General features: G+C 74.3%; 49 protein-coding genes and 1 riboswitch (2 of these 50 running past the window's edge). Of the genes, 18 read left to right on the forward strand and 31 right to left on the reverse strand.

Annotated elements, in window-relative coordinates; all coding sequences use genetic code 11:
• The 6 genes from ACSMX9_RS02435 to ACSMX9_RS02460 all read right to left on the reverse strand — a co-directional run.
• Window positions 1-507 carry the 5' portion of an NUDIX domain-containing protein gene (locus ACSMX9_RS02435; protein WP_445399592.1) on the reverse strand. Its footprint begins 27 nt before the window's first position, so 507 of the gene's 534 nt are visible here — the first part of the coding sequence; it begins with the start codon at window positions 505-507; its stop codon lies beyond the left edge, outside the window.
• A 241-nt stretch (window positions 508-748) separates the two neighbouring features.
• Complete coding sequence (locus tag ACSMX9_RS02440) at window positions 749-1,354, reverse strand: GTP-binding protein (RefSeq protein ID WP_445399594.1); 606 nt, start codon at window positions 1,352-1,354, stop codon at window positions 749-751.
• A complete protein-coding gene (locus ACSMX9_RS02445) occupies window positions 1,335-5,024 on the reverse strand; it encodes a hydantoinase B/oxoprolinase family protein (protein ID WP_445399596.1) in 3,690 nt (1,229 codons plus the stop codon). The genes ACSMX9_RS02440 and ACSMX9_RS02445 overlap by 20 nt, the downstream gene beginning before the upstream one ends.
• A gap of 24 nt (window positions 5,025-5,048) precedes the next feature.
• The gene (locus ACSMX9_RS02450; protein ID WP_351248177.1) at window positions 5,049-5,444 is read right to left on the reverse strand and encodes a DUF742 domain-containing protein; all 396 of its coding nucleotides are present in this window, start codon (window positions 5,442-5,444) and stop codon (window positions 5,049-5,051) included.
• Window positions 5,445-5,453: 9 nt separating this feature from the next.
• Window positions 5,454-5,891, reverse strand: coding sequence for a roadblock/LC7 domain-containing protein (locus ACSMX9_RS02455; protein WP_351248179.1), 438 nt, complete (start codon window positions 5,889-5,891; stop codon window positions 5,454-5,456).
• Window positions 5,888-8,644, reverse strand: coding sequence for a sensor histidine kinase (locus ACSMX9_RS02460; protein WP_445399598.1), 2,757 nt, complete (start codon window positions 8,642-8,644; stop codon window positions 5,888-5,890). The genes ACSMX9_RS02455 and ACSMX9_RS02460 overlap by 4 nt, the downstream gene beginning before the upstream one ends.
• A gap of 481 nt (window positions 8,645-9,125) precedes the next feature.
• Here ACSMX9_RS02460 and ACSMX9_RS02465 point away from each other — a divergent pair, with 481 nt between their 5' ends.
• Window positions 9,126-9,701: a hypothetical protein gene (locus ACSMX9_RS02465; RefSeq protein WP_445399600.1), complete on the forward strand. Its 576-nt coding sequence runs from the start codon at window positions 9,126-9,128 to the stop codon at window positions 9,699-9,701.
• A 58-nt stretch (window positions 9,702-9,759) separates the two neighbouring features.
• Here ACSMX9_RS02465 and ACSMX9_RS02470 read toward each other — a convergent pair whose 3' ends face one another.
• The 3 genes from ACSMX9_RS02470 to ACSMX9_RS02480 form a co-directional block, all read right to left on the reverse strand.
• Entirely contained in the window at window positions 9,760-14,424 is a 4,665-nt protein-coding gene (locus tag ACSMX9_RS02470) for a hypothetical protein (protein ID WP_445399602.1), read from the reverse strand.
• Between the two features lie 82 nt (window positions 14,425-14,506).
• Window positions 14,507-15,400 carry a hypothetical protein gene (locus ACSMX9_RS02475; RefSeq protein ID WP_445399604.1) on the reverse strand — a complete coding sequence of 298 codons (894 nt, stop codon included), beginning with the start codon at window positions 15,398-15,400 and terminating at the stop codon, window positions 14,507-14,509.
• A 73-nt stretch (window positions 15,401-15,473) separates the two neighbouring features.
• Window positions 15,474-17,006 (reverse strand): hypothetical protein, encoded by a 1,533-nt coding sequence (locus ACSMX9_RS02480; protein WP_445399606.1) that lies wholly within the window; start codon window positions 17,004-17,006, stop codon window positions 15,474-15,476.
• Window positions 17,007-17,223: 217 nt separating this feature from the next.
• Between ACSMX9_RS02480 and ACSMX9_RS02485 the strand changes: the two genes are divergently transcribed.
• The 3 genes from ACSMX9_RS02485 to ACSMX9_RS02495 are packed head-to-tail and all read left to right on the forward strand — an operon-like array spanning window position 17,224 to window position 19,506.
• Window positions 17,224-18,000 carry a LamB/YcsF family protein gene (locus ACSMX9_RS02485; RefSeq protein ID WP_445402868.1) on the forward strand — a complete coding sequence of 259 codons (777 nt, stop codon included), beginning with the start codon at window positions 17,224-17,226 and terminating at the stop codon, window positions 17,998-18,000.
• Entirely contained in the window at window positions 17,997-18,623 is a 627-nt protein-coding gene (pxpB, locus tag ACSMX9_RS02490; protein WP_445399608.1) for a 5-oxoprolinase subunit PxpB, read from the forward strand. Before ACSMX9_RS02485 ends, pxpB begins: the two co-directional genes overlap by 4 nt.
• Window positions 18,616-19,506 carry a biotin-dependent carboxyltransferase family protein gene (locus tag ACSMX9_RS02495; protein WP_445399610.1) on the forward strand — a complete coding sequence of 297 codons (891 nt, stop codon included), beginning with the start codon at window positions 18,616-18,618 and terminating at the stop codon, window positions 19,504-19,506. Before pxpB ends, ACSMX9_RS02495 begins: the two co-directional genes overlap by 8 nt.
• 57 nt (window positions 19,507-19,563) lie before the next feature.
• On the opposite strand, the gene ACSMX9_RS02500 is transcribed toward ACSMX9_RS02495, so the two are convergent.
• Together ACSMX9_RS02500 and ACSMX9_RS02505 are read right to left on the reverse strand one after the other, a co-directional pair.
• On the reverse strand, window positions 19,564-20,982 hold the full coding sequence (locus tag ACSMX9_RS02500; protein WP_445399612.1) for a HEAT repeat domain-containing protein: 1,419 nt from the start codon (window positions 20,980-20,982) through the stop codon (window positions 19,564-19,566).
• A 280-nt stretch (window positions 20,983-21,262) separates the two neighbouring features.
• Window positions 21,263-21,673 carry an ankyrin repeat domain-containing protein gene (locus ACSMX9_RS02505; RefSeq protein WP_366117743.1) on the reverse strand — a complete coding sequence of 137 codons (411 nt, stop codon included), beginning with the start codon at window positions 21,671-21,673 and terminating at the stop codon, window positions 21,263-21,265.
• Between the two features lie 302 nt (window positions 21,674-21,975).
• Here ACSMX9_RS02505 and ACSMX9_RS02510 point away from each other — a divergent pair, with 302 nt between their 5' ends.
• Together ACSMX9_RS02510 and ACSMX9_RS02515 are read left to right on the forward strand one after the other, a co-directional pair.
• Window positions 21,976-22,170: a hypothetical protein gene (locus ACSMX9_RS02510; protein ID WP_351248210.1), complete on the forward strand. Its 195-nt coding sequence runs from the start codon at window positions 21,976-21,978 to the stop codon at window positions 22,168-22,170.
• Window positions 22,171-22,214: 44 nt separating this feature from the next.
• Window positions 22,215-23,846, forward strand: coding sequence for a hypothetical protein (locus tag ACSMX9_RS02515; protein ID WP_445399614.1), 1,632 nt, complete (start codon window positions 22,215-22,217; stop codon window positions 23,844-23,846).
• An 8-nt stretch (window positions 23,847-23,854) separates the two neighbouring features.
• Here ACSMX9_RS02515 and ACSMX9_RS02520 read toward each other — a convergent pair whose 3' ends face one another.
• A complete protein-coding gene (locus ACSMX9_RS02520) occupies window positions 23,855-25,360 on the reverse strand; it encodes an SCO1417 family MocR-like transcription factor (RefSeq protein ID WP_445399616.1) in 1,506 nt (501 codons plus the stop codon).
• 79 nt (window positions 25,361-25,439) lie between these two features.
• On the opposite strand from ACSMX9_RS02520, the gene yczE reads away from it, so the two are divergent.
• The 4 genes from yczE (at window position 25,440) to ACSMX9_RS02540 (ending at window position 28,967) form a co-directional block, all read left to right on the forward strand.
• On the forward strand, window positions 25,440-26,153 hold the full coding sequence (gene yczE, locus ACSMX9_RS02525; RefSeq protein ID WP_445399618.1) for a membrane protein YczE: 714 nt from the start codon (window positions 25,440-25,442) through the stop codon (window positions 26,151-26,153).
• Window positions 26,150-26,917 (forward strand): glycerophosphodiester phosphodiesterase, encoded by a 768-nt coding sequence (locus tag ACSMX9_RS02530; RefSeq protein ID WP_445399620.1) that lies wholly within the window; start codon window positions 26,150-26,152, stop codon window positions 26,915-26,917. The genes yczE and ACSMX9_RS02530 overlap by 4 nt, the downstream gene beginning before the upstream one ends.
• A 56-nt stretch (window positions 26,918-26,973) precedes the next feature.
• Complete coding sequence (locus ACSMX9_RS02535; RefSeq protein ID WP_445399622.1) at window positions 26,974-28,326, forward strand: MFS transporter; 1,353 nt, start codon at window positions 26,974-26,976, stop codon at window positions 28,324-28,326.
• A 266-nt stretch (window positions 28,327-28,592) separates the two neighbouring features.
• Complete coding sequence (locus tag ACSMX9_RS02540; RefSeq protein ID WP_099500427.1) at window positions 28,593-28,967, forward strand: RNA polymerase-binding protein RbpA; 375 nt, start codon at window positions 28,593-28,595, stop codon at window positions 28,965-28,967.
• 138 nt (window positions 28,968-29,105) lie between these two features.
• On the opposite strand, the gene fxsA is transcribed toward ACSMX9_RS02540, so the two are convergent.
• From fxsA to ACSMX9_RS02560, 4 genes are all read right to left on the reverse strand, one after another.
• Window positions 29,106-29,687, reverse strand: coding sequence for an FxsA family membrane protein (gene fxsA / locus ACSMX9_RS02545; RefSeq protein WP_445399624.1), 582 nt, complete (start codon window positions 29,685-29,687; stop codon window positions 29,106-29,108).
• Window positions 29,688-29,781: 94 nt separating this feature from the next.
• Window positions 29,782-30,642, reverse strand: coding sequence for a polyprenol monophosphomannose synthase (locus ACSMX9_RS02550; RefSeq protein WP_351240650.1), 861 nt, complete (start codon window positions 30,640-30,642; stop codon window positions 29,782-29,784).
• A gap of 547 nt (window positions 30,643-31,189) precedes the next feature.
• Window positions 31,190-32,842 (reverse strand): amidohydrolase, encoded by a 1,653-nt coding sequence (locus ACSMX9_RS02555; protein WP_445399626.1) that lies wholly within the window; start codon window positions 32,840-32,842, stop codon window positions 31,190-31,192.
• A gap of 78 nt (window positions 32,843-32,920) precedes the next feature.
• Complete coding sequence (locus ACSMX9_RS02560; RefSeq protein ID WP_351240646.1) at window positions 32,921-33,361, reverse strand: Lrp/AsnC family transcriptional regulator; 441 nt, start codon at window positions 33,359-33,361, stop codon at window positions 32,921-32,923.
• A 264-nt stretch (window positions 33,362-33,625) separates the two neighbouring features.
• Here ACSMX9_RS02560 and ACSMX9_RS02565 point away from each other — a divergent pair, with 264 nt between their 5' ends.
• Entirely contained in the window at window positions 33,626-34,060 is a 435-nt protein-coding gene (locus ACSMX9_RS02565) for a hypothetical protein (protein WP_445399628.1), read from the forward strand.
• A 502-nt stretch (window positions 34,061-34,562) separates the two neighbouring features.
• Here the strand turns inward: ACSMX9_RS02565 and ACSMX9_RS02570 are convergent.
• A complete protein-coding gene (locus ACSMX9_RS02570; RefSeq protein WP_445399630.1) occupies window positions 34,563-35,741 on the reverse strand; it encodes an acyl-CoA dehydrogenase family protein in 1,179 nt (392 codons plus the stop codon).
• Window positions 35,742-36,157: 416 nt separating this feature from the next.
• Here ACSMX9_RS02570 and ACSMX9_RS02575 point away from each other — a divergent pair, with 416 nt between their 5' ends.
• On the forward strand, window positions 36,158-37,399 hold the full coding sequence (locus ACSMX9_RS02575) for a glycoside hydrolase family 18 protein (protein WP_445399632.1): 1,242 nt from the start codon (window positions 36,158-36,160) through the stop codon (window positions 37,397-37,399).
• 149 nt (window positions 37,400-37,548) lie between these two features.
• Here ACSMX9_RS02575 and ACSMX9_RS02580 read toward each other — a convergent pair whose 3' ends face one another.
• Window positions 37,549-38,217 (reverse strand): TetR/AcrR family transcriptional regulator, encoded by a 669-nt coding sequence (locus tag ACSMX9_RS02580; protein ID WP_445399634.1) that lies wholly within the window; start codon window positions 38,215-38,217, stop codon window positions 37,549-37,551.
• 146 nt (window positions 38,218-38,363) lie between these two features.
• Entirely contained in the window at window positions 38,364-38,507 is a 144-nt protein-coding gene (locus ACSMX9_RS02585; protein ID WP_366114865.1) for an SCO1431 family membrane protein, read from the reverse strand.
• Between the two features lie 296 nt (window positions 38,508-38,803).
• On the opposite strand from ACSMX9_RS02585, the gene ACSMX9_RS02590 reads away from it, so the two are divergent.
• The 3 genes from ACSMX9_RS02590 to ACSMX9_RS02600 all read left to right on the forward strand — a co-directional run bounded on the left by ACSMX9_RS02590 (window position 38,804) and on the right by ACSMX9_RS02600 (window position 43,334).
• Window positions 38,804-40,318: a M1 family metallopeptidase gene (locus tag ACSMX9_RS02590; protein WP_445399636.1), complete on the forward strand. Its 1,515-nt coding sequence runs from the start codon at window positions 38,804-38,806 to the stop codon at window positions 40,316-40,318.
• Window positions 40,319-40,343: 25 nt separating this feature from the next.
• Window positions 40,344-40,940 (forward strand): uridine kinase family protein, encoded by a 597-nt coding sequence (locus ACSMX9_RS02595; protein ID WP_445399638.1) that lies wholly within the window; start codon window positions 40,344-40,346, stop codon window positions 40,938-40,940.
• Between the two features lie 534 nt (window positions 40,941-41,474).
• On the forward strand, window positions 41,475-43,334 hold the full coding sequence (locus ACSMX9_RS02600; protein ID WP_445399640.1) for an AAA family ATPase: 1,860 nt from the start codon (window positions 41,475-41,477) through the stop codon (window positions 43,332-43,334).
• 6 nt (window positions 43,335-43,340) lie between these two features.
• On the opposite strand, the gene ACSMX9_RS02605 is transcribed toward ACSMX9_RS02600, so the two are convergent.
• The 8 genes from ACSMX9_RS02605 to ribD all read right to left on the reverse strand — a co-directional run bounded on the left by ACSMX9_RS02605 (window position 43,341) and on the right by ribD (window position 49,488).
• On the reverse strand, window positions 43,341-43,856 hold the full coding sequence (locus ACSMX9_RS02605; protein ID WP_445399642.1) for a PH domain-containing protein: 516 nt from the start codon (window positions 43,854-43,856) through the stop codon (window positions 43,341-43,343).
• Between the two features lie 29 nt (window positions 43,857-43,885).
• Window positions 43,886-44,734, reverse strand: coding sequence for an ATP phosphoribosyltransferase (hisG, locus tag ACSMX9_RS02610; protein WP_445399644.1), 849 nt, complete (start codon window positions 44,732-44,734; stop codon window positions 43,886-43,888).
• 152 nt (window positions 44,735-44,886) lie between these two features.
• The gene (locus tag ACSMX9_RS02615) at window positions 44,887-45,159 is read right to left on the reverse strand and encodes a phosphoribosyl-ATP diphosphatase (protein ID WP_029383007.1); all 273 of its coding nucleotides are present in this window, start codon (window positions 45,157-45,159) and stop codon (window positions 44,887-44,889) included.
• 61 nt (window positions 45,160-45,220) lie between these two features.
• Window positions 45,221-45,706 carry a 6,7-dimethyl-8-ribityllumazine synthase gene (gene ribH, locus ACSMX9_RS02620; protein ID WP_445399646.1) on the reverse strand — a complete coding sequence of 162 codons (486 nt, stop codon included), beginning with the start codon at window positions 45,704-45,706 and terminating at the stop codon, window positions 45,221-45,223.
• Between the two features lie 88 nt (window positions 45,707-45,794).
• On the reverse strand, window positions 45,795-47,135 hold the full coding sequence (locus ACSMX9_RS02625) for a bifunctional 3,4-dihydroxy-2-butanone-4-phosphate synthase/GTP cyclohydrolase II (protein WP_445399648.1): 1,341 nt from the start codon (window positions 47,133-47,135) through the stop codon (window positions 45,795-45,797).
• Window positions 47,132-47,782 carry a nicotinamide riboside transporter PnuC gene (gene pnuC, locus ACSMX9_RS02630; protein ID WP_445399650.1) on the reverse strand — a complete coding sequence of 217 codons (651 nt, stop codon included), beginning with the start codon at window positions 47,780-47,782 and terminating at the stop codon, window positions 47,132-47,134. Before pnuC ends, ACSMX9_RS02625 begins: the two co-directional genes overlap by 4 nt.
• On the reverse strand, window positions 47,779-48,381 hold the full coding sequence (locus ACSMX9_RS02635) for a riboflavin synthase (RefSeq protein ID WP_366114874.1): 603 nt from the start codon (window positions 48,379-48,381) through the stop codon (window positions 47,779-47,781). Before ACSMX9_RS02635 ends, pnuC begins: the two co-directional genes overlap by 4 nt.
• Window positions 48,382-48,384: 3 nt before the next feature.
• Complete coding sequence (gene ribD / locus ACSMX9_RS02640) at window positions 48,385-49,488, reverse strand: bifunctional diaminohydroxyphosphoribosylaminopyrimidine deaminase/5-amino-6-(5-phosphoribosylamino)uracil reductase RibD (RefSeq protein ID WP_445399652.1); 1,104 nt, start codon at window positions 49,486-49,488, stop codon at window positions 48,385-48,387.
• A 145-nt stretch (window positions 49,489-49,633) separates the two neighbouring features.
• A riboswitch (FMN riboswitch) is annotated at window positions 49,634-49,764 on the reverse strand.
• Window positions 49,765-50,167: 403 nt separating this feature from the next.
• On the opposite strand from ribD, the gene ACSMX9_RS02645 reads away from it, so the two are divergent.
• Window positions 50,168-50,920 (forward strand): SDR family oxidoreductase, encoded by a 753-nt coding sequence (locus ACSMX9_RS02645; RefSeq protein ID WP_445399654.1) that lies wholly within the window; start codon window positions 50,168-50,170, stop codon window positions 50,918-50,920.
• Here ACSMX9_RS02645 and ACSMX9_RS02650 read toward each other — a convergent pair.
• Window positions 50,833-52,107 (reverse strand): ROK family transcriptional regulator, encoded by a 1,275-nt coding sequence (locus ACSMX9_RS02650; RefSeq protein WP_445399656.1) that lies wholly within the window; start codon window positions 52,105-52,107, stop codon window positions 50,833-50,835. The two genes, ACSMX9_RS02645 and ACSMX9_RS02650, sit on opposite strands and share 88 nt — an antisense overlap.
• A 183-nt stretch (window positions 52,108-52,290) precedes the next feature.
• Between ACSMX9_RS02650 and ACSMX9_RS02655 the strand changes: the two genes are divergently transcribed.
• Entirely contained in the window at window positions 52,291-53,514 is a 1,224-nt protein-coding gene (locus tag ACSMX9_RS02655; RefSeq protein WP_445399658.1) for an MFS transporter, read from the forward strand.
• A 21-nt stretch (window positions 53,515-53,535) separates the two neighbouring features.
• Here ACSMX9_RS02655 and ACSMX9_RS02660 read toward each other — a convergent pair whose 3' ends face one another.
• On the reverse strand, window positions 53,536-54,063 hold the full coding sequence (locus ACSMX9_RS02660) for a DUF6584 family protein (RefSeq protein WP_366114879.1): 528 nt from the start codon (window positions 54,061-54,063) through the stop codon (window positions 53,536-53,538).
• Window positions 54,064-54,153: 90 nt separating this feature from the next.
• On the opposite strand from ACSMX9_RS02660, the gene ACSMX9_RS02665 reads away from it, so the two are divergent.
• Entirely contained in the window at window positions 54,154-54,777 is a 624-nt protein-coding gene (locus ACSMX9_RS02665; protein WP_445399660.1) for a class I SAM-dependent methyltransferase, read from the forward strand.
• Between the two features lie 19 nt (window positions 54,778-54,796).
• On the opposite strand, the gene ACSMX9_RS02670 is transcribed toward ACSMX9_RS02665, so the two are convergent.
• A complete protein-coding gene (locus ACSMX9_RS02670) occupies window positions 54,797-55,090 on the reverse strand; it encodes a hypothetical protein (protein ID WP_445399662.1) in 294 nt (97 codons plus the stop codon).
• Window positions 55,083-55,210: the 3' portion of a hypothetical protein gene (locus ACSMX9_RS02675; RefSeq protein ID WP_445399664.1), read on the reverse strand. 97 nt of this gene lie beyond the right edge of the window; only the last 128 of its 225 coding nucleotides appear in the window; the start codon falls outside the window, past its right edge; the stop codon is at window positions 55,083-55,085. Before ACSMX9_RS02675 ends, ACSMX9_RS02670 begins: the two co-directional genes overlap by 8 nt.

Raw genomic sequence — 55,210 nt, forward strand, 5'->3', positions numbered from 1 at the left:
CCCGGCCGCGATGGTGTGCAGGGGGAAGGCGAGTTCGGTGGGACGGCGCAGGAGTTGCCAGCCCTCGGTCTCGTCGGTGGGTGTCGAGGCCGGGAGTTCGGCGGCGGGGCGTTCGGGCAGGACGCCGAAGAGGACCAGGTAGCCGTCGAGCGAGCTGAGGACGTCGGCGAGGCGGACGTCCCGGGCTGCGGCGTCGATCCCGGTCTCCTCCTTGAGCTCGCGCACCAAGGCGTGTCGCCAGTCCTCGTGGTGGTCGACGAACCCGCCGGGCAGGGCTATGCCGCCGCGTGCGGGCTCCACGGTGCGGGTGATGACGACCAGGGCGGTGCCCTGCTCGTCGTAGACGGGCTGGAGGGCCACCGCCACGGGCAGGGGGTTGCTGTAGGCCGTGGTGCCGCAGGCGAGGCACTTCCGGGGCCATCCGGACAGTTCGGCATGGGCGGCGCCGCAGCTCGAACAGTGGGAATCCCGTGCGGGGTTGGCGGTGTGGGCTTGCGATTCGGACACCCGCGGACTGTATCGGATGTGCGGGTGTTCCGGCCCGGAGTCGACGTACCGGAGGGCCTGCCCTGTTCAGTGGCGGTGCGCGGGTGGGGAAGGGCGACGGGGGTGGCCGGGACCACCCCCGTCGGTCCCGGCCACCCCGTCGATAGGTCTTGACGCAGCGGGCGCCCGCACGGTTCTCCGCGGCGGGTGACTTTTCGGCCGGTGGGGCCGGGCCGGGGTGGCGGTGCCGCGGCCCGTTCCGTCAGGTGGTGACGGGCTGGCGGGCCATCTCGCCGACGGCCAGGGCGTGTTCGACGACCTCGATGAGCACTTCCTTGGCCGATCCCCGTTCCCGTGCGTCGCAGAGGACGACCGGGACCCCGGAATCCAGGTCCAGGGCCTGGCGTACCGTTTCGGCAGGGTAGCGGTCGGCGCCGTCGAAGCAGTTGACGCCCACCACGAAGGGGATGTTGCGGCGCTCGAAGTAGTCGACGGCGGCGAAGCAGTCCTCCAGCCGACGGGTGTCCGCGAGGACGACCGCGCCGAGCGAGCCGGTGGCCAACTCGTCCCACAGGAACCAGAACCGGTCCTGTCCCGGGGTGCCGAAGAGGTAGAGCACCAGGTCCTCGCGCAGGGTGATGCGGCCGAAGTCCATCGCCACGGTGGTGGTGTTCTTGCCCTCGACGCCCTGGGTGTCGTCGACCGGGCGGCCCGCCTCGCTGAGGGTCTCCTCGGTGCGCAGCGGCTTGATCTCGCTCACCGCGCCGACCAGGGTCGTCTTGCCCACCCCGAAACCACCCGCCACCAGGATCTTCAAGGTGACGGGTTCTATGGGGGCCTTGCCGCGCTCAGTACGGCCCAGGATCATCGGTTCCTTCTCCTGCCTCGGTGGAATTGCGCATCGGTGGACCATATCCGCCGCCGCCCGGCGTCTCGACGACGAGGACGTCCCCGGGACGCACCCGGGTCGAGTCGCTGCCCTCCAGGTGCAGGACGGTACCGTCCCGACGCTCGATGCGGGCGGCCCCGAGGTCCCCCGGGGCGCCGCCGGCCAGGCCGTAGGGCGGGACCCTGCGGTGTCCGCAGAGGGTGGAGACGGTCATGGGCTCGCGGAAGAGGATGCGGCGCACGGCCCCGTCCCCGCCGTGCCACCGGCCGGTGCCGCCGCTGCCGGGGCGGATCGCGAACTCCTCCAGCAGGACGGGCAGTCGCCCTTCCAGGACCTCGGGGTCGGTGAGTCGCGAGTTGGTCATGTGGGTCTGCACCACGGAGGCCCCGTGGAAGCCCTCGCCGGCGCCGGAACCGGAGGCGACCGTCTCGTAGTACTGGTGGCGCTCGTTGCCGAAGGTGATGTTGTTCATGGTGCCGGAGCCCTCGGCCTGGACCCGCAGCGCCGCGTACAGGGCGCCGACGAGGGCCTGCGAGGTCTCGACGTTGCCCGCGACGACGGCGGCCGGGGGTCGCGGGGCGAGCAGCGAACCGGGCGGGACGACCAGGTGGAGGGGGCGCAGACTGCCGTCGTTGAGGGGGATGTCGGCGGCGACCAGGGTGCGGAACACGTAGAGGACGGCGGCGACGACGACCGCGGAGGGGGCGTTGAAGTTGGTGGCCAGTTGGGGCGAGGAGCCGGTGAAGTCGATGGTCGCGGCGCGTCGTTCGCGGTCCACGGCGACGCGTACCCGGATCAGTGCGCCCGAGTCGGTCTCGTAGGCGTGGGTGCCGTCCCGCAGGGTGTCGACGACCCGCCGCACGGACTCCTCGGCGTTGTCCTGGACGTGTCGCATGTACGCCTGGACGACGTCGAGCCCGAACTCGTCGATCATGCGGCGGACTTCGTCCACGCCCTTCTGGTTGGCGGCGATCTGGGCGCGCAGGTCGGCGAGGTTGGTCTCGGGGGCGCGGGAGGGGTGGGGGGCGTCGGTGAGCAGCCGTCGGGTCGGGCCCTCGCGGAAGCGGCCGTCCTCGGTGAGCAGCCAGTTGTCGAAGAGGACGCCCTCCTCGTCGAGGGTGCGGCTGTCGGCGGGCATCGAGCCGGGGGCGGTGCCGCCGATCTCGGCGTGGTGGCCGCGTGAGGCGACGTGGAACAGCGGGGTGGCGCGGTCCGTCGGGTCGGTGGGGCGGGCGAAGACGGGGGTGATGACGGTGACGTCCGGGAGGTGGGTGCCGCCGTGGTAGGGGTCGTTGACGGCGTAGGTCTCGCCGGGACGCATGGTGGCCCCGCGCCGGCGGATGACCTCCTTGACGCTGGTGCCCATGGAGCCCAGGTGGACCGGGATGTGGGGGGCGTTGGCGACGAGGTTGCCCTCGGGGTCGAAGAGGGCGCAGGAGAAGTCCAGGCGCTCCTTGATGTTGACGGACTGCGCGGTGGACTCCAGCCGGGCACCCATCTGTTCGGCGACGGACATGAACAGGTTGTTGAAGACCTCCAGCAGCACCGGGTCGGCCTCGGTGCCGGTGCGGCTCCCCCGGGGCGGGGCGGTGCGTTCGAGGAGCAGGTGTCCCTCGGGGGCCGCGGTGGCCCGCCATCCCTCGTCGACGACGGTGGTGGCGCCGTCCTCGGTGATGAGGGCGGGCCCGGTGAGGGGCTGCTCCGGCGTCAGCCGGGCCCGGTCGTGCAGCGGCACCCGCTGCCAGGAGCCCCCGGTGTGCAGGGCCGCCGTGCCGGGGGGTTCGGCGGACGGGGGCGGCCCGCTCGAGGCGGCTGGCTCCGGGGGTGCGTCGGTGCGGCCGAGGGCCTCGACGGAGACGGATTCGACCACGACCGGCCGGTCGAGGGCGAAGGAGTACACGGCCCGGTGACGCTCGGCGAAGGCCCGGGCCATGGGCTCGGGGGCGCCGAGTTCGACGGGGAGGGTGGTGTCGGTGCCGTCGTAGCGCAGGTGGGCGCGGCGGGTGACGTCGATGCGGGCGTCGGGGACGCCCTGGGCGCGCAGTTCCTCGCGGGCGGTGGCTTCCAGTTCGTCGGCGGCGGCCAGCACCCGGGGCAGTGCGGCGGGTTCCAGCGGGGCCTCGACGGACCGTTCCCGTAGGGCGGCGAGGTCGGCGAGGCCGATGCCGAGCGCGGACAGGACGCCCGCCATCGGGGGGACCAGGACGGTGCGGATGCCGAGGGAGTCGGCGACCTTGCAGGCGTGCTGGCCGCCTGCGCCGCCGAAGGTGGTGAGGGCGTAGCGGGTGACGTCGTGGCCCTGTTGGACCGAGATCCGGGTGATGGCGTTGGCGATGTTGGCGACCGCGATCCGCAGGTATCCCTCGGCGACCTGTTCCGGGGTGCGCTCGTCGCCGGTGCGCCGGGTGATCTCGGCGGCGAGGGCCGCGAAGCGTTCTCGGACCTCGTCCTCGTCCAGGGGCCGGTCGTGGTCGGGGCCGAAGGTGCGGGGGAAGCGCGACGCCTGGATGCGGCCGAGCATCAGGTTGGCGTCGGTGACGGTGAGCGGTCCCCCGGCCCGGTAGCAGGCGGGGCCGGGGTCGGCGCCGGCGGAGTCGGGGCCCACCCGGTAGCGGCTGCCGTCGAAGTGCAGGACGGACCCGCCGCCCGCGGCGACGGTGTGGATGGCGAGCATCGGTGCCCGCAGCCGGATCCCGGCGACGGTGTGGGTGAGGACGCGTTCGTAGGCGCCCGCGTAGTGCGAGACGTCGGTGGAGGTGCCGCCCATGTCGAAGCCGATCACGCGGTCGAAGCCGGCGCGCCGGGAGGTGTGGACCATGCCGACGATGCCGCCGGCCGGGCCGGACAGGACGGCGTCCTTGCCGCGGAACCGCCCGGCGTCGGTCAGACCGCCGTTGGACTGCATGAACTGCAGGCGGCCCGCGGGCACGTCCAGGGCAGCGTCGAGGTGGTGGACGTAGCGGTGCAGCACGGGCGAGAGGTAGGCGTCGGCGACGGTGGTGTCGCCCCGGGGGACGAGCTTCACCAACGGGCTGACCTCGCTGGACAGGGAGACCTGCCGGAAGCCCAGACGGGTGGCGAGTGCACCGACGCGCCGTTCGTGCTCCGGGTGCAGGTGGCTGTGGAGCAGGACGACGGCGACGGCCCGCAGGCCCTCGTCCAGGGCGGCCCGCAGCGGGCCTTCGAGGGCGTCCAGGTCGGGCTGGCGCAGCACCTCGCCCTGGGCGGTGACCCGCTCGTCGACCTCGACGACCCGGTCGTACAGCGGGGCCGGCAGCACGATCTCCCGGTCGAAGATCCGGGGCCGGTTCTGGTAGCCGATGCGCAGGGCGTCCCCGAAGCCCCGGGTGGTGACCAGGAGGGTGCGCTCGCCGGTGCGTTCCAGGAGGGCGTTGGTGGCGACCGTGGTGCCCATGCGGACGGCCGCGACCTCCGTCCCGTCGCCGGGGTGTTCGGCCAGCAGGAGCCGGATGCCCTCGACTGCGGCGTCGGGGGCGTCCGGCACGGGCTCGGGTCCCGGGGCCGCCCCCGGGTCGCGCGGGGGGCGCGCCGACAGCAGTTTGCGGGTGACCAGGCGCCCGTCGGGTCGCCGGGCGACGACGTCGGTGAAGGTGCCGCCGCGGTCGACCCAGAACTGCCAGCCCGTCACGTCGTCCTCCCGCTGCCGCGCTGTTCAGAGGGCCCGCAGGCCGTTGATCACGTCGCGCAGGATACTCGCGTCGGGGAGTTCGGCGGGCGGTACGGGGCGTGTCACGTGGACGAGTTCGTCGTCCACGAGGTCTCCGATCAGGACCCGCACCACGCCGATCGGCAGGTCCAGCTCGGCGGCGAGTTCGGCCACGGACTGGGGCGTGTCCCGGCACAGCTCGACGATGTCAACGTGCTCGGGGGAAAGGGTGTGATCGGCCTCCGGGTCGGCTACGTGCGGTTCGGTGACGACCACCGCGATCAGATCGAGGCGGTGCTGGGTGGCGCTGGTGGTACGGCCCCGGGTCATCGCGTACGGACGGACCACGGGGCCGGCATCGTCATCGAACCAGTGGGGGGGTCCCTGACTCTCTGCGCTCATGCAGTCCCACTACCCGCCCGCGGACAGATCGGTGCGCGGAGCGGACCCCAGATGCACGCCGACGCGCTTGACGAGCAGGGTCATCTCGTAGGCGACCTGCCCCACGTCGGAGTCCGCGTCGGACAGGACGGCCAGGCAGCTGCCGTCGCCGGCGGCGGTGACGAAGAGGAACGCCTCGTCGAGTTCCACGATGGTCTGCCGGACGCCGCCGGCGTCGAAGTGGCGTCCGACGCCCTTGGCCAGGCTGTGGAAGCCGGAGGCGACGGCGGCGAGGTGTTCGCTGTCCTCCCGGGTGAGGCCCTGCGACACGCCGGTCGGCAGGCCGTCACTGGACAGGACGAGCGCCTTGCGGATGCTGGCGACGCGCTGGACCAGCTCGTCGAGCAGCCAGTTGAGATCGCTGTTCCCCCCGAACGCGGTGTGGCCGTTGGCGTGTGGTGCGGTCATCGACCGTCCCCTTCAGATGTCGTTCCGTGTGCTGTGCCGCCCCGGGCGGTGTCGCCCTCGGCGTTCTCCTCGCGACCGCGGGCCCACCCTCGTTGGAGCGAGGCCATGCGGCTACGTACTTGCTCGGCGTCCCGCTCCGTGAGCACCGGACGGACGCGTTCGCTGCGTCGGTCCGGGCCGTCCTTGAGCTGCGGCGCGAGATGGGTCTGGCGGACCCGGCGCGGAAGGGCGCCGGTCGGGGGTGCCGCCGGGGCGGGTCCGTCCGGTGCGGGGCGACGGCGGTCCGGGCCGCTGCGGTCGCGCCGGGACGGGTCACCGGTGGGTTGGATGCTGCGGACGGCGTCGTCGGTGCCGGGTGCGGCCGTGGTGGCCTCCGGGAAGCGGCGACGGCGCGGGAGGTCCGGCGGGGCCGGTGCGGGCTCGGCCGGACGCGGGGTGCGGTCGCCGACCGGGCGGCCGTGCGAGCTGACCAGCTTGGGGGCGCGCCGGCGGGGCAGACCGGCCGGGCCGGTGGGGTGCTCGTCCGGTGACTCCGCGCGGTCCGCGCCGGACGGGCTCGGGCCGGTGGGCTCGGGCTCGCGGGCGGGGCGCTGCTCCCTGGGCAGGGCGGTGACCGCGCGGCGCGGTCCGCCCAGCGGGGCGCGGTCCCCGGTGTCGGAGGGGAGGCGCCCGGTGAAGACCTCGATGTCGTCGGCCGAGCCGACCGGGGCGGCGACCTCCGCGGGGCCTTCGAGGAGCGAGGCGGGCAGCCCGGGCAGGGTGCCGGAGCCCCGTGCCGGGGTGGTCGCCCGGATGCCCGGTCGGGCTTCGGCCAGGAGCCGGCCGGCCGGTACGCCCACGCCCTCGGTGTCGCCCTCCGGGCCGGCGTCGGTGAGGAGGTTCTCGGGGAGCAGGACGACGGCGGTGGTGCCGCCGTACGGCGACGCCTGGAGCGAGATGCGCACGCCCTGGCGCCGGGCGAGGCGGCTGACGACGAAGAGACCGAGGCGGTCGGTGTCGGAGAGTTCGAACTCGGGGGTCTCGGCGAGCCTCAGGTTGGCGTCGACCAGTGCTTCGGGCGTCATGCCGAGGCCCCGGTCGTGGATCTCCAGGGCGAAGCCGTTGGCCACGTACTCGCCGTTCACCTGGACGGTGGTGTGCGGCGGGGAGTAGACGGTGGCGTTCTCCAGGAGTTCGGCGACGAGGTGGGTGACGTCGGCGACGGCCGGGCCGGTGACGGCGATCCGGGGCAGCCGACGGATCTCGATCCGCTCGTAGTCCTCGACCTCGCCGACGGACGCCCGGACCACGTCCATGAGTTGGACGGGCTTGCGCCACTGCCGGGAGGGCGCGGCGCCGGAGAGGATGACCAGGCCCTCCGCGTGACGACGCATGCGGGTGGTCAGGTGGTCGATGCGGAAGAGGTCGGCGAGTTCCTCGGTGTCCTCGGTGCGGCGTTCCATGGCGTCCAGCAGGGTCAGCTGCTTGTGCAGGAGGACCTGGCTGCGGCGGGCGAGGTTGACGAAGACCTCGGAGACCCCGTGGCGCAGTTCGGCCTGCTTGACCGCGGCCTCGACGGCGGCCCGGTGGAGGGTGTTCAGGGCGAGCCCGACCTGGCCGATCTCGTCCTTGCCGTGGTCGCGACGGGGCACTTCGGTGGTGACGTCGACCCGCTCCCCCGCGGCCAGTCGCCGCATGATGCTGGGCAGCCGTACCCCGGACGCCTCGTGGGCCTCCAGGCGCAGCAGCCGCAGGTCGCGGATGAGGCTGCGGCCCACGCGCACCGAGAGGAACACCGAGAACAGCAGGGCGACCAGGCCGAGCACACCGGCGATGACGGCGCGGGAGATGACTCCCACGGCGATGGGGTGGACCCGGTCCTGGTAGCGGTCGTTGGCGGCGGCGTTGCGCTCGGCGAGTTCGTCGAGGACGAACTCGCTGGTCTCGTTCCACCCGGCGGCGGTGAGGGAGGCGGGCCGGCCGGGGCCGGCGGCGCCCACCGATTCCTCGGCGACCCGGAGGGCGTTGACGTCGGAGCTGTTCCAGAAGCTCTGGTAGCGCTCGCGTTCGGACGCCGGGAGCAGCGTCAGGTTGACCTCGTACAGCAGCTGGCGCTGGGCGACCAGGTCGGAGATGTCGCGGATCTCGTGCCGGGTCAGGTTGCGGGTGACCAGGGCGGAGCCGAGGAGGGCGTCCTGGCGGGAGAGGAGTTCGCGGGCCCTGGCGATGCCGACGAGGGCGCGGCCCTGCTTGTCCATCTCGGGGTCGTCGAGGCCGTGGACGGTCATGACCAGCGCGTAGGCCGGATCGATCAGCCGGTTGAACAGGTCCAGGGCGGTGGTCCTGCTGATGGTGCCCTCGCGCACCGCGTGCCGCAGGGAGTCGACGCCGTCGAGGGCTTCGAGCAGGTGGGCGAGGCGACCGCGGGACTCCTCGTCGAGGTCGTCGGCGACCCCGGAACCGCGGGTGTTCTCACGGACCTTCGCGACGAGCGCGTCGGTGCGCGCGGCGACCCGGTGCAGATCGGACAGGGCGGCGGTGGACCGGCGGTCGGCGAGGTAGACGAGGGACTGCCGGCGCTCCTCCTGGACCGCCTGGATCATGTCCTCGATCGGGTAGCCGATCTTGTCGACCACTTCGGCGACGGTCAGCAGACGGGCCGCCTCGCGGCTGGTGATGATGGTGGAGAAACCCCACAGCGCGGTCAACGAGACGAGCGGCACCAGCAGCAACGCCACGATCTTCCGGCGGATCGACTTCCCGCGAAAGCGCATGGCCTCCCCATACATCGAACCCCCGCCGAGGGGGTAAACAGGCGCGTCAATAAACGGCGTGAGCCTACTACTGACGTGGGAAGTTCTCGAAGACGTGTCCGGATGTCGCTGCACCCGGGACGGGGCGGGACATCAGCAGTTGTCCCTCTATGATGGGAGATCGTCTCCCCCGTCGTTCGACCCGGAAGTGGTCGCGAACCACTCGACCAGCACGATCAGTTGGCCGAAATCATATGGTTCATGGGAATCTTCCGGGGTGTTCGTTCGTCTTTCGTACGGCAGTTGAGTACGGGGCGGACCCCGACGAGGGCAAGCGAGCACGGACGGGGACGGGCGGGGGCGCCGCCGGTCACCGTGGGATCACACATCGGCCTCATGCCGTCACCGGGCGGTATGAAGCGGAGCACGACGGGCACCACACGGGTGTCGATGACTACGGCACCCGCGGTTCGGCCCGTGGATGGTGGGGAGTGACGAGGTCATGAAGACGGCAGAGCGACGGACGGCGGCCGGGCGGGGCGTCCCGGCGGGCCGTACGGCCGCGACGGACACGGCCCGGGAGAAGACCGCCCCGGCAGGCGGTTCGGCCACCCGACCGGGTGGCCGGGAGCCGCGGAAGGACGGAGGGCACGTCACGGAGCCGAGGAACGAGGGTGCGGCGTTCCGTCAGAGGTCGCTGTGGGTGGAGGAACCCGCGTCCCGCTACCGCATGGCGGACCCGGTGCGGACGGCGGCGGTGCGCGCCGTGCTGATCGTGTCGGTCACCCTGATCCAGGCGATGGTCGCGTTCTTCTGCACGCTCGCCGAGTCCTGGCTCGCCTTCCCCATGGTGCTCAGCAGCGTGCTCAGCACGGTGGTCGCCACCTGGAGCGTGCTGGACGTCTGGGTCACCCGTCAGGTCTGGAAGCAGCGCCACGGGGTGGTGTCCACCCCCAGCAGCACCGCACGGGCCCTGCGCCGTGAACGCCGCCGGGCCCACCGTCAGCAACGGCGCGCGGAGCGGGAGCGGGCCCGCCAGGAGCGCCGCGGTGCCCGGGAGGGCTTCTCCCGCTCCTGAGTCCGGGGCCGCCTGCCCGGGCGGGGCCGTGCCGTCGGCGCGGCCCCGCCCGGGCGGCTCAGGCCGTGGGCGCCGGTCGCTTGTACATCCGGGTGGCGGTGATCTCGCCGTGGACCCCCTCGTCGCTCGCGCTGGCCTGCGGCAGCCCGGGCCGCAAGTGCTCCTCCACACTGATGTACTTCAGCCCCGCCCGGAGGTCGGCGTCATTGCGCAGCCGGATGACGAGCGGGAACTCCGCGAGGGCCGTGGTGTCGAAGAGGCCCGTCGTGTAGAGCAGTTGGACCCCGAGCGCATCCGAGACGGCGCGCTGGAGCTCCAACAGGTACGTGGCGTTGGCCCGGCCGATGGGGTTGTCCAGGAAGAGGGTGCCCGCGTGCCGGTGCCGGGCGTGGCCCCGGTCGTTGGAGCGCAGGGCCGCCATGGTGCAGTACAGGGCGATCGCCGCGGTCAGCAACTGCCCCCCGGAGAAGACGTCGCCCATCTGCCCCACCGGTACCCGCTCGGCGCGGAGCACCGCGTCCGGTTTGAGGATCTCCACCGAGACGCCGCGCGGCTGGAGCGCCGCGTGCACCCCGCGCAGCAACAGGGACATGCCGTCCCGCCGAAGGTCGGAGTTCTTGCGGACGGCGGCCCGCGTCGCCTCGTCGATGACCTCGCCGAGCCGTTCCACCAGGGTGGCCTGGTCGGGCTCCTCGAAGCGGATGCGCAAGAACTCCTGCCCCGACCACTCGCCGAGCCCCTCGGGCAGTTGGGAGAGCCGCTGGGCCGAACGCAGGGTGGCCAGCGCCGACTCGACCAGCCCGCGCAGCCGGTCCACGATCGATTCCCGGTTGCGCTCCAGCTGGGCCAGTTCGTCGGTGAGCACCCGCAGCCGGGGGGCGAACGCCTCGGCCCACTTCCGGGCGTGCTCGGGGAGCGCCGACGCGGGCAGTTCGCGGATCTGCTGGCGCGCCGGGGTGCGGACCTGCTCGTAGCGGGTGGAGTTGGCGTGGCGCACCAGCACGTCGCTCGCCTCGCGGACCGCGGTGTCGGCGGCCCCGAGTTCGGCGGCGCACCCGCGCAGGGCGCGCCGGGTCTCGGTGGCGGCGGTACGGGCCTCGGCCAGGGTGCCGGAGTAGGGCTCGGGCTCCTCCTCCGGGGCTTCGGCGGACTCGACGGGGTGGTCGCGCAGTTGGTCGCGCAGCAGGGCCGCGGTCTCCTCGAAGCCCCCCGCCCCGTCCTCCGCCGCCCGGTGCGAACGGACCAGTTCGGCGTGTGCGTCGCGGGCCTGTCGCACCGCCTCGCCGCGGGCCGCCGACTCGGCGGTGGCGGCGCGCAGCAGGGACTGGGCGTGGTCGACGCCGGTGGGCACCTGGTCGTCGGGGAGTTCGGTGTGGGCCCCGCCGTCCTCGGGGGCGAGCCGCTCGGTGTCGCCCCGCAGCCGTCCGAGCTGCTCGCTGGCGACGGAGGCCCGGTTCTCCAGGAGGTGGACCTGTTCCTCGGCGCGGGCGGCGGCGGCCTGTCGGGAGGGGCCGTCGGCGCCCTCGGGGGACTCCAGGAGGTGTCCGGCACGGGTGCGGACCTTGTTGCTGAGCCGGTCGAGTTCGGTGCGGGCGGCGCTCTCGTCGCTCTCGGCCCGGGCCTGCTCGGCGCGCAGGTCGGCGCCGACCCCGACCTTCTCGTACACCTGGGAGGCGGCCCGGTACGCCTCCCGCAGCGCGGGCAGCGACACCGTGGGCGCCGCCGGGTCGAGGGGGTCGCCGGCCGGTGCCGCGAGGTCGTCGGGGGCTCCGGCGATGTCCGCGCGCTCGGCGCGCAGGGCGCGGGCGGTGCGGCGGGCGTCGTCGGCGGCGCGCTGCGCGGCGCGGCGGTCCTCGTCGGCGGCGCGGGCCCGGTCCAGGCAGTGCTGGGCGCGGGCCTCCGCCTCGACGGCCTCGTCGGCGAGTTCCCGCAAGCGGGCCTGCCAGCCCGCGCGTTCCCGCAGGCGGAAGGCGAGGCCGGCGAGGGCGTCGGCGGCGCGGCGGGCGCGTTGGGCGACCTCCTGGCGTTCCTCGCGGACGCGGGTGGCCTCGGCGGCGGTCTCCTCCGTCTCGGCGCGGGCGACCCGGGCCTCGGCGAGTTCGGCTTCGGCCTCCTGCGCGAAGTCCCGGGCGGCGCGGGCGGCCGTCGCGAGTTCGGCGAGGCGGCCGGCGGGGCAGCCGGTGCGCCAGGAGGCGAGGCGGGAGGAGAGCTCCCGGTCCTTGCCGAGCCGGGCGGCGAGGCCGCGGATCTCCTCGTCGCGGGCGGTGGCCCGGGCGCGGAGGGCGTGCCGTTCCTCGTCAGCGGCGTGTTCGTCGTGCATGGCCGGGTTCGGTGGCACCAGGAACACGGCGGTGGCGTCGGCGGCGTCCCCGTCGCCGGTGGGCGGGGTGGGGGCGAGCAGGGCCGCGGCGGTGCCGACGGCGACCGTGGAACGCGGCAGCAGGGCGGCACCGGTCAGCGCCTGACGGGCCCGGGCGTGGGTGTCGGGGTCGGTGATGATGACGCCGTCGACGAGTTCGGGGCGGGCGGCGAGCACCCGGGCGTGGTCGGCGGGGTCGACGGCCTGGGCGAGGTAGCGCCAGCCGGGCAGGGCGGGGATGCCCTGTTCGCCGAGGAACTCGACGGTGGCGAGGACGTCCGGGCCGGGGGGCAGCAGTCCGCCGTCGCCGAGCGCTCCGAGGATGCGCGAGTCGTCGGCGGCTGCCGTGCGCAGGTCGAACAGGTGCCGCTCGGCGGTGGCGACCCCGTCGTCCAGGAGGCGGCGCAGGTCGTCGGCGACGCGGTCGAGTTCCTCCGCGCCCAAGGGGGCCGGCGCCGGGGTGACGGTGCCGCGGCGGGGTTGGGGCACCCCGTGGCCCTCGGCCGCGCGGGCGGGGGCGCCGGGCAGGCTGAGGAGTTCGGCGAGGCGTTCCTCGGCGGCCAGTGCCTCGGCGGCCAGCCGCTCGGCGTCGTAGGCGCGGTGGGCGGCCTGCGCGGCGTCGGCGGCGCGGGCCGCGGTGAGTTCGGCCCGGGACTCGGCGGCGGCGGCCTCCCGGGCCGCTTCGGTGGCTCGGGAGGCCGCCTCCCGGGCGGCGTCCCAGGCGGCGACCGCGGTCTGTTCGGCGTCGTTGGCGGCGAGTGCGGCCCTGGCCGGGTCGGCGTCGGGAGCGGTGTCGTCCAGCCAGCCGGCGCGCACCGCTTCGGCGGTCTCCTGTTCGACCTCGGCCAGCCGCTGACGCAGGTGGCCGCTCTCGCTGCGGGCGCGTTGGGCTTCGGTGGCGGCGGCGGTGGCGTCCCGGTGGGCGGCCTCGCCGGCCTCCTGGAGCGCCGCGGAGCGCTCCTCCCCGTCGTTGGCGAGGCCCTCGGCGTCCCCGGCCGCGGCGTGCAGGGCGCGCACCAGGTCGGTGGCGGCCCGGGTGCGGGCGGCGAGCGCGGGAGCGGCGTCGCGCTCGGCCTCCAGGATGGCGGCGGCGACCCGGGCGGCGCGGTCGGCGGCGGCGCGGTGCCGCAGCACGGCTTCGGCGGCCTGCCAGGCGGCGTACAGGGTACGGGCGTCGACGAGTTCGCGCTTCTGCGCGGCGGCGGCCTTCTCCGCACCGGCCAGGGCGAGGGAGGCGTGTCGGAAGGCGAGTTCGGCGGCGATCAGGTCGGTGCGCTCGCGGGCCCGTTCGGCCTCGGTGACGGCCTGCGCGGCGGCGGTCACCCGGCCGGCGAGGTCGGCGGCGCGGCGGTGTTCGGCGGCGCCGCGGGCACCGAGCCGGCGGGCCAGGACCCGGGTGCGGCGTTCGGCGGCGGTGTGCACCTCGCGGGCGGCGCTGCGGGTCGCGGCCGCATCGACGATCTTGCCGAGCAGGTCGACGGAGCCTGCGGTGAAGTCGCGTTCGGCGATGAGTTCGGCGCGGCGGCCCAGCTTGTTGCCGAAGCCGCTGACGAGGTCGGCGAGCCCGTCGGTGTCGCGGGTGTCGGTGACGGCCCGCAGCAGCAGGTCGGTGAAGTCGGAGTCCTTCTTGACGGCGAAGAGACCGGCGGCCTCGCCCTCGTCGGCGTTCATCTCGCGTTGGTAGCGGAACAGTTCGGGGTCGAGTCCCAGTTCACCGAGGTGGTCCGTCCAGCGTTCGTGGGTCTCCTCCCAGTGCACGTCGAGGTGCGGGTACGCCTTGCCGGCCTCGGTGAGCGCGTCCCGGAAGCCCTTCATGGTGCGGCGGCGGCCCCGGGCGCCGGAGGCGCCCTCGACGGGCGGGCGGACCGCGGTGGACTCGGCGACGGGCAGGTTGTCCAGGCTGAGCCCGGGGCCGGGGCGCAACGAGTACCAGGCTTCGGCGAACTTGCGGGGGTCGTTGGAGACCTGACGTCCGCGCCATTCGCTGACCTTGCCGACGACCACGCACTCGCCGGTGAGGGTGTGCTGCCACTCCAGGGCCACGTGGCCGCAGTCGTCGGCGAGCAGGAACTTGCGCAGCACGCCGGAGCTGGCGCCGCCCAGGGTGTTGCGGTGGCCCGGCAGCATCACCGAGAAGATCAGTTTGAGCAGGACGGACTTGCCGCCGCCGTTCTCCAGGAACAGCACGCCCGCCGGAGCGGGGCGACGCGGCGGGCCGACCGGTTCCGCCTCGAAGAACTCCGCCTGGGCGGGGGCGGGGTCGGGCACGGGGGCGCCGACCCCGCGCAGGTCCAGCACGGTGTCGGCGTAGCGCGCACCGGCCGGCCCGATGGAGTAGAGGCGGACCCGGGACAGCTCGTACATGGCGGCGGACTCTCGTCGAGGACGTGGACGTGGGGGGGGCGGGGGCGGGGCCGGCCGGGCGGGAAGCGCGACCGGCCCGGGGTCAGGAGTGGAAGGGGAGCCCGGCGTCGGCGACGAGCTCCAGGTCGTCGACCTCGTCGGCGGGCAGCAGGGTGGCGGCGCCGTCGGTGACCGGGACCACACCGAGGTCGAGCAGTTCGGCCATCGCGGCGCCGCCGGCCAGTTCCCGGACCTGGAGCTGGTAGCGGGCGGTGGTGCGGTAGGTGCCTCCGGCGTCGTCCCCGGTGCGCTGGAGGAAGCCGGAGTCGGTGAGGAAGGCCACGGCCTTGGCGACGATGCCGGTGGTGGAGCCGGCGAGGCGGCGGGCGTCCTTGGTGGCGCCGGTGGAGCTGCGCCGGGCCCAGATCCGCCAGGCGGCCTCCAGGCCGGGTGCGTCGGTGGCGGGGTCGGTGTTCTCGCCCTGCCGGGCGGCGTTCTCCTCCAGTCGGCGGCACGCCTGCCGGACGAAGGCGTCGACGCCGTTGACGGTGACGCGGCCGACGTAGCCGTCGTCGACGAGGTCCTCGGGTCGGGGGAAGGCGAGCGCGGCGACGGCGAGGTGGGCGAGGCCGTGCAGGAAGCGGTCGGTGGAGTCGGTGGCGGTGCGGCGGGCGTAGTCCCCCATGCGCACCGCGAAGACGGAGTCCTCGGCGGCGGTGACGGCCATGCCGGCGCGGGGGGACACCTCCAGGACGACCAGGCCGAGGCCGGTGGCGACGGCGTCCGCGAGGCGGGCGAAGGCCGGGTCCTCGCGGTAGCGGCGCAGGAGTTCGGTGTACTCCTGGTCCCGGGCCGGCTGGAGCTTGGGCTGGAGTCCGAAGGCGACCAGTCGGGCGGCGTCGGCGGTGTCGGCGGGGGTGACGGCGGGGGGCGCCGCGGGCTGGTGCCGCTCCTCCGCGTCGCTCCACGCGGCGGTGTCTGCGTGGTGGTCGCTCACGGCTGGTTCTCCTCGGTCGGGTGGTGCGCGGTGCGGATGGTGCGGGTGGTGCTGGTCGCGGGTGGCCGGGGGGTCACACCGCCTCCGTCCGGGCGGCGGCCATGCCGGCGGCGTCCAGCAGGGCGGTGCCCACGATGAGGTCGGCGCCGCCGAACCCCGGGTCGTCCAGGGGGGTGCCGTCGTCGACGGCGAACAGCAGCTTCTCCTCGCCCTGGCGGTAGGCGGTGCCCACCGCGGGGCTCGCCGCATGGACGGCGAGCAGGGCCACCAGGTAGGGCAGTTCCTCGTCCCCGTCGGTGCGCCGGGCCTCGGCGAGCAGCCCGGACAGCCGGCGGGGCGCGTCGGGGGACAGGTCCAGCAGCCGCATCGCCCGGGCGAGCTGTTCGTCGCTGAAGCGACTGTCGTCCGGGGTGGCGATCAGGTCGGGCTCGGGCATCTCCGCACCGAGGTGCTCGCGTTCCAGGGGCGGGGTGAGCAGGAGGTCCACGAGGTCGGCCAGTCGGACCGACACCGGGGTGCGCAGTCCGGTGCCGCGGGTGAAGTAGGCGTCGGTGACCCGCTTCGCCTGCTCGACGGGGAGCGGCAGCAGCGGCGCGACCAGGTGCCCGTACAGGTCCAGGCCGGCGCTGGCGGCGGGGGTGGCGAACGCCTGCCGGTCCTGTTCGGCGCGGAACAGGGGGCCGGCTTCCAGCAGCCGGGACTGGAGCTGGGTGTGCCGGCGGATGCAGTCCTTGACGATGTCGACGAGTTCGGCGGCGCGCCGTTTCTGCTCGGGGTCCTCGGACTCGTCGCGGGCCTTGCGGATGTTGGTGAGGATGGCGTTCTCGTGGCGGTAGCGGTCGGCCACGTGGTCGAGCGCCTCGTCGATCATGTCGGGGATGCCGTGCAGCCAGTCGACCGCGCGGACGTTGCGCCGGGTGGCGTCCAGGGCGCGGCGCAGGGTCTCGGAGTACTGCACGGTGCGGTAGCGGGCCTGTTCGGCGGCGAGTTGGGCGTCCGCGAGGCGGCCCCGGCTGATCAGGACCTCCAGCTTCACCTCGGCCGCGATCTGGGCACTGGTGACATCGGTGTCGAGCGCCCCGACCAGGACGTTGACCGCCTCGTCGGTGGTCCGCAGGTAGACCCCGCCGCCGTAGCCGGAGACCTCTTCGACGAGTTTGAAGTCGTAGTCGCGCCGGACGTAGGTGCCGTCGGTGGCGAAGGTGCCGTAGACGGCGCGGAAGCCGCGGTCGACGCTGCCGACGTTGATCAGGTTCTCCAGCACCCAGCGGGCGACCCGCTCGTGCTCCCGGGCGGGTCGCTCGGGAGCCTGGGCCGCGATGCGCGGGACCAGCCGGGCCACGATCTGCTCGTGGTCGGCGCCGGTGTCGAAGTCCATGTTGAGGGTGATCAGGTCGATGGCGGAGAGCGCCACCTCCGCCATGCCGTAGACGGAGTACTCGCCCGCGAGGTTCGCCTTGCGGGCGTCGAGGTCGTGCAGCGGGGCGGTGCAGGCCAGCGCGCGCAGCCGCCGTGCCAGGCCCTCGTCGGCGGCCGGGCCGGGGGCAGGCCGCGGCCCCGCGCTGAGCTGGGGCGGAGCGGGTTCCGTCGAGGCAGGCGAAGTCACGGGGCACAGCCTAGGTCCTCGCTCCGACATCGACCGAAACGGCGCAGATGCACAGCCCGCCGGCAGGCCCCAACCGTGGCGGGGCGCGCCGGCGGCGCGCCCGGGCGGCGCCGGCGCGGGCCCGGGGGCACGGCGGCTCCCCGCCGGCGTTGAGCGGGTCTTCGGGGATCCTCTACCGTTCCGGGGAACGGCCGTGCCGAACGAGGGGGGCACCACGATGAACACGGACGGCGGCACCGTCACCGTCGACCTCAACGCCGACCTGGGCGAGGGCTTCGGCCGCTGGGAGCTCACCGACGACGAGGCGTTGCTGTCGGTGGTCACCAGCGCCAACGTGGCCTGCGGGTTCCACGCGGGCGACGCACGGACCATGCGGCGGGTGTGCGCCTCGGCGGCCGAACGCGGGGTGCGGATCGGGGCGCAGGTGTCCTACCGGGACCTGGCGGGGTTCGGGCGCCGGGCGATGGACGTCCCGGCGGCCGAACTGGCCGCCGAAGTGGCGTACCAGATAGGGGCGCTGGAGGTGTTCGCACGGGCGGCGGGTTCCCGGGTCGCCTATGTGAAGCCGCACGGCGCGCTCTACAACCGGGTCGTCCACGACGAGGCGCAGGCCGCCGCGGTGGTCGAGGGGGTGCTGCTCGCCGGGAACGCGCTGCCCGTGCTGGGGCTGCCCGGCTCGCACCTGCTCCGGGTCGCGGGGGCAGCCGGGTTGCCGGTGGTCGCCGAGGCGTTCGGGGACCGGGCCTACACCGAGGGGGGCACCCTGGTGCCCCGCGGCACGTCCGGGGCGGTGGTCACCGACCCGGACGCGGTGGTGGCCCGGTCGGTGGAGCTGGTGCGCACCGGCTCCGTCACCAGTCGCGGGGGCGAGCGGATCGCCGTGCCGGCGCGGTCGCTGTGCCTGCACGGGGACACGCCCGGCGCGGTGGAGCTGGCCCGGCGGGTGCGGGCCGAGCTGGAACGGGCGGGGGTGCGGGTGGAGGCGTTCGCATGAGGCCGCTGGAGGTCGGGGAGCACGCCCTGTTGGTCGAGGTGGACAGCGCCCGGGCGGCCCGTGCGCTCCACGCCGAGCTGGTGCGCCGTCGCGACGCAGGCGTGCTGCGCGCCGTGGAGATCGTGCCGGCGGCCCGCACGGTGCTCCTGGACGGGGTGGACGACCCCGGCGCCCTCGCCGCTCGGATGGCTTCCTGGAAGGTGCCGGACGCCGGGGCGGCCTCGGGGGGCGTGGTCGAGATACCAGTGCGCTACGACGGCCCCGACCTGGCGGAGGTCGCCGCCCGCTGGGGGGTGAGCGCCGGGGAGGTCGCGTCGATCCACTCCGGCGCCTCGTTCCGGGTCGCCTTCTGCGGCTTCGCCCCCGGCTTCGGATACCTGACGGGGCTGCCGGACCGTTACGCCGTGCCGCGCCGGGCCACCCCGCGCACCTCGGTGCCCAGTGGTTCGGTGGGGCTCGCCGGGCCGTACACCGGGGTCTACCCCCGGGCCTCCCCCGGCGGCTGGCAGCTCATCGGGACCACCGACGCGGCGCTCTGGGACCCGGCGCGGGTGCCGGCGGCGCTGCTCGTGCCGGGGTCCGCGGTGCGCTTCGTCGCCCGGGACGGGGACGCCGGTGGGTGAGCGGACGGTGGAGGTGGTGCGCGCCGGCGCGTTGACGACGGTGCAGGACCGGGGACGACCGGGGCACGCGCACCTGGGGGTGCCGAGGTCCGGGGCCCTGGACGCACCGGCCGCCGCGCTCGCCAACCGGCTGGTCGGCAATCCGGTCGGGGCCGCGGTGTTGGAGACCACGCTGAGCGGCTGCGCGGTGCGGCCCCGGTGCGCGGTGTGGGTAGCGGTGACCGGGGCGCCGTGCCGGGTCACGGTGGACGGCCGCCCGGTCGGCCCGGGCACGGCGGTGCGGGTGCCCGCCGGAGCGGTGCTGGACCTCGGCCGGGCGGTGGCGGGGGTCCGCAGCTATCTGGCGCTGTCGGGGGGCGTGGCCGTGGAGCCGGTCCTGGGCAGCAGGTCCACGGACCTGCTGTCGGGGCTGGGTCCCGCCCCGCTGGTCGACGGCGCGGTGTTCCCCCTGGGGGCGCCGGGCCCGCCCCGCGGGTGGGTGGACGTGGCTCCGCAGCCGGGCCCGCCCGGGGTCCTGGTGCTCGGGGTGCGGTTCGGGCCCCGCGCCGACTGGTTCACCGCGGGCGCGCTGCGCGCCCTCACCACCGGCGCCTACCGGGTGTCCGCGGCGAGCAACCGGGTCGGGCTGCGCACCGAGGGGCCGGCCCTGGACCGGGCGGTCGGCGCGGAACTCCCCAGTGAGGGCGTGGTGCTGGGGGCGGTGCAGGTGCCCGCGGACGGGCGTCCCGTGGTGTTCCTCGCGGACCATCCGACGACCGGCGGGTATCCGGTGGTGGCGGTGGTCCGGGAGGCGGACCTGGCGGCTGCGGCGCAGGCCGCGCCCGGGACCCCGGTGCGGTTCGTGGTGGCCTCGGCCCGGGGCGGGCGCCCGGGGCGTCGGTGAGTCGGGCCCGGTCGACGTCGGAACGTCGACCGGGCCCGACTCACGGGACGCTCGGGGTCAGACGGCCGGGGCGTCCGGGCCGATGCGGCTGCGGACGGCCGTCTGGACCTCGTCCTCCTCCGCGGGGTCGGCGGCGAGCCTGCGCAGCCGCTCCACCACCCGGGCGTCACCGGTCTCGGCGTGCCGTGCGGCGATCTCGCGGGTGGTCTCCTCGCAGTCCCACAGGCATTCGACGGCGAATCCGGCGGGGAACGACCCGTCGGTCGCGGCGAGGGCCCGGGCGGCACGCCCCCGCAGGTGGGAGGAGGCTGTCTCGCGGTAGACGTGGCGCAGCACGGGGGCCGCGCACCCGATGCCGAGGCGGCCGGCTCCGTCGACCAGGGTCCACAGCGTCGCCGCGTCGGGCCCTTCGGAGCGGACCGCCTCGCGGAGCGCGCCGAGGACCAGGGCGGCGTCGTGGGCACCGCCCCGGCAGGCCAGGACCCGGCCGGCGGCGGCGCCGAGGGCGTCGGGGCGCTGGACCCAGGCCCGTGCCCGGTCGACGGCGGCCACGCTGCGCATGCGTTCGAAGGATTCGACGGCGGCTTCCACGACGGTCGCCGAGGGGGAGGCGACCGCCGCTTCGACCAGGTCGAGGGCGAGGGGGTCATGGGTGTCGGCGAGGTAGCGCAGGGCGGCGGAGCGAGCGCCGTCCGAGCCACCGAGGGCGGCTTCCACGATGTCGGGCCGGTCCTCGGGGCCGGCCACCGCGGTGAGGCAGCGGGCGGCGGGCGCGTGCAGCGGGGTGCCGCGTTCGGCGCCCCGGTCGGCCCAGGCCAGGACGGCGCGCACGCTCCAGTCCGGGCGCGGCCCGGTGGAGTCGAGCTGGCGCTGCCATCGGTCGAAGGAGCCCTGTTCCCGGGCGGCCCGCACCCGTGTAGCCACGGCTTCGCGGGGGTCGTCGGCCCACAGGCGCCAGGGTCGTGGTTCGTAGGCGTCGCGGACCGCGGCGGCGAGGGCGGCATCGCCCTCGGCGTCCCGGGCGAACCGGGCGAGGACGGGGACGGCGAGGGCCCGCAGCCCCGCGTCGTCGTCGCGCAGCGCGAGTTCGTCGAGGGCCCAGGCCCAGTTGGCGCCGTGCACGGCGTACCGGCGCAGCAGTTCCAGGGCGTCGCGGCGGCCGTAGGCGGCGAGGTGTCCCAGCACGGCGAGGGCGAGCCCGGTGCGGTTCTCTCCCGGGTCGAGGACGTCCTCGGGGTGGAAGAGGTGCGCTTCGACGGCCGTCAGCTCGCCGTCCAGGTCGAGGTAGAGCCGGGCGTAGTAAAGGGAGCGGTTCTCGACCTGCCAGTCGTGGCGGGGGTCTCGGAGAACGCACTGGTTCAGGGCGGCGAGCGCATCCGCCCGCGGAGCGGTGAGCGCGTGCAGCGTGCCGTCGCCGCGGCCTCTCTGGAGGAGACCTAGCAGCGTGCCGCTGGGCGCTATGCCCGAATCGAACATGGGAAACAGCCTCACATCAAGCGTCGACGCGACCGGGAACTCGCACTACCAGCAGGTCACGCGACAACACGTCGGGGCGCCCGTCGTCTCTTGCTTGCTGTAGACCATCTTCCTCTGCCTCTCGTCGGTGGCCCGGGCCGGGCCGTTCACGGCCCGCGCGGTGCGGCAACACCTGCCCATCCGTCGCGTCCGTGAATCACGTGGTCATGATGACCCAGGCGTTCACAATGCCGCGACCGATTTCCCGGACCGGCGTTCCGCCTGGTCAGGGGCGGTTGCTCTAGGCGGCGCCGAAGAGGTCCAGCAGGTGGGCCTTGCCGAACAGCCGGGCCGTGTCCACGGCGGACGGGGTTCCGGCGGTGGGGTCGGCGCCGCCCTCCAGCAGCACCCGGACCACCTCGTCCTCCCCCTTGAAGACCGCACCGGCGATCGGGGTCTGGCCCCGGTCGTTCACCCGGTTCGGGTCGGCGCCGCGCGCCAGCAGCGTCCGCACCGCACCGGCGTGGCCGTGGTAGGCGGCCAGCATCACGAGGGTGTGGCCCTGTTCGTTGGTGAGGTTCACCGGAACGCCTGCGTCCACGTAGGCGGCGAGGCCGTCGGCGTCGCCGGCACGGGCCAGTCCGTAGAGCTTGGTCGCCAGTTCCACGACATCGGCGTCGGGGGCGCTGCCGGGGTCGGGCGCTTCACTCATCGAACGGTGCCTTCCTCTGGTTCTCCGCGGTCTCCCCGGCCGGCGACGACGGGGGGCGCGACCGCCGTACGGGTGAACGGACAGGGTACTTGCCCGTGGGGCTGCGGGCCGGGCGGCGCCGGGCGCGGCGGGTTCGGTGCCACCGCACCGGGCGCGTCCCCTCGGCCGGCCGGGTGAACACCCCTGACCCACCCGAGGGAATCGGCGACGTTTTCACCCATGTGCACCTTTTATCGTACGGATACCGGCTGTGAGCCTGGAACAGCTCATGGTGACTGTCCCCCACCGACCAGGAGAACCCCATGATCCTCTCCATCTCAGGTGTCGTACTGCTCGGCATCATCGTGTTCCTGTTCTTCCGCAAGGACGGCCTCAAGGGCTCGCACGCCCTGGTCTGCTCGCTCTTCGGCTTCTACCTGGCGAGCACCGCGATCGCCCCCAGCATCAAGGCCGGCGGGGCGAGCCTCGCCAGCCTGCTGGGCGGCATCAAGTTCTGACCGTCCGCCCCGCCCCCCACCGCCCGCACCTCCAGGAGTTCGACGTGGCCCGCCCCCTCCCCCGCTTCCTGCGCACCGGCAGCGCACCGATCGCCCGGAGCCGGGAGGCGGCCCGATCGGCGGCCGACAGCGCCGCCGACGTCCTCCATCCGTTGATCACCGTCGCCCGCGGGCTGCGCCGCCTCGTCGGGGCGGGGCGGCGCAGATGGGCGGACACCCCCCGGGACGGGCGCGGGGGGTTGCTCTTCCTGGCCGCCTCCGTGGTCCTGGTGGTGGCACTGGTGCCGTACGGACCGCCGCTCGCCGTCGTCGTCCTGATGGCCGCCGCGGCCTGGCACGGCCGGGACCGCGCTTCCGGGGCCCCCGCCGGGCCCGACCCGGCCCGGGCCCGGCGGCTGGCCTCGCTGTACGAGGCGCTGGTCCCCTACTTCGCCGTTCCCGGGGAGCCCGGGGAGGGCACGGCGGAACCCCGGTACGCCCACGGCGGCGGTTGGGAGCGGGCGTTCGGCGCGTTCGCCTTCGACGACGACGGCCGGCTCACCCGCCTGCTGGTGCGCTACCCGGCGTCCTTCACCGACGGGGAGGCCGCCTCCCGCGCCCGGGTGGAGCACGTGCTGCGCACCAAGTCCGGGCGCGGTCGCGAGTACCGCTTCGACTGGGACGAGGAGGGCAACGAGCTCACCGTGACCGCCCTGGACCCGCTGGCCACCGACATCACGGCGCAGCGGTTCGTCACGGCGCCGGGCGAGCTGGTGCTCGGCTTCACCGATCCGGGCTCGGTGCCCCGCACCGTCCCGGTCCGCACCGACGCGGGCGTGCGGGACGAACCCCCGGTGGTGTGGCGCACCGGTCCCCGGTCCACCGCGCCGCACCTGCTCGCGGTGGGCGGTCCGGGCAGCGGGACGACCGGCCTGCTGCGCTCCCTGGCGCTCCAGGCGCTCCGGGATGGGGACGTGCTGCTGGTGGAGGGCACCGGCTCGGGCGAGTTCGCCGCCCTGGCCGGGCGGCCCGGCGTGCTCGACGTGGAGTACGGGCTCGGCGGGGCGCTCGCCGGGCTGGAGCGGGCCGCCCGGGAGACGGAGCGCCGACTGGTCGCCGCCCAGGAGGCCCGACGGGCCGGCGTCCCCCTGCCCAAGGACGTCCGGCGCCCGCTGTACGTGTTCGTGGACCGCCCTTCCGTCCTCGCCCACCTCGCGGACCGGGAGGGGTCGACCGACCCGCGGAGCCTGCTCCAGGTGCCGTTGCGGCACGGCCGGGCGGCGGGCGTCACGGTCGTCGTCGCCGAGCAGGACGATGCGCTCGACGTCCTGCCCGACGTGCTCCTCCAGTACGCCCGTGCCCGCGTGGCCCTGGGCCCGGTGGGCGAGGACACCGTCCGGGTCCTCGGCGCGGCACCGCGCACCACCCCCGTCACGACGGTGCCCCCGGGCCGCGGGTACGCCCGGCTGGGCGACGGGCCGGTCCTGCGGCTCCAGGTCCCGGCGACGCCCGACCCCTACGACGACACGGCGCCCGAGGAGGGGCGGGCGGCGGTGCTGGCCCTGTTGGCCGACCGGGAGGCCGACCGGGCCGCCGCCCTGGGCGCGGAGTCGGGTCCGGACACCGAGTCCCTGAAGGTGCGGCAGGTGCGGGACGCCTCGCCCGCCCTGCCCGGGACGGTGGCCGTGGAGGGCTGACCCCCCCTTCAGGCCACGAAGGTGCGGGTGGGTTCGGCGCCGTTCGCCCCGCCCGCTCCGCCCCGGACCAGTCGGGCCGCCGCGGCGAGCCGCGCCGCCGCCTCGTCCGCGACCGCCCCGCCGACCGTGAACGGCAGCCGGACGTACCCCTCGAAGGCCCCGTCCACCCCGAACCGGGGTCCGGACGGCACCCGGATGCCCACCCGCTCCCCCACCTCGGCGAGCCGGGAACCGGACAGGCCACCGGTGCGCACCCACAGGGTGAGTCCGCCGCCGGGCACCCCGAACTCCCAATCGGGCAGTTCCCGCCGCACCGCGGCGACCAGGGCGTCCCGGTTCTCGCGGGCCTGGGTCCGGCGCAGCGCCACGGCCTGCTCCCAGCCGTCGCCCCGCAGCAACCAGTTGACCGCCAGTTGTTCCAGCACCGGGGTGCCGAGGTCGGCGAAGGCGCGGGCGGCGACCAGGCTGCGGATCACGTCGGGGGCCGCCCGCACCCAGCCGATGCGCATGCCCGCCCAGAACGCCTTGCTCGCCGAGCCCACGGTGATCACCGTGGATCCGGCCGGGTCGAATCCGCAGACCGGGCGGGGCATGGTCAGGTCCGGTTCCAGGTGGACCTCGCTCATCGTCTCGTCGACGATGAGCACCGTGCCGGCGGCGCGGGCGGCCTCCACCAGGGCACGTCGCTGGTCCTCCGGGACGAGGGCGCCGGTCGGGTTGTGGAAGTCCGCGACGACGTAGGCGAGCCGGGGGGCCGCGTCCCGCAGCACCTGGCGCCACCGGTCGAGGTCCCAGCCGCCGAGCCCTTCGGCCATGGCCACCGGGACCAGTCGGGCGCCCGCCTCCCGCATCAGCTGGAGGATGTTGGCGTAACTGGGGGACTCGACGGCGATGCGCTCGCCCCGGCCGGCGAAGAGGTGGCAGATCGCGTCCGTGGCGCCCATCGCCCCGGTGGTGACCATGATCTGTTCGGGCATGGTGGGGATGCCGCGCTCGGTGTAGCGGGCGGCGATCCGCTCGCGCAGCGCCGGCAGCCCGGCCGGGTAGTCGCCGTGGGTGTGGGCGTAGGGGGGCAGTTCCTCCAGGGCGCCGTGCACCGCGCGGGTGAGCCAGGGCTCGGGGGCGGGCAGCGCCGCGCAACCGAGGTCGATCATCGACCCCAGGGACTCCGGGGGCAGGGGTTCGAGGCCGCGCGCGGGGAAGGGGTTGCCGGCCGGCACCGCGGTCCAGCTGCCGGCGCCCCGGCGGGACTCCAGGAACCCTTCGGTGCGCAACTCCTCGTAGGCGGCGGCCACCGTGGTGCGGCTCACCGACAGGGCGAGGGCGAGTTCGCGTTCGGCCGGCAGCCGGGCGCCCACCGGCACCCGCCCCTCCAGCACCAGCAGTCGCACCCCGTCCGCGAGGGCCCGGTACGCCGGCGGTCTGCGGCTGCCGGGACCGGCCGGACGGTCCTGCTGGGAGCCGAGGAGACGGGCGAGCTGCGCCGAGCCCACGGTGGAGGTCCACTGAGCCATTCTCTTCAGTCCACCTTCCTTGAATTGGCCATGGAACCGCTGGTTCCCCACGCCACAGAGTGGCACGCGCCAGGCCACTATGACCACCGAGGGGCGCACCGTGTCGACTTCCACCCCACCGCACCGACCCTCCGCACCGACCGGACCGCCCGCCCGGCTCCCCCGACGGCTGCTCCAGTTGTACGGCGGACTCGCGCTCTACGGAGTGAGCTGCGCCCTGCTCGTCGTGGCGGGACTCGGCCTCGAACCCTGGGGGGTCCTGCACCAGGGGCTGGCCGACCTGACGGGGCTGCCCATCGGAGCGGTCACCATCGCGGTCGGCGCGCTGGTGCTGCTGCTGTGGGTCCCGCTGCGCCAACGGCCGGGGCTCGGCACCGTGTCCAACGTCGTCGTCATCGGCCTCGCCATGGACGCGACCCTGTTGCTGCTCCCGGACGTCGAGGCGCTCGGTGTGCGGATACCGCTGCTGGTGGTGGCGGTCGCGCTGAACGGCGTCGCCACCGGACTCTACCTGGCCGCGCGTTTCGGCCCGGGCCCGCGGGACGGCCTGATGACGGGACTGCACCGGCGGACCGGACGGTCGATCCGGCTGGTGCGCACCGCACTGGAGGTCACCGTGGTGGCCAGCGGCTTCCTCCTCGGCGGCACGGTCGGGGCGGGCACGGTGCTCTACGCCCTGGCCATCGGGCCGCTCGCCCAGTTCTTCCTGCGGGTGTTCGCGGTGGAGCCCGCACCCCCGCCCCGAGCACCCGTGCACGACGGGGCGGACGGGCGCGCGATACTGCCACGGTGACACCGCCGCCGCGCCACCCCTACCTGGACCACCCCGCACCGATCGCGTTCGCCCACCGCGGGGGCGACGCCTCCGGTCTGGAGAACACGACGGCCGCCTTCCGGAGGGCCGTGGAGGCGGGGTACCGGTACCTGGAGACCGACGTCCACACCACCGCGGACGGCCGTCTGGTCGCCTTCCACGACCCCACCCTCGACCGGGTCACCGACGGGGCCGGGCGCATCGCCGAACTGCCCTGGTCGACGGTGCTCCGGGCCCGGGTCGGCGGCACCGAGCCGGTTCCGCTCCTGGAGGAGTTGCTGGAGGAGTTCCCCGGCGCCCGCTGGAACGTGGACGCCAAGACGGACGCCGCCCTCGGACCGCTGCTGGACCTGGTCCGACGCACCGGGGCCTGGGACCGGGTCTGCGTGGGCTCCTTCTCCGAACCCCGGGTGGCCCGGGCCCAGCGGCTCGGAGGCCCCCGGCTCGCCACCTCCCTGGGGATGCGGGGCGTCCTCGGGCTGCGGCTCGGCTCGTACGGGCTGCCGGCCGCCGTGCGCCGCTCGGCCGTGTGCGTCCAGGTCCCCCAGCGCCACTTCGGGGTGCCCGTGGTGGACCGGCGCTTCGTGCGGGCGGCCCACTCCCGGGGGCTTGCCGTGCACGTGTGGACCGTCAACGATGCGGAACGGATGCACGCGCTGCTGGACCTCGGCGTGGATGGCATCATGACCGATCGCGTCGACACGCTGCGCTCGGTCATGGTCGAGCGGGGCACATGGGCGTGAGCGCACCCCGGGAGGGCCTTCCGCACCGGGGAACGACGGGCTGACGAGGGGGGCCGGTGGGGGCCGAGGCCGTACGGGCGGAGACCGACGACGCCGCCGGGCGACGACGCGAACGACGCGGGTGGTACTTCTACGACTGGGCCTGTTCGGTCTACTCGACGACGGTCCTCACCGTCTTCCTGGGGCCCTACCTCACGGACGTGGCCGAGACCGCCGCGGACGCGCAGGGCTATGTGCACCCGCTGGGCATCCCGGTGCGCGCGGGGTCCTACTTCGCCTACTCCGTCTCCCTGTCCGTGATCGTCGCGATCCTGTTCATGCCGTTGGCCGCCGCCACCGCCGACCGCACCGGCCGCCGCAAGCCGCTGCTCGCGCTGGCCGCCTACCTCGGGGCGGCGGCCACCACCGGGATGTTCTTCCTGTCGGGCGACCGCTACCTGCTCGGCGGCCTCCTCCTGATCGTCGCCAACGCCTCGCTCGCGGTGTCGACGGTGCTGTACAACGCCTTCCTGCCGTCGATCGCCCGGCCCGAGGAACGGGACGCGGTCTCCTCGCGCGGTTGGGCCTTCGGCTACACCTCGGGCGCGCTGGTGCTGCTGGCCAACCTGGCGCTGTACCTGCGCCACGAGGACCTGGGCGTGTCGGAGGGCACCGCGGTCCGGATCTGCCTGGCTTCGGCGGGGCTGTGGTGGGGGGCGTTCACGGTGATCCCGCTGCGCCGCCTGCGTGATCGGCGCGCTCCGGCCGCGGAGGCGGGCACCGCGGTCGGCGGCGGCTGGCGGCAACTCGTCGCGACGGTCCGGGACATGCGGCGCCGACCGCTCACCCTCGCGTTCCTGCTCGCGTACCTCGTCTACAACGACGGGGTGCAGACCGTGATCTCCCAGGCCTCGGTGTACGGCTCCGAGGAGTTGGGGCTCGACCAGTCGACGCTGATCGTGGCGGTGCTGTTGGTGCAGGTCCTCGCCGTGGCGGGGGCGCTGGGCATGGGGCGGCTGGCGCGCAGCCACGGGGCGAAGCGCACGATCCTCGCCTCCCTGGTGGTGTGGACGCTGATCCTGGGCGCCGGCTACTTCCTGCCCGCCGGGGCGCCCGTCTTCTTCTTCCTGCTGGCCGCGGGCATCGGCCTGGTGTTGGGCGGTACGCAGGCCCTGTCCCGTTCGCTGTTCTCGCACCTGGTGCCGCCGGGCAAGGAGGCCGAGTACTTCTCCGCGTACGAGTTGAGCGATCGCGGGATGTCCTGGCTGGGGCCGCTGATCTTCGGCCTGACCTACCAGCTCACCGGGAGCTACCGGGATGCGATCCTGTCCCTGGTGGCGTTCTTCGCGATCGGCTTCGTGCTGCTGGCACGGGTGCCGGTCCGCCGGGCGGTGCTCGACGCGGGCAATCCCGTGCCGGAACGGATTTAGCGCGCGAGCGCAAAGGGCGGTAGTGTACGCCTTTGGCCTGCCAGGCGTACCGTTACTGCGCGCCAAACCAGCCGAAACGTTGGGTGACATCTCCTAGTAGATGTGACAAACCGGGCGCCGGTGGGTACTGCATTGGTCAACAAGGCTGCGGCTACGACGGCGACGCAGGGCCCGGAACGGGAATCTTTACCGCCGACCGGACGTTGACCGGATGACGACGACAGCGACACCTGTCCTGTGGGCGACAAGCCCGGGAGGCACGATTCATGAGTGAGCGAGCTCTTCGCGGCACGCGCCTCGTGGTGACCAGCTACGAGACGGACCGCGGCATCGACCTGGCCCCGCGCCAGGCCGTGGAGTACGCATGTGAGAAGGGGCACCGCTTCGAGATGCCCTTCTCCGTTGAGGCGGAGATCCCGCCGGAGTGGGAGTGCAAGGTCTGCGGGGCCCAGGCACTCCTGGTGGACGGTGAAGGTCCGGAGGAGAAGAAGGCGAAGCCCGCGCGCACGCACTGGGACATGCTGATGGAGCGGCGCACTCGCGAGGAACTCGAAGAGGTCCTCGAAGAGCGGCTCGCCGTACTCCGCAGCGGCGCGATGAACATCGCCGTTCATCCGCGGGACAGCCGCAAGTCCGCCTGACCCCGTCCCGGGCCGGGCGACACAGATCGAAACGCCGTGGGCGGGTGCCACATCGAGTGGCACCCGCCCACGGCGTTTGTTCTCGCACCCCGTGTGGTGGCCCCGGCGCCAAGGCGTCGGGGCCACCACACGCCCGGTTCAGGGGGTCAGCGGCGGCCGGGGGCCCTGCGGGTCCCCCGTCGGACCGTCCTGCTCCCGGACGACCTCGCCCGGGACGACCTTGCCGTCCGGGTAGCGCATGCGGGCCTGCTGGAAGGCGCCTCCCAGCGAGCCGGGGGCGGCGGCGGACATCCGGCGCTCCAGGGTGCGCTCCGTCCACCGCCCGACCCCCTTGCGGATCGGCGGCAGCAGGAGCAGCAGCCCGGCCGCGTCCGAGATCAGCCCCGGAACGATCAACAGCAGCCCCGCGAGCATCACCAGCCCGCTGCCCTCCCCGGGCCGGGGGGCGGAGAGGGGGGCCGCGCCGCTCTGGGCCTGCTGGACCGCCTCGCTGAGGTGCTTGAACGCACGGCGCCCGGCGGCCTTGATCACCACGCTGCCGAGCACGACCCCGGCGACCAGCAACAGGAAGACGGCGAACCCCCCGGCCGCTCCGGCGACCAGGGTCAGCAGCCAGACCTCCAGCACGAACCAGGCGGCGAGGGCGAGCGGGAAGAGCCTCCGGAGGGTGCCCGGACGGCTACGGGTGGAAGGCGGCGGGGGCGGTGCACCGGTCGTCATGCCTCCAGTGTGCCTGGCCCGGCATCGGTCCGGCATAAAGCGGGAGGGTCAACGATCCTGAGCGTCCCCCGCTCAGGTGCCCGGGCGGGTCGGCTCAGGCCCCTCCGGCGCGGCGACCGGCGGTCCCGCTGGGCTCTCCCTGCCGGGGCTCGCGGGCTGGAGTGCTCGCCGGCCCGTGGGACCTCAGCTTGCTGAAACGTTCCGTGACGCCCCAGGCCGTGACCCTCCACAGGGCTTCGACCAGGATGTCCTTGCTCATCTTGGAGTCGCCGTGCACCCGCTCGACGAAGGTGATCGGCACCTCGACCACGTGGAAGCCCGCCCTGATCGCACGCCGCGCCAGATCGACCTGGAAGCAGTAGCCCTGCGAGGCCACCTCGGTCAGGCCGAGTCCTTCGAGGGTCTCCCGCCGGAAGGCCCGGTAGCCGCCGGTGACGTCCCGCAGCGGGACGTCGAGGAGCAACCGCGAGTAGGTGCTGCCGCCGCGGGAGATGAACTCCCGGGACTTGGGCCAGTTGACCACCCGGCCGCCCGGCACCCAACGGGAGCCCAGGACCAGGTCCGCCCCCTTCAGGGCGGTCAGCAGCCGGGGCAGCTCCTCGGGCTGGTGGGAGCCGTCCGCGTCCATCTCGACGAGGACGCCGTAGCCCTTCTCCAGGCCCCACCGGAAACCGGCGAGGTACGCCGCGCCGAGCCCCTCCTTGCCCTTGCGGTGCAGCACGTGGACCTGCTCGTCGTCGGCTGCGAGCCGGTCGGCCAGCTCCCCGGTGCCGTCGGGGCTGTTGTCGTCGGCGACGAGGACGTGCGCATCGGGGACCGCGGACCGCACCCGGCCGACGATCGACGCGATGTTCTCGGCCTCGTTGTAGGTCGGAATGATGACCAGGGCCGTGCCCAGTGGGCCGAACCGCCGTTCCTCGGCACCGGCCGAGGACATCGCGTCGCCGTCGTTCACAAGAGCCCCTTCGTGCAAGTCGTCGCAGGTGTCCACCATAGTGGGACGGCCCGCGCCGGCGTGCCGCAACAGGGCCTCGACGGGCCGGTGTCGTCCCCCGGGCCGGGCCCGGGGCACGGATCGGGCCCGGCGCTCTTCGGGCCGGCCCGGGACCCGCTGGCTGCGGGTCGGCCGGGGCCGTTGTCTACTGAGCGGCCGGGCCCCACCGGTGCCACGCGCCCCGTGCTCCCCGAGGAGCCGGGGGGACCTCCGACCAGCCGGAACGTTCCCCCGCCCCCGAGGCGCGGGAACTGGGCCTGGCTCCCAGCGGCGGGGCGGCGTCCGGACGCGCCCCGCCCTCTGACCCAGCGGCGTTCGACGACTGCGCGGACGTTCGCCGGTCGGACGTCCAGTGGTGGACGCCGCCGAACCTACCCGCCCCCGGCAGCTTTCTGTCAATACCTCGACAACCTGCGGAAATTTCCGGAAACCGCAGGTCAAAATCGAGGGTGCGCAGGTGAGGCGGTGGGTACTGCACCCCCGCCCCGGTGGACCGCACCGTCGTACGTCACTCCCCCGGCCGTACGTACACCGTCCGTCCGGCCACCACCGTGCGCAGGCACTGCGGCGGTTCGGCACCCGGCGAGAGGTCCGGCAGGCCGGGGGTGCCGGAGCGGGGGTCGGTGGACCAGCGGGCCACCCGGTCGTCGGGTGCCTGGACCAGGAGCGGCCCGGCACGCCAGAGCGCGTAGTCGGCGGGTGCCCCGGGCACCAGCGCCCCCGCGTCGTCCCGTCCGATCGCGCGCCAGCCGCCGCGGGTGTGGGCCGCGAAGGCGGCGCGCACCGAGATCCGGTGGTCCGGGGTCCGGTGGTGGGCCGCGGCACGGACGGTGCCCCAGGGATCGAGCGGGGTCACCGGGCTGTCCGAGCCGAAGGCCAGGGCGGCTCCGGCCCGCAGCAGGGCGGCGAACGGGTTGAGGGTACGGGCCCGCTCCGCACCGAGGCGCTCGACGTACATGCCCTCCGCACCGCCCCAGCGGGCGTCGAAGGCGGGCTGCACGGAAGCGGTGAGGCCCAGGTCGGCGAAGGCGGCGACGGTGTCGGGCGTGAGCATCTCCGCGTGCTCCACCCGGTGGCGGGCGGCCCGGACCCGGGCCAGGCCGACCCGGTCGGCGGCGGCCCGCACCCCGCCCACCACGGTGGCGAGAGCGGCGTCGCCGATGGCGTGGAAGCCTGCCTGGAGCCCCGCTTCGGTGCAGGCCACCACGTGGGCGGCGATGTCGGCGGCGTCCAGGTAGGCGGTGCCGCGGTGCGCGGCGTCGACGTACGGCTCGTGCAGGCAGGCGGTGTGCGAGCCGAGGGAACCGTCCACGAAGAGGTCGCCGGCCGCACCGAGGGCACCGAGTTCCCGGATCCGCTCGGCGTCCCGGGGGCCGGTGACCCGCTCGCCCCAGTAGCCGACGACCCGGGGGCCGGGTTCCTGGCCGGCCAGCCGGAGCAGCCCGGCGAGGTCCTCCTCGCTGGAGATCTCCGGTCCGCCGCACTCGTGGACGGAGCCGATGCCGAGCGAGGCCGCGTGCCTCAGCGCCGCGCGCTGGGCCTCGGTGCGCTGGGCGGGGGTGACGGCGGCGAGCGCGGCGGCGCGCACCGCGTGGTGGGCGTCCCGGGTGAGGGGGGCGCCGACGGCGTAACCGTCCCGGTCGGTGATGCCCGGGACGAGGTCGAGCAGGGCGGTGCTGACGACCGCGGAGTGCACGTCGACGCGGGAGAGGTACAGGGGCCGGCCGGCGGTGGCGGCGTCGAGTTCGGCACGGGACGGGGGCCGGCCGTCCGGCCAGCGGGCGGCGTCCCAGCCGTGGCCGAGGAGCACCCGGGCGTCGGGGCGGGACCGGGCGTGGGCCGCGACCCGTGCGAGGGCCTCCTCGCGGGTGGCGGCCCCGGTGAGGTCGAGGCCGGTGAGGGCGAGCCCGGTGGAGGTGGTGTGCACGTGGGAGTCGGTGAAGGCGGGGGTGACGAGGGCGCCCTCCAGGTCGACGACCTCGTCGGCGGCGGCCGCGAAGGCGTCGGCCGCCCCTTCCGAGCCCACCCAGGCGATCTGGCCGCGGGAGACCACCATGGCGGTGGCGAAGGGGTCGGCGGGCGAGTGGACCTCTCCCCCGCGCAGGAGGATGGTGCCCTCGTCGGGCACCGGGTCGGACGGGGCGGTTGTGCGCTGGCTCATGACTCCAGTGTCCCGGCCGGCCGGGACGGACCGGACCCGGGGCCGCCACGAGCGCGCTCCACGGGGCGGCGGCCCGTTTCAGATCCGGGGCGGTCGCGCCTCGTAGGGGGTCGACAGGACGACCGTGGTGCGGGTGGAGACCCCGGCGAGGCTCCGCAGCCGGCCGAGGAGGTGCTCCAGTTCGCGCGGGGTCGCCACCCGGACCTTGAGGATGTAGTTCTCGTCGCCGGCCACGCTGTGGCACGCCTCGATCTCGGGGACCCCGGCGAGGCGCTCGGCGATGTCGTCGGGTGCGCTGGGATCGAAGGGCTTCACCGAGATGAACGCCGTGAGCGGCAGGCCGACGGCTTCCGGGTCGACGACCGCGGCGTACCCCCGGATCACCCCGCGCTGCTCCAGCCGCCGCACCCGCTGGTGCACGGCCGAAGTGGACAGGCCGGTGGCCTTGCCCAGGTCGGTGTAGCTCATCCGCCCGTCCTTGACGAGCAATTCGACGATCTGACGATCCAGCTCCTCCATGGCGGAAACCTACAGCTCCGATGATCGTCGCGGATACCGGAAGCGCGTTCGCCCGCGTTCCGAGACCGATCGGTGACGCACCCGGCGGTCCGTTCGGCTAACGACCCCCGCCCCGGGAGCCGTTGAGCCATTAGTGTGACGAACGCCACAGCCCGTTGGAGGCGTCTGCGCACGTCGGGCGATTATCGCCCTGATCGGACGGGAAATGCTTGCTGTGGTCGGGGCCCAGCGCCCGGCCCACCCATCGAGGGGGAGAGTTCCCACATGCAGAGTGTGAAGCGCCCCGGGCGTCTGTCCCGGGTCAAGCAGGCAGTGTTCGAACCCGAGCCGGAGGACGTCGAAGTCGGTTCCGCGGAAGACGAGTTCGACGCCTACGACGGCGCCGGGACGATCCGGGTGATCTGCCCGGACTGCGCCCGGCCCATCGCCCTCCTCGCCGAGGAGGACGTCCTGCCGGAGCACGCGATGTGCCCCACCCCCTGGAACCCGTTCGGCCTCCAGGTCTGCGCCGGGACGGGCCGTCCCGCCGCCGTGGCCCGCCCCGCGGACGGGGACCGCGAGGCACAGGAGCACGACACCGCCGTTCTGCTGGCCCTCCCCCAGGGGCTCGACTGGCGGACCCAGCCCTTCTCCCACGTCGGCGGCCCGGGCTCGCGCCCCGTGCGCTTCCCGCAGATGCGGCGCAGCGCGGCGGCCTGAGACCGCCGGCGCGCCACCCCACCGTCCCACGCACCCCCGTTCCACCGGGCCGTTCCACTCCCCGGCGTTCCTCCCCGGGCGCCGGTACCCCCGATGCCGCCCGATGCCCCCTCGGGGGACCTCTTCGCACTCATGCCCGAGCCCCGGTGCGGGTGACCGTCCCCGCCGTGTGCCGTTGGCCACGGTATGACCTCACCCCTCGCACATCCGGCCGTACCCGAAGAATCGGTTCCGCTCAGGCGGTCCCCGCTGCCGCGGCGATCGGCACGGAACCGGACGCCCTTCTCCGCCGTGCCGTCCCGCTCGGGGCCGGCGCCGGTCCCCCGGCCCGCCCCGGACGCCGATCCGCCGCTCTACCGGGCGCTGTCGGCACGGTGGAGCCGGGAGGGAAGAACCCTGCCCGGGGCGCCCGACCCCGAATGGGAGCGGCTCACCGCACCCTCGGTGCGTCCCGGCCAGTCCGGCTCCGCCGTCACCGGCGGCTTCGGCTCGATCCCGTGGATCAGCGGGTCTCCGGTCCCACCAGGTGACGGGCGATGACCATGCGCTGGATCTGGTTGGTGCCCTCGACGATCTGGAGCGCCTTGGCCTCCCGCATGTACCGCTCCACCGGGAAGTCCGTGGTGTATCCGTAACCCCCCAGCACCTGCACCGCATCGGTGGTCACCTTCATCGCGGTGTCGGTGCACAGGAGCTTGGCCATGGCCGCCTCCTTCCCGAAGGGCCGCCCCGCGTCCCGCAGCCGGGCCGCCGCGAGGTAGAGCGCCCGCCCCGCGGCCACCTGGGTGGCCATGTCCGCGAGGAGGAACCGCAGCCCCTGGAAGTCCGCCAACGGGCGGCCGAACTGGTGCCGTTGGACCACGTACCCGGTGGCGGCGTCCAGGGCCGCCTGGGCCAGGCCGACCGCGCAGGCCGCTATGCCGAGCCGACCCGAGTCGAGGGCGGCCAGCGCGATCGTGAAGCCCTGCCCCTCGGCGCCCAGGCGCCGGTCGTCGGAGACCCGGACCCCGTCGAAGTGGACCTGCGCGGTGGGCGAACCCTTCATGCCCATCTTCTTCTCCGGGGAGGCCGCGCTCAGCCCGGGGGCGTCCCCGGGCACCAGGTAGGCGGTGACCCCGCGGGGCCCCTCCCCGCCCGAGCGGGCCAGGACGGTGTAGAAGTCGGCGATCCCGCCGTGGGTGATCCACGCCTTGGTTCCGGTGAGCACCCAATCCCCGGTGTCCCCGTCCCGGACGGCCCGGGTGCGCAGGGAGGCGGCGTCGGAGCCCGCCGAGGGTTCCGACAGGCAGTACGCGCCGAGCAGGTCCCCGCCGAGCATCGCGGGCAGGTGCGCGGCCCGCTGCTCCTCGGTGCCGAAGCCCGCGAGGGCGTGGCAGGCGAGCGTGTGCACGCTGACGCCGAGTCCGACCGTGAGCCGGGCCGCGGCCAGTTCCTCCAGCACCTGGAGGTAGACCTCGTACGGCTGCTCCCCGCCGCCGTACGCAGCGTCGTAGGGGAGGCCGAGCAGGCCGGACTCGGACAGCAGGGCGAAGACCTCGCGGGGGAAGCGGCCCGCCTCCTCCTGCTCGGCGGCGGTCGGGGCGACCTCCCGCTGGGCGAGCTCCCGGACGAGTGCGAACAGGTCGCGGGCTTCGTCCGTGGGGGCGATCCGGTCCACGGGCTGCGGAACGTGGTCGGGCATGTGCGGTCCTCCCTGTCGGGCAGTTCGGAGGCGCTCGCCACGGGTACGGCGACCCGCCTCCGGCGGGGTCCGTGGCACCGGTCCGGCGTCTGGGCGCGGCCCGGGTCCACAACGGTGCGGCACTGCCCGCCGTGGAGCCGTCCCGGATCACGGGGCGGGTGGCGGCCGACAGCGGCGGCGCGTCGCGCCGAGTATGCCCGATCGACGGCGGTTCGTCACTGGTCCCGATCTTCGAACAGGCCGACCCTGCGGCCGGAATTGGTACACACCATTGACCCGTCGGTTCAGTCCTCCCTACTGTTCCCCCCGAGCGCCCCACGCGCTCGCCCCCGTCCACCGGTGCGCGCACGCGTCGCCCGCCGGTGCGCCAACAGGACTCCCCCCCCACCGTCCCCTCTCCCCCACGAGGTGATCCGATGTCCCTGTCACGTCGTCCTGCCCGTTTCCGGGCACTCGTCTCGGCCGCGTGTTGCGCGGTCCTCGGGGCGGGTCTGCTCGGCGGAGCGCACAGCGCGAGCGCGGCCGGGGCCGCCTCGGACGCGCAGCCGCTCTCCCCCCGTAGTTCCAAGGTCGTCGGCTACTTCTCCGAGTGGAGCGTCTACGGTCGGAACTACCACGTCAACAACATCCAGACCTCCGGCTCCGCGGCGAAGCTGACGCACATCAACTACGGCTTCGGCAACGTCCAGAACGGCAAGTGCCAGATCGGCGACTCCTACGCCGCGCTGGAGAAGGCGTACCCGGCCTCCCAGTCCGTCGACGGCGTCGCCGACACCTGGGACCAGCCGCTGCGCGGCAACTTCAACCAGCTCAAGGAGCTGAAGGCGAAGAACCCGCACCTCAAGGTGGTGTGGTCGTTCGGCGGTTGGACCTGGTCCGCCGGCTTCGCCCAGGCCGCGAAGAACCCCGCGGCCTTCGCCGAATCCTGCTACCAGCTCGTCAACGACCCCCGTTGGGCCGGCGTGTTCGACGGCATCGACATCGACTGGGAGTACCCGAACGCCTGTGGCGCGACCTGCGACACCAGCGGGCGCAACGCCTACACCGACCTGATGAAGGCGGTGCGCGGGCGGTTCGGCTCCCAGCTGGTGACCTCGGCGATCCCGGCCGACGCCTCCCCCGGCGGCAAGATCGACGCGGCCGACTACGCGGGCGCCTCCCGGTACGTCGACTGGTACAACCCGATGACGTACGACTTCTTCGGCGCCTGGTCGCGGACCGGCCCCACCGCGCCGCACTCGGCGCTCACGGGCTACCCCGGCATCCCCCGGCCGGACTACCACTCGGACGCGACGATCACCAAGCTGAAGAACCTCGGCATCCCTTCGTCCAAGCTGCTGCTCGGCGTCGGTTTCTACGGCCGCGGTTGGACGGGCGTCACCCAGTCGGCGCCCGGCGGCACGGCCACCGGTCCCGCCCAGGGCACCTGGGAGCAGGGCATCGACGACTACAAGGTGCTGAAGACCAAGTGCCCGGCGACCGGCACGGTCGGCGGCACGGCCTACGCCAAGTGCGGCAACGAGTGGTGGAGTTACGACACCCCGGCGACGATCGCCACCAAGATGGCGTACAAGAACCGGCAGAACCTGGCGGGTACCTTCATCTGGGAACTCAACGGCGACACCGCCGACGGTGAGTTGATCAAGGCGATCAACTGACCTCCGCACCGGGCCCGGTGGGCACCGGACGGCACGGGTGATCCGTCGTCACCGGGAAAGGGGCGGGGCCTTCGGGCTCCGCCCCTTCCGACGTTCCCGGGGAACGGGATCGGTGCTTTCCGTTCCGCACCGGCCCAAGTGATGTGACGTCAGGTCGCCGGCCGCGGCGGGGCGGGGCAGGCCGGCTCCAGCTCGGCGATCGTGCCCAGGGTGCTGACGAGCAGGGCGACCAGGAGTTCCCGGACCTCGTCGCGCGAGGGATGCGGTCGGTCGATCCAGTCCAGGGTGATGCCCTCGACGCTCCACTGCCAGCCGAGCAGGGCGAGCCGGGCCACCCGCGGGACGTCGCGCCGACCGTAGGCGCCCTCGGCGATGGTGTCGACGATCGCCTCCCGCACCCCGTTCCGCATGGCCTGCACCTCGGTGTCGAAGCCCACGCCCCCGCTGACGATCGTGCGGAACGCGGCCTGGTTGTGCTCGGCGTACCGCAGGTAGCCGTCGATGGTGCGCTCCAACCGGGTGCGTCCGGGAAGCTCGGTGTTGCTGCCGGCCCGGGCGACGAGGGCGGTCACCGCGTCCTCGATGATCGCCAGGTAGTAGCCCCGCTTGGAGCCGAAGTAGTAGTAGATCAGCCCCTTGGCGACATGCGCCTGTCGGGCGATGTCATCCATCGACAACGCGTCGTAGGACGTGTCGGCGAACAACTTCCGCCCGATCGCGATGAGTTCTTCCCGTCGGCTGAAGGGGCGTTCGGCGGCCCGTGGTCGCCCGGCCCGAGCCCGCCGGGCGCGCGCGGCCCCTTGCTGAGTGGTATCCAAAGGCGGTCTGTTCCTCCCCGCTGGCATCGGAACACCCGGCAGTATGGCAGAGCCGGGCAGGCGTCACCGGCGTCCGGCCGCGACCGCCCCCGGCAGCGGCGCCGGTGGTGGCGGCAGGAGGCCGGAGCCGACCGCCGCCCGGTGGCTCACATCAGGCCGAGGCGGGTGACCAGCAGCGCGATCACGACCACCAGGGTCCAGCCGAGGACGTGTTCGAGGACGGCGGGCCCGTCCGGGCGGGGGCCGCCGGTACGGGTGACGGGCTGGGCCGTGGAGGAGGTCGCGGTCATGGGGTCTCGCTGTCGTCGCGCGGTGGAGAGGCCCCCGGAGGGGGTTCCTTCACTGTGCCACCGGCGGCGCCCGCCCCGGTAGAGACGTCGGTCACGTCCGGGGCCCTGGACCCAGAGCGCAGGGGCGCGCAAAGGGGGCGCGCACTCGACGCGCACTCCATCCCGGGCGCCCGCCCCCGTAGCGCCGGGCAACGGTGCCGCCCCCGCACCGGTCTACTCGGGAGGGAGAGCGGACCGCGGGCACGGCCGACCGCCGTGCGCCACCGCCGGTCCGCGCACCGACGAGGAGGGTCCCGGTGACACCGATCACCCAGCAGCGCGCGCACCCCGTTCGAGGACGCGCCCGCGTCCGCACCCCCCTGGTGGTCGCGGTCGCCGCGATGGCCTCCCTGACCGGCGCGCTCTGGCCGGCGGACGCCGGCGGGGCCCGGTCCGCGGGCACCGAGACGGCCAGCCCCGGGGCGCCGGGAGCCGGCGACCCGCTCTTCCCGCTCGACGGCAACGGCGGCTACCGGGTCAGCCGCTACCTCGTCGACCTCGACTGGCGCGCACCGCGCACCGCCTTCCCGGCCACCGCCACCCTCAGCGCCCGCACCACCCAGGCCCTGTCCCGCTTCCACCTCGACTTCGCCGGGAACACCCTGCACTCGGTCACCGTCGACGGCCGTCCCGCACGGACCGAGCGGGACGGCGACGAACTCGTCGTCACCCCGGCCGCCCCGCTGGCCCGGGGCCGGGCCTTCACCGTGGTGGTCCGCTACACCGCCGACCCCACCCAGACCCGGCACCGCACCGACGCCATCGAGGCGTACGGCTGGATCCCCACCCCGGACGGCACCGTGCTGTATCCGCAGCCGAACGGGGCCCGCATGGTCTTCCCCGCCGACGACCACCCCAGTCGCCGTGCCCGGATCACCTTCCGGATCACCACGCCGCCGGACGTGGAGGCCGTCGCCGGCGGCCGGCTCGTCGAACGCAGCGAGCGCCCGGACGGCCGGATCCGCTGGACCTACGACTCCGAACGGCCCCTCGCCGTCCAACTCGCCCAGGTCGCGATCGGACGGTTCACCTTCGTGACGGACCGGGGCCCGGGCGGCCTCCCGATCCGGGACGCGGTGCCGGACGCCCTGGTGGGGCCCACCGCGCAGTACCGCGCGCTCACCCCGGAGCACCTGGACTGGCTGACCGAGCGGCTGGGCCCCTACCCCTTCGACCGCTACGGGGTCCTGGTGGGGGACACCGACCTGGGGGTGGCCCTGGAGACCCAGACCCTCTCCCTGGTGCCCAAGGCCGACCTGCTCGGCGACCGGGTCACGGCCGAACGGAACCTGGTCCACGAACTGGCCCACCAGTGGCTGGGCAACAGCAACGGCATCCGCACCTGGTCCGACCTCTGGCTGAGCGAGGGCCACGCCCGGTACTACGAGCGGCTGTACTCGCAGGACCACGGGGGCACCGCCCTGCACACGGCGATGAAGGCGGCGTACGAGCAGCACGACCAGTGGCGACGGGACTTCGGCGCACCCGCCGAACCCACCGAACCGAACCTCTTCAAGCGGATGCGCTACGACGGCTCGGCCCTGGTGCTGTACGCGCTGCGCCAACGGGTGGGCGAGAGCGCGTTCCGCGCCGTCGAACGGACCTGGGCCCAGCGCTACCGGGGAAGCGTCGCCGGCACCCGGGAGTTCATCGCGCTGGCCTCCGAGATCACCGGTGAGGACATGGACGCGTTCCTGCGGCCCTGGCTGTACGGACCGAGGACGCCGGCCATGCCGGGCCACCCCGACTGGGTGGTGCGTCCGGTCGGCTGATCGCACCGGGGCCTACGCTGGAGGGATGTCCGCCTCGCCCCCGCCCCCAGGTCCGGCCCCGGCACGGCTCGCCGCCGAGCTGTCACGGTTGCCGCCGTCCTGCGGTGCGGTGCGGCTGGTCGCGATCGACGGCCACGCCGGATCGGGCAAGACCACCTTCGCCGCGCTGCTCGCCGAGGCCCTCGGCGGGGCGCCCGTCCTCCACCTGGACGACTTCGCCACGCACCGGGAACCCTTCGCCTGGGTCGACCGGCTGGTGGACGGGGTCCTCGCGCCGCTGGAGCGCGGCGAGCCCGCGCGGTACGCGCCGTACGACTGGACGGCACGCGGGTTCGGCGCGGTCCGGACCCTGGCCCCCGCCCCGGTCGTCCTGCTGGAAGGGGTCGGCGCCGGACGGCGGGAGCTGCGCCCGGGACTGGCACGGGTGCTGTGGATGGAGTGCCCGCCCGAGGCGGCCTGGGCCCGTGGACGGCTCCGCGACGGTCCCGAGCAGGAGGAGTTCTGGCACGGCTGGGTACGCGCGGAGCGACAGCACTTCGCGGCGGACCCGACCCGCCCCACCGCCGATCTCCTGGTGCGGCAGGTGCCCTCGGGGTACGAGGTGATGGCGGGGCCGGCGTGACGGGCGAATTCTCGTCGCGCGAGAATCCCTCACGGAGAGTGAAGCGCGGCAGAAGCCGTGGACGGACGTGACGAGCGCCCGGAAAGCGGTTTTCGTCGGCCTCTCCTCGCTGCTTGACCCGGGGGCGCGGAGGTCTTACGTTCTGAATGTGCGGCCTTTCGGGTCGCCCACCTCCGCGGAGCCCCCGGTCGTTCCCCCGTGACCGGGGGCTCCGTCCTGCACCATGCGTCCCCTTCGCCCCTTGAGCAAGCACGAGGGGGCGAGGACCGCTCACCCTCGGTCACCGATCCCTCCATCTCCGCGTCCCTCGCATAGCCGGCATTGCGGGCACCCTTAGATCCGACCGCTTCTCGCGGGTACGATGCGTGCGGTGCGGCCAACCGGACGGGCTGCTCGACGCACCGACTCAACTTCCGTCCACGGCACAGCGGTTCCACACGGGTCGACAGGGGAACTTGAACTGTCAATGGCCGGTACCGCCTGGCACCGGCGAGCACCGGCACATCATCGGGGGCACGGCTTGTGGGGGACGTGATGGACTTCGGCACCCAGGGCGCTCCGGCCCCGGCGGAACTCGCGTGGCTGCGTGGGGTGGACGCGTACACCATGGGCGCGTATCCGCAGGCGGAAGAGGAGTTCAAGACGGCCGTCCGACTGGACCCCGGCATGGCGGACGGTTGGCTCGGACTGCACGCACTGCGGGTGGACACCACCACCGCACTGCTGCGGATGTACCAGCACCGCGAGCGCTTCTGCGAACAACGCGTCCGCCATCGACGCACCCTCAACTCCTGGTACTGGTTGGGCTGGTGGGTGCAACCGGTGCTCGAAAGACCGCGGGACCTGCTGCTGGCGCACGCCTCGCACTGGCTCGACGGCCGCCACGTACCGGAGTTGGACCGCGCCCTCGCGGGGCTCCCCCCGGTCGACGCGGACCCGCAGGTGAGGTTCCTGCACGCGTGCCGCTCGTACCTGGTCAAGGACTGGGAGCAGTTGGCGCGCCACACCGACCCCCTCCTCGACGATCCGTTGCTCGGCATCGAGGCGGGTCTGTTCGCCGGGATGGCACGTGTCCGGCTGGAGATGTTCGGCCAGGCCGAGCCGCTGTTGGCGGCGGCGCTGATGCGCTGCCGCAGCGAACAGCCCCAGCGCAAGGAGTTGCGGTACTGGCTGGCCCGGGCCCGCGAGGGAACCGGACGCAGTGCGGCGGCGCTCCCGCTGTACCGGGCGGTCCATCAGGTGGACCCCGCCTTCATGGACACCTCGGCCCGGCTGGCCGCGATCGCCGAGGAGGGTTTCGACGAGGCCCTCGACCTGACGCCGTTCGCACCGCCGGGGGCCGGGGCCGAGGGCATCGGCGGAGTGGATCCGCTGTTCGACGCGGAGGGCCGGGACGTGAAGGTCGGCGAGCCCGCGCCGGACCCCGCGGTCGGCGGGGCACCGGGGGTGCGGGACCTGGTGCGGGAGAAGGCCGCCGGGCCCGCCCCGCACCGGCCGCCCTGTCCGTCGGCCGATCCGGCGCTCCTGGCCGACGCCCTCGCCGAGCTGGAGCGCATGGTCGGCCTGGACCCGGTGAAACGACAGGTGAAGGCCCTGTCCGCCCAGCTGAACATGGCCCGGCTCCGGGCCGGGCAGGGGCTTCCGGTCCAGCCGCCCAAGCGGCACTTCGTGTTCTCGGGGCCCTCCGGCACCGGCAAGACCACCGTGGCGCGAATACTGGGCCGCGTCTTCTACGCCCTCGGGCTGCTGGGCGGCGACCACCTGGTGGAGGCACAACGGGCCGACCTGGTGGGCGAGTACCTCGGGCAGACCGCGGTCAAGGCCAACGAGCTGATCGACTCCGCCATCGGCGGGGTGCTCTTCCTGGACGAGGCGTACGCGCTGTCCAACTCCGGTTACGGCAAGGGCGACGCCTACGGGGACGAAGCGCTCCAGGTGCTGCTGAAGCGCGCCGAGGACAACCGCGACCACCTGGTGGTGATCCTCGCGGGGTACCCGGAGGGGATGGACCGGCTGCTGGCCACCAACCCGGGGCTGTCGTCGCGGTTCACCACCCGGGTGGACTTCCCCTCGTACCGTCCGTTCGAACTCACCGCGATCGGCGAGGTGTTGGCGGCGGAGAACGGGGACGCGTGGGACGAGGAGGCGGTGGACGAACTGCGGTCCATCAGCGCCCACGTGGTGGACCAGGGGTGGATCGACGAGTTGGGCAACGGACGGTTCCTGCGGACGCTGTACGAGAAGAGCTGCGCCTACCGGGACCTGCGGCTGTCCGGTTACACCGACCTCCCGAGCCGGGACGACCTGGCCACGCTCCGGTTGGCGGACCTGATGCAGGCGTACGGCGAGGTGCTGTCGGGTCGGGGACCCGGGAAGCCGTTGGCGGGGGCCTGAGCCGGATCAGGGCCGGTGGCCGGTGCCGTGCTCCCGGGCCAGGGCCCGGAGGGCGCGGGCGTCGGCGATGGCGCGCTCGCGGGCCATTCCGGGCTGGATGCCCATGGCGGCGAGGCTGGTGCCGTCGCTGAGGTCGAGGAACACCCAGGGGTCGCCGGGCCGCAGGTTGACCTGGAGGATCTGGGCCCACTCCAGCCGCCGCGAGGAGGCGATGTTGACGACGGTCACGCCCTGGGCGTCGGCCACGATCTTGGGCCGGCCGAGCAGGACGAGCCCGGCGAGGCACAGCACTCCGGTGAAGACGAAGCTGGTGCGCTCGCCCGGGCTGAGGTGGGGCAGGACGACCGCGATCACGGTGAGCACGGCGAGGATCGCGACGCCCGAGACGAGCAGGACGATCCGGATCAGTGAGGGCCGGAAGGTGACCGGCAGGGCGGGCGCCGGCGCGCCCCCGCCGGCCGCCGGGCCGTCCTGAGCGTGCGGGGACGGGGTACCGGGGGCCGGGGCGGGGGTGTCGGACATGATCCCTGTCTCTTCCGGACGGTGGCCGCTCAGAGGCGGCAGGCGTGGATGGCGGTGGTGAGGATGGCCCGTGCCCCCAGGGCGTAGAGGTCGTCCATGATCCGCTGGGCGTCCTTGGCCGGGACCATCGCCCGGACGGCGACCCAGCCCTCGTTGTGCAGCGGGGACACGGTCGGCGACTCCAGTCCGGGGGTGAGGGCGACGGCCTGCTCCAGGTGTTCGGCGCGGCAGTCGTAGTCCATCATCACGTACGTCCGGGCGACCAGGACCCCCTGGAGGCGGCGGAGGAACTGCTGGACCTTGGGTTCCTCCGCCTCGGCGCCGGTGCGGCGGACGACGACGGCCTCGGAGGTCATGATCGGTTCGCCGAACACCTCCAGGCCGGCGTTGCGCAGCGAGGTGCCGGTCTCGACGACGTCGGCGATCACCTGGGCCACGCCGAGTTCGATCGCGGTCTCCACGGCACCGTCGAGGTGCACCACCGAGGCGTCGATGCCGTGGTCGGCGAGGTGCTTGGCGACGATGCCCTCGTAGGAGGTGGCGATGGTCAGCCCGCCGAGGTCGGCGACGCCCGCGGCGGTGCCGGGGCGGGTCGCGAAGCGGAAGGTGGAGCGGGCGAAACCGAGCGGGAGGATCTCTTCCGCGTTGGCGTCGGAGTCGACCAGGAGGTCACGGCCGGTGATGCCGATGTCCAGGCGCCCGGAGGACACGTAGATCGCGATGTCCCGGGGGCGCAGGTAGAAGAACTCGACCTCGTTGACCGGGTCGACGATGACGAGTTCCTTGGACTCCCGCCGCTGCTGGTAGCCGGCCTCATGGAGCATCGCCGACGCAGGTCCGGACAGTGAACCCTTGTTGGGGACGGCGATGCGCAGCATGAGGCCAGTTCCTTTGCGTGTGACGACGACGGGTGTCGGGAGCGGCGGTGCGGGCGGAGCGTCGGGCGCGGGGCCCCGCGGGGCGGGCCCGGACCTCGGGCGCGTCCCGCGGGCGCGCGGAGCGAGTGGACGAGCGCGCGGCGGTGCGCGCTCTACAGATGGGCGTACACGTCGTCGAGGGAGATCCCGCGCGCCACCATCATCACCTGGACGTGGTAGAGCAGCTGGGAGATCTCCTCGGCAGCGGCTTCCTTGCCCTCGTACTCGGCGGCCATCCAGACCTCGGCGGCCTCCTCGACGACCTTCTTGCCGATGGCGTGGACGCCCTTGTCGACCAGTTCGGCGGTGCGCGAGGTGGCGGGGTCGCCGTGGGCGGCCTTCTGCTGGAGCTCCGTGAAGAGCTCCTCGAACGTCTTCTTGGACATGGTGGGACCACTCTACGGGAAGGCCGTGGGGCGGCCCTAACGGCCCGTGGACAACCGCTGGTCAGCGCCAGGGTTCGGAGACGGTGCGCAGGGTGGCGGCGGTGGCCACGGCCGCGGTGACCGCCTCGTGCCCCTTGTCCTCGCGGGAGCCCTCGATGCCGGCCCGGTCCAGGGCCTGTTCCTCGGTGTCGCAGGTCAGGACGCCGAAGCCGATGGGGACGCCGGAGTCGACGGCGACCCGGGTGAGGCCCTCGGTCACGCCCTGGCACACGTAGTCGAAGTGCGGGGTGCCACCGCGGATCACCACTCCGAGGGCGACGATCGCGTCGTAGCCCCGGCCGGCGAGCACCTTGGCGACCACGGGGAGCTCGAAGCTGCCGGGGACTCGCAGCAGGGTGGGCTCGTCGATGCCCAGTTCCCGCAGGGCCCGCAGGGCCCCGTCGACCAGTCCGTCCATGACCTTCTCGTGCCACTGGGCGGCGATGACGGCGACCCTCAGGTCGCCGCAGTTCTTCACGCTCAGTTCGGGTGCGCCCTTGCCGCTCACGCGCTGCTCCTCTTCCTCGTCATGTCGGTGGTCATGGTGGTGCGGTCGTGCCCGTCGGTGCCCGTTCTACCGGTCACCGGGGGCGGCGTCACTGGTTGGCGCAGGCCCGGGTGGCGGGGGCGTCGAGCCAGGGCAGGTCGTGGCCCATGCGGTCGCGCTTGGTGCGCAGGTAGCGGAGGTTGTGTTCGCCGGCCTGGACGGGCATCGGCTCCCGGCCGTTCACCGCGAGGCCGTGCCGGACCAGGGCGTCGGTCTTGTCGGGGTTGTTGGTGAGCAGGCGCAGGCTGTGCACGCCGAGGTCCTTGAGGATGCGGGCGCCGGCCCCGTAGTCGCGGGCGTCGGCGGGCAGGCCCAGTTCGAGGTTGGCGTCCAGGGTGTCGTGGCCGCGTTCCTGGAGTTCGTAGGCCCGCAGCTTGGACATCAGCCCGATGCCGCGGCCCTCGTGACCGCGCAGGTAGACCAGGACACCGCGGCCCTCGGCGGCGATGCGTTCCAGGGCCGCCCGGAACTGGGGGCCGCAGTCGCAGCGCAGGGATCCGAACACGTCCCCGGTGAGGCACTCGGAGTGGACGCGCACCAGGACGTCCCGGCCGTCGCCGACCTCCCCGTGCACCAGGGCGACGTGTTCGACGCCGTCGGCGGTCGCCCGGTACCCGTAGGCGGTGAAGTCGCCGTGCGCGGTGGGCAGCCGGACCGCGGCCTCGCGGCGGACGGGGGAGGGCTCCTCGTGGGCGCGGCGGTAGGCGATCAGGTCCTCGATGGAGATGATCGCGAGGCCGTGCTTGCGGGCGAACGGGACGAGTTCGGGCAGCCGGAGCATCCGGCCGTCCTCGCCGGCGATCTCCACGATGGCCCCGGCGGGCCGCAGTCCGGCGAGGCGGGCGAGGTCGACGGCGGCCTCGGTGTGGCCGTTGCGGGCGAGCACGCCGCCGGGGCGGGCGCGCAGCGGGAAGACGTGTCCGGGCCGGGCGAAGTCCTCGGGTGCGGACACCCCGTCCGCCAGCAGGCGCAGGGTGGTGGCGCGGTCGGCGGCGGAGATCCCGGTGGTGACGCCGTGGGCGGCGGTGGCGTCGACGGAGACGGTGAAGGCGGTCCGCAGGGACTCGGTGTTCTGGTCGACCATCTGCGGCAGGCGGAGGCGGTCGAGCTCGTCGCCCTCCATGGGGGCGCAGATCAGCCCGCGGCACTCGCTCATCATGAAGGCGACGATCTCGGGGGTGGCCTTCTCGGCGGCGAGGACCAGGTCGCCCTCGTTCTCGCGGTCCTCGTCGTCCACCACGACGACGGGGCGCCCGGCGGCGATGTCCGCGACGGCCCGTTCCACCGGGTCGAGGGCGAACCGCTGCTCCTCGGGCAGGGGCCGGTCGTCCCGGGGCCACGGGGCCGGAAGCCGCCGCTCGGTCGGGGCGGTTGTCGACTGTCCCGTCATGCGGGAGCTCCTTTCAGCGGGGGCCGGCTCGCCGCTCGGGAGCGCAGCCACCAGTCGCGCAGGCCGAGCAGGGCCAGGGCGAAGTAGAGGACGTAGACGAGGCCGGAGAAGGCGAGGCCGCTGGCGAAGGCGAGCGGGACGCCCACGAGGTCGACCAGGAGCCAGGCGAACCAGAACTCCACCAGGCCGCGGGCCTGGGCGACCATGGCGGCGATGGTGCCCACGAAGACGTAGGCGTCGGGCCACGGGTTCCAGGAGAGTTCGGGGAGGGAGGCGAAGAGCAGACCGACCGCGAGGGTGCCGAGCCCGGTCCCCGCCAGGAGGAGTCCGCGTTCCCGCCAGGTGGCGAAGCGGACGGCGACGCCGCCGTCCCGGGCCCGGTGGCCGCCGCGGGTCCACCGGTACCAGCCGAAGAGGGCGACGCCGATCACCACGAGTTGCTTGCCGACGCCGCCGGCGAGTTCCGCGGTGGCGTTGGCGGTGACGAGGATCAGCCCGGCCAGGAGCTGGGCGGGCCAGGTCCACACCGAGCGGCGCCAGCCGAGCGCCAGGGCGACCAGGCCGATGGAGTTGCCGATCAGGTCGGACCAGATCACGCGCTGGTCGAAGACGGTGAAGGCGGTGCTCTGGAGCCAGCCGCCGCTCATGGGGTGCCTCCGCGGGCCTCCAGCAGCCGCTCGACGTACTTGGCGATCACGTCGACCTCCAGGTTGACCGGGTCGCCGGGCTGCTTCACGCCGAGCGTGGTCAGGTCGAGGGTGGTGGGGATGAGGCTGACGGTGAAGAAGTCGTCGCCCGCTTCGACGACGGTGAGGCTGACCCCGTCGACGGTGATGGAGCCCTTCTCCACGACGTAGCGGGCGAGTCCGGCGGGCAGCGCGATCCGGACGACCTCCCAGTGCGCGGAGGGCTCCCGCGCCAGGACCGTGCCGGTGCCGTCCACGTGGCCCTGCACGATGTGGCCGCCGAGCCGACCGCCGACCGCGGTGGGGCGTTCCAGGTTCACCCGGGAGCCCGTGGTGAGGGCGCCGAGGCTGGACCGCTTCAGCGTCTCGGCCATGACGTCGGCGGTGAACTCGTCGCCGTCGAGGTCCACGACGGTCAGGCAGACGCCGTTGACCGCGATGGAGTCGCCGTGCCGGGCCCCCCGGGTGACGACCGGACCGCGCAGCCGGAAGCGGGATGCCTCGTCCAGCTCCTCGACTGCGGTGATCTCGCCCAGCTCTTCGACGATTCCGGTGAACACGGTTCAGTACTCCTTCGGGTGGACGGGGGTGACGGGGGCGGGTGCGGCGGTGATCCGCAGGTCGGTGCCGATCCGGACGGCCTCGGTCACGTCGAGGCGCAGCGCGTCCGCGAGCGTGGTGATTCCCGCGCCGGCCAGCGCGGAGGGGCCGGCGCCCAGCAGGGCCGGGGCGAGGTAGCCGACGACCCGGTCGACGGCGCCCGCGGCGACGAACGCTCCGGCGAGCCGGGCACCGCCCTCCAGCAGCACCGAGCGCACGCCACGGGCGTGCAGGGCGGCCAGTAGGGCGGGGACCGACAGCCCGCCGGCGGCCCGCGGCAGTCGGACCAGTTCGGCGGTGTGCGGGGGCGGGGGCGCGTCCTCGGCGACGGCGATCAGGGTGGGTGCGGCGGAGTCGAGGACGCGGGCGCCGGGGCGCACCGCGGTGCCGGTGGTGTCGACGACGACCCGGAGCGGCTGCCGGGCCCCGTCGACGCCGCGGACCGCGAGGTGCGGGTCGTCGGCGCGGGCGGTGCCGGCGCCGACGACGACGGCGTCGGCCTCGGCCCGGAGTCGGTGGACGTCGGCGCGGGAGGCGGCGGAGCTGATCCACCGGCTGCTGCCGTCCTCGGCGGCGGTCCGCCCGTCGAGGGTGGCGGCGTACTTCCAGGTGGTGTGGGGCCGCCCGTGCCGCACCGAGGTCAGCCAGGCGGCGTTGACCGCTTCCGCCTCGGTGGCGAGCAGTCCGTGGGCCACCTCGACGCCGGCGGCGCGCAGGGTCTCGGCACCGCCGGTCGCCTGGGGCGTCGGATCGGCGACCGCGTACACGACCCGGGCGACCCCGGCCTCGATGAGTGCCCGGGAGCAGGGGCCGGTGCGTCCGGTGTGGTCGCAGGGTTCGAGCGTGACGACGGCGGTGGCGCCGCGGGCCCGGTCGCCGGCGGCGCGCAGGGCGTGCACTTCGGCGTGCGGGCCGCCGGCGCGCTGGTGGTGGCCCTCCCCCACGGTGGTGCCGTGCGGGTCGAGGAGCACACAGCCGACGACGGGGTTGGGGCTGGTGTGGCCGAGTCCGCGCGCGGCGAGCGCGAGGGCGCGCTGCATGGCGGTTGCTTCGGCTGCGGTGGCCACCGGGTCCTCCTGCCTCTTCGGGCACGGACTCCGGGGCTGTCGAAGGCGACAGGGTACGGACGCGGCACACCGGAAACGCACGGCCGCGGCCCCCCGTTGGACACGGGTGGAACCGTCGGCGGCGCACGGTTGACGTGCTCGCCCGTCGCGCACTGCCTCCCATCCGGACTTTCACCGTCGGTCCAGGAATCTCACCTGGTCAACCGGTCACTGGAGGTGACCGGGTCGCGGACTGTAACCGCCGGCTCGGACTTTCACCGACCCCGGAGTGCGCTGCTACTGGTACGCAACCAGTCTGCCACGCCACCGCCGGGCCATGCGGGCGGACGGTTGTGGACTGGCTCACAAGGGGCGCACGAGGTGCGTCGACGCCACGGCGGAGCCGTCAACTCCCTTTCCGACTCCTTCGTTTGGATTACGTCCGGATCATCCCTTGACGGGTCGAGTGGGGCTTCCCTCGCTCGACCCGACCCCGGAAGGCCCCTCCGGACCGGCGACGGACCGCACGGCCCGTCCGCCGCCGGGTCCGCGAAGCGTCCGCCGGGTGCCCCGTTCGGGTTCCGCCCCCGGGCGAACGAGGGGCCCGCGGCGCGGCTGCCGGCGGTGCACCGGTCCGATGGTCCTCAGTGGTGGGGGCGGTCGCACCGGCCGCCGACCTCCCAGGGAAGGCGGCTGCGCGATGACGACGGTGGTGACCGGGGGCACGGGCACGCTCGGCAGACAAGTGGTGGAGCGCCTGCGCGGCGCCGGCGAGGAGGTGCGGGTGCTCAGCCGGCGCTCCCAGCCCTATCCGGTGGACCTGGTCAAGGGCACCGGACCGCTGGACGCGGCGCTCGACGGCGCGGAGGTGGTGGTGCACTGCGCCAGCGGGCGCCACGGGGACGAACTCGCCGCGCGCCGGCTGATCGAGGCCGCCCGACGCGCCGGGGTCGGGCACCTGGTCTACGTCTCGATCGTCGGGGTCGACCGGGTTCCCCTCGGGTACTACCGGTCGAAATGGGCGGTCGAGCGGATGGTCGAGGCGTCCGGGAGCGGCTGGACGATCCTCCGGGCGACGCAATTCCACGACCTGGTGCGCACCCTGCTGGCCGGGCTGGCCAAGCCGCCCGTCCTCCTGGTGCCGGCGGGCGTGGCAGTCCAACCGATCGCCGCCGGCGAGGTCGCCGACCGGCTGGCCGAGTTGGCGGCCGGGGCCCCGGCCGGGCGGGTGGCCGATCTGGGCGGGCCCGAGGTGCGGGGGCTCGACGAGTTGGCCGCGGCCTATCTGGCGGCGAGCGGACGCAGACGGCCGGTCGTGGCGGTGCCGCTCCTCGGGAAGGTGGGGCGGGCGCTCCGTGCCGGCGGTCATCTGACGCCGGACCGCGCGATCGGCCGGGAGACCTTCGAGGAGTTCCTGACCAGGGCCTTCACCCCGTCCACCGCGGTCGGCTGAGGGGCGAACAGCTCGTCCTGCGCGGCGTCCCGGGCGGTGCACAGGGCGCCGCGCAGCACCGCCGTTCCGCCCAGTTCCCCGGCCCGCACCTCGGTGCGCAGCGGGGAGAGCGTCGCGAGCCGCGCCCCGACCCGTTCGGCGAGCACCGCCCCGCCGGCCCGGCCGACCTCACCGCCGAGGACCACGCACCCGGGGTCCAGGACGGCGGTGACCGCCGCCGCGCCCACGGCGATCCGGCCGGCCAGTTCGTCCAGGAAGGCGTCGGCCGGCGCGGGCGGGCCGTCGGCGTCGGGTCCGCCGGCGGCGACGGCCGCGCGGACCAGGGCCGCGGCGTGCGGTTCGGCTCCGTCGGGGGTGGCCGTCACTCCGTGGCGGGCGGCCAGTTCGACGACGGCACCGGAACCGGCCAGGCTGTGGAAGCCGCCCCCGCAGGAGGTCACGGACGGCAGGGCGCCGGTGCCGGGAACGGGCAGGAAGCCGATCTCGCCGGCGCCGCCGGAGGCGCCCCGGCGCAGCGCCCCGTCGAGGACGACCGCCGCGCCCACCCCCTGGCCGAGCCAGAGCAGGACGAAGGTGTCCCGGCCCCGGGCGGCGCCCTCGCGCAGCTCGGCGAGGGCCGCGAGGTTGGTCTCGTTCTCGACGGTCACCCGGGCCGGGAAGCGTTGGTGAAGGGCCGTCAGCAGGGCGTGGTGCCAGGTGGGCAGTCCGCCGCCGGAGCGCAGTTCGGCGGTCGCCGGGTCGACGAGTCCCGGCGCGCCGACGCCCACGGTGTGCACGGCGGCGACCCCGGCCCGTTCGGCGGTGCGTTCCAGCAGGGCGACCGCCCGGGTCGGCGCCGTCCCGGGGTCGGCGCCGACGGGCGCGGAGGCTTCGGCGAGCACCCGGCCGAGGAGGTCGGCGACGAGCACGGAGACGCCGTGCTGGCGGACGTCGAGCGCGGCGAGGTGGGCGCGGTCGGCGACGATCCCGTACAGCCGGGCGTTGGGGCCGCGCCGCTGGGCGCCGGACTCCCCCACCACGCTGATCAGCCCGCTCTCCTGGAGGCGTTCCACCAGGTCGGCGATGGTGGGACGGGAGAGTCCGGTGAGTTGCTTGAGCTGACCTGCGGTCAGCGGACCCTCGCTCTGGAGCAGCCCCAGGGCGAGCCGGTCGTTGATGGCGCGGGCCGTGCTCGGTGTTGCCGACATGGGGCCGATCCTTCCAGACGTCGCCCACCGGTCCGCGGGCGCTCCCGACCCGGTGTCCGCGGGGACTATTTATCAGGCAGGGTTCCTGATAGTTTACGCCCGGACCACCGGAACGACCGGAAACCAACGGCCCCGGCAACGGAAACGGCCAGGGCCGCACATCACCACGGGAGGCAGCAGCGCATGGGGAAATCGGGGGGCGGAACGGCCCATGACACGACATCGGTACGGCGTGCCCGGTACGCGGTGGCCGCCGTCTTCTGCGTCCACGGCTCGGTGACCGGTTCCTTCGCGACCCGGGTGCCCTGGATCCAGGACCACGCCGGCGTGAGCGCCGGCCAACTGGGCCTGGCCCTCGCCTTCCCGGCGATCGGCGCCGCCCTCGCGATGCCCCTCGCGGGCCGGGTCAGTCACCGGCTCGGCGCCCGCACCGCCCTGCGCCTCCTGTTGGCGCTGTGGACGCTGTCCCTGGCACTGCCCTCCCTCGCGCCGAACCTGCTGACGCTGTGCCTGGCGCTCTTCGTCTACGGCGCCACCTCCGGCATGTCGGACGTGACGATGAACGCCCTGGGCGTCGAGGTCGAGAACCGGCTCGGCCGCTCGATCATGTCCGGGCTGCACGGCATGTGGAGCGTGGGCGCCCTGATCGGCTCCGCCGGCGGCACCCTGGCCGCCCAGCTCGACGTCGACGCACGGGTGCACCACGCCCTGGCCGCCGCGGTCCTCACCCTGCTCGGCCTCGTCGCCTGCCGCCGCGTGCTGGACGTCCGGCCCGCGGCGGACGAGGCGGCACCGCCGCGGTTCGCCCTCCCGCCCCGCTCGGCCCTGCTGATCGGCGCGGTCGGCTTCTGCGCGGTGTTCGCGGAAGGCGCGAGCCTGGACTGGTCCGCCGTCTACCTGCGGGACGTCCTCGGCTCCTCGGCCGGCCTCGCGGCGGCCTCCACCACCGCGTTCACCCTGACCATGGCGGTGGCCCGGCTGGCGGGCGACCGGATCGTCGACCGCTACGGCGCCGTGCGCACCGTACGGGCGGGCGGTGCGCTCGCCGCGGTGGGCGGTCTGATGGTGGTGGCCGCAGCCCACCCGGCGATGGCCATGGGCGGGTTCGCCCTGCTCGGGCTGGGCGTCGCGGTGGTCGTTCCGCTGGCCTTCGCCGCGGCCGGGCGCAGCGGCCCGAACGCCAGCATGGCCATCGCCGGGGTCGCCACCATCACCTACACCTCGGGGCTGATCGCCCCCTCCGCCATCGGCACCCTCGCCGATCTGACGAGCCTGGTGGTGTCGTTCGGGCTGGTGACCGTCCTGGCCTTCGGCCTGATCGCCCTCGCGGGGGTGCTGCGCTCCGCGGACCGGACGGCCCCGGCCGCGCCCTCGGGCGAGGCCGCGCCGCGGGACGCCCGGCCCTGACCCCCGGCCCGTCCGCGCGGATCAGTCGACGAGGGCGACGAGCCCGTTCACCCAGACCGCGAGGAACGCGAGGGCCACCACCAGGCAGCCCAGGCCGGCCAGCACACCGCTGACGGTCCACGGGTGGGAGGGCTCCTCGCGCTCCGCGTCCAGCCCGCTCTCGTAGGAGGCGGGGTCGTCCCAGTCGACGGGGCGCCCCACCTCCTCGGCGCAGGCGGTCCGTACCGCGACCAGCTGTTCCCGGGCGAAGGCGGTGGCGGCCTCCGTCTCGGGGCCGCGCCAGGCGAGGGCCTTCATCCGCCAGGCGGGAGAGCCGTACCGCGCCTCGAAGGCGGCGGTCTCCCCGGCCGCACGGTCCTCCTCCAGGTACGCCCAGCGCCCCGCCTCGGCGGCGTCGCCGTAGAGCCGGTACACCCCGGCCAGTCGCCGACGGAGCGCCAGGTCCTGCGGGAAGGAGGAAACGAGACCGCGCAGGCGCTGCCGCGCGATCGGGATCCGGCCGGCGGTCAGGTCCGCGTCGACGCGGGCGAGGGTCTCTCTCAGGGGCATGGACGCATGATCGGACACGGTGTCGCGGCGCGTCGACCGGGTTTCGCCGCCCGGTGTCCGCCCGGGCCGCGCGCCGCCTACGGTGAGCCGATGGACCAGCCCGAGCCCGAGCCGTACTGGAACACCAACGTCGCCCGGCACCCCGGTGTCCTCCGCGCCGTCCCCGAGGGGTGCGGCGAGGCCCTGGACGTCGGGTGCGGGGACGGGCTGTTGGCGCTGAAGCTCGCCGGGCGGGCGAGGCGGGTCACCGGGATCGACGTCTCGCCGGAGATGATCGCCCGCTCCCGCGACCGCGCCGGGGGCCGTCCGGGACTCGCCTTCGTCGAAGGGGACTTCCTCACCGCCGACCTCCCCGCCGCGGGCTACGACTTCGTGTGCTCGGTGACCGCCGTCCACCACATGGACTTCGCGGCGGCGCTGACCCGCATGCGCGAACTGCTGCGGCCCGGCGGCACGCTGATGGTGGTGGGACTGGCCCGCGAGTCGAGCCCGGCGGAGTGGGCGGCGCTGGTCGCGGCGGCGCCGCTCGTGCGGATCACCAAGGTGGTGCGGCGCGCCCGGAGCCCGGAGGGCATGCCGGTCGCCGACCCGCAGATGGGCTACGGCCAGGTGCGAGCCACGGCGCAACGCCTGCTCCCCGGCGTGCACTACCGCCGCCACCTGCTCCGCCGGTACTCGCTGACCTGGCACAAACCCGACCCCCGAGCCCACTGAGCCCGACCGACCGCACACCCTAACCAGGAGCCGGCACCACGGCGGACGTCGCCATCCCGTTCTCCGCCAACTCCCGCGGGCCCAGTTCCACGCTGCGGACCAGGACTCCGGGGAGGCTCACGAAGAGCGCCAGTGCCTCACCGACTGCGTCGGTCAGGCTCTCGGCCTCGTACGCACACCAGAACTCGGCTGTTCCCGGCCCCTCGACCAGCGAGATGCGGCCGTCGTTGAAGCACTCCAGGTGGTCCCGGACGTTCGACTGCGTGTCCGTGAGCGGTGCGTCCGCGTGCAGGATGAAGTGCCATTCACGCACAGCTCCGGTGGACGTTGATGAACCCATCGATCTTCTTCGCCTCCGTCCCCGAATTCCTCGGGGTGCTACTCACCACGTACCGCCCGTTGCAGGGACAGCAGATCAGCCATCCCCACCGGT

This window comes from Streptomyces sp. LE64, assembly GCF_052606915.1.

What these genes read in the sequence shown, in the direction of transcription:
- ACSMX9_RS02595 (WP_445399638.1), top strand. Translation starts at nt 40,344, where the DNA reads ATGTCCGCCTCGCCCCCGCCCCCAGGTCCGGCCCCGGCACGGCTCGCC.
- ACSMX9_RS02485 (WP_445402868.1), top strand. Translation starts at nt 17,224, where the DNA reads ATGAACACGGACGGCGGCACCGTCACCGTCGACCTCAACGCCGACCTG.
- ACSMX9_RS02540 (WP_099500427.1), top strand. Translation starts at nt 28,593, where the DNA reads ATGAGTGAGCGAGCTCTTCGCGGCACGCGCCTCGTGGTGACCAGCTAC.
- ACSMX9_RS02625 (WP_445399648.1), bottom strand. Translation starts at nt 47,135, where the DNA reads ATGACGGGACAGTCGACAACCGCCCCGACCGAGCGGCGGCTTCCGGCC.
- ACSMX9_RS02505 (WP_366117743.1), bottom strand. Translation starts at nt 21,673, where the DNA reads ATGAGTGAAGCGCCCGACCCCGGCAGCGCCCCCGACGCCGATGTCGTG.
- ACSMX9_RS02465 (WP_445399600.1), top strand. Translation starts at nt 9,126, where the DNA reads ATGAAGACGGCAGAGCGACGGACGGCGGCCGGGCGGGGCGTCCCGGCG.
- ACSMX9_RS02510 (WP_351248210.1), top strand. Translation starts at nt 21,976, where the DNA reads ATGATCCTCTCCATCTCAGGTGTCGTACTGCTCGGCATCATCGTGTTC.
- ACSMX9_RS02605 (WP_445399642.1), bottom strand. Translation starts at nt 43,856, where the DNA reads ATGTCCGACACCCCCGCCCCGGCCCCCGGTACCCCGTCCCCGCACGCT.
- ACSMX9_RS02650 (WP_445399656.1), bottom strand. Translation starts at nt 52,107, where the DNA reads ATGTCGGCAACACCGAGCACGGCCCGCGCCATCAACGACCGGCTCGCC.
- ACSMX9_RS02585 (WP_366114865.1), bottom strand. Translation starts at nt 38,507, where the DNA reads ATGACCGCGACCTCCTCCACGGCCCAGCCCGTCACCCGTACCGGCGGC.
- ACSMX9_RS02570 (WP_445399630.1), bottom strand. Translation starts at nt 35,741, where the DNA reads ATGCCCGACCACGTTCCGCAGCCCGTGGACCGGATCGCCCCCACGGAC.
- hisG (WP_445399644.1), bottom strand. Translation starts at nt 44,734, where the DNA reads ATGCTGCGCATCGCCGTCCCCAACAAGGGTTCACTGTCCGGACCTGCG.
- ACSMX9_RS02660 (WP_366114879.1), bottom strand. Translation starts at nt 54,063, where the DNA reads ATGCCCCTGAGAGAGACCCTCGCCCGCGTCGACGCGGACCTGACCGCC.
- ACSMX9_RS02655 (WP_445399658.1), top strand. Translation starts at nt 52,291, where the DNA reads ATGGGGAAATCGGGGGGCGGAACGGCCCATGACACGACATCGGTACGG.
- ACSMX9_RS02470 (WP_445399602.1), bottom strand. Translation starts at nt 14,424, where the DNA reads ATGTACGAGCTGTCCCGGGTCCGCCTCTACTCCATCGGGCCGGCCGGT.
- ACSMX9_RS02555 (WP_445399626.1), bottom strand. Translation starts at nt 32,842, where the DNA reads ATGAGCCAGCGCACAACCGCCCCGTCCGACCCGGTGCCCGACGAGGGC.
- pxpB (WP_445399608.1), top strand. Translation starts at nt 17,997, where the DNA reads ATGAGGCCGCTGGAGGTCGGGGAGCACGCCCTGTTGGTCGAGGTGGAC.
- ACSMX9_RS02450 (WP_351248177.1), bottom strand. Translation starts at nt 5,444, where the DNA reads ATGAGCGCAGAGAGTCAGGGACCCCCCCACTGGTTCGATGACGATGCC.
- ACSMX9_RS02645 (WP_445399654.1), top strand. Translation starts at nt 50,168, where the DNA reads ATGACGACGGTGGTGACCGGGGGCACGGGCACGCTCGGCAGACAAGTG.
- ACSMX9_RS02460 (WP_445399598.1), bottom strand. Translation starts at nt 8,644, where the DNA reads ATGCGCTTTCGCGGGAAGTCGATCCGCCGGAAGATCGTGGCGTTGCTG.
- ACSMX9_RS02520 (WP_445399616.1), bottom strand. Translation starts at nt 25,360, where the DNA reads ATGGCTCAGTGGACCTCCACCGTGGGCTCGGCGCAGCTCGCCCGTCTC.
- ACSMX9_RS02665 (WP_445399660.1), top strand. Translation starts at nt 54,154, where the DNA reads ATGGACCAGCCCGAGCCCGAGCCGTACTGGAACACCAACGTCGCCCGG.
- ACSMX9_RS02575 (WP_445399632.1), top strand. Translation starts at nt 36,158, where the DNA reads ATGTCCCTGTCACGTCGTCCTGCCCGTTTCCGGGCACTCGTCTCGGCC.
- ACSMX9_RS02440 (WP_445399594.1), bottom strand. Translation starts at nt 1,354, where the DNA reads ATGATCCTGGGCCGTACTGAGCGCGGCAAGGCCCCCATAGAACCCGTC.
- ACSMX9_RS02565 (WP_445399628.1), top strand. Translation starts at nt 33,626, where the DNA reads ATGCAGAGTGTGAAGCGCCCCGGGCGTCTGTCCCGGGTCAAGCAGGCA.
- ACSMX9_RS02560 (WP_351240646.1), bottom strand. Translation starts at nt 33,361, where the DNA reads ATGGAGGAGCTGGATCGTCAGATCGTCGAATTGCTCGTCAAGGACGGG.
- ACSMX9_RS02500 (WP_445399612.1), bottom strand. Translation starts at nt 20,982, where the DNA reads ATGTTCGATTCGGGCATAGCGCCCAGCGGCACGCTGCTAGGTCTCCTC.
- pnuC (WP_445399650.1), bottom strand. Translation starts at nt 47,782, where the DNA reads ATGAGCGGCGGCTGGCTCCAGAGCACCGCCTTCACCGTCTTCGACCAG.
- ACSMX9_RS02600 (WP_445399640.1), top strand. Translation starts at nt 41,475, where the DNA reads ATGGACTTCGGCACCCAGGGCGCTCCGGCCCCGGCGGAACTCGCGTGG.
- yczE (WP_445399618.1), top strand. Translation starts at nt 25,440, where the DNA reads ATGACCACCGAGGGGCGCACCGTGTCGACTTCCACCCCACCGCACCGA.
- ACSMX9_RS02455 (WP_351248179.1), bottom strand. Translation starts at nt 5,891, where the DNA reads ATGACCGCACCACACGCCAACGGCCACACCGCGTTCGGGGGGAACAGC.
- fxsA (WP_445399624.1), bottom strand. Translation starts at nt 29,687, where the DNA reads ATGACGACCGGTGCACCGCCCCCGCCGCCTTCCACCCGTAGCCGTCCG.
- ACSMX9_RS02615 (WP_029383007.1), bottom strand. Translation starts at nt 45,159, where the DNA reads ATGTCCAAGAAGACGTTCGAGGAGCTCTTCACGGAGCTCCAGCAGAAG.